A 56,915-nucleotide genomic window follows, 5' to 3' on the forward strand; every position below is an offset into this window, starting at 1 on the left:
AACCCGGCCCGGTCGCTGTCGCACCACCCGCTGTTCCAGATCATGCTGGCCCTGCAGAACGCTCCGGTGAGCGACTTCGCCCTGCCGGGTCTCTCGACCGGCCACCTGGAGGCACCGACCGGCACCTCGCGGGTCGATCTGACGTTCAGTCTGGCCGAGCAGTACGGTCCGGACGGCAGCCCGGACGGCATGGCCGGTGCGGTGGAGTACGCCACCGATCTGTTCGACCCGGCCACCGTGCAGCTGCTGTTCGACCGCTGGACGCGCCTGCTGCGCGCGGTGGCGGCCGATCCCGGCCGGCCGATCAGCCAGGTCGACATCATGCCCGGCGAGGAACGCCACCGGCTGCTCTCCGAGTTCAACGACACCGCCGTGGAACTGCCCGGGGCCGCGCTGCCGGAGCTGTTCGCCCGGCAGGCGCGGGCCACACCGGACGCGGTGGCGGTCGTGGCGGGTGGCACCGTGCTGACCTACCGGGAACTCGACCAGCGGGCCAACCGCCTCTCGCGGGCACTGATCCGCCAGGGCGTGGCGGCGGAGACACCGGTCGCGGTCCTGATGGAGCGCTCGGCGGACCTGGTCGTGGCGATCCTGGCGATCATCAAGGCGGGCGGTGCCTATGTGCCCCTCGACTCCCGGTTCCCGCAGTCCCGCATCGGCCTGATCCTCCAGGAGTCCGGGGCCGCGCTGGTCCTCACCGAGGACGTGCTGAGCGCGCTGATCCAGACCGAGTCCGACGCCTCCGACCCCGAAGTGCCGTGCGATCCACGGCAGTTGGCGTACGTGATGTACACCTCCGGCTCGACCGGGCGCCCGAAGGGCGTGGCCGTCACCCACCGCGACGTGATCGCCCACGCCCTGACCCCGTGCTGGCGCGGGGGCGGACACGAGCGGGTGCTGCTGCACTCCCCCACCGCGTTCGACCTGTCGACGTACGAGCACTGGGTACCGCTGCTCGGCGGCGGCCGGGTCGTGGTCGCACCGCCCGGGCGGCTCGACCTCGATCTGCTGCACCACACGGTCGAGGAGCACGGGGTGACCGGGCTGTGGCTGACGGCCGGGCTGTTCCGGCTGGTCGCCGAGGAGCGGCCGGGCCTGCTCGCGGGGGTCCGCGAGGTGTGGACCGGTGGCGACGTGGTGTCCCCGGCCGCCGTCGCCCGGGTGCGGGAGGCCTGCCCCGGCATCACGGTGGTCAACGGCTACGGGCCCACCGAGGCCACGACCCTGGCCACCTGCCATCCGGTGGACACACTCCCCGAGCACGCGGCGACCGTGCCGATCGGCCGCCCGATGGCGAACATGCGCGCCTATGTGCTCGACGACCGGCTGCGGCCCGTGCCGCCGGGCGTGGTCGGCGAGTTGTACCTCGCGGGGGTGGGCGTGGCCCGGGGCTATGTCGGCCGTCCCGGCCTGACAGTGCAGCGGTTCACCGCCGATCCCTACGGTCCGGCCGGGAGCCGGATGTACCGCACTGGCGACCTGGCGTGGTGGCTGGCCGACGGCACGCTGGAGTTCGCCGGGCGCGCCGACCACCAGGTCAAGCTGCGCGGCTTCCGGATCGAACCCGGCGAGATCGAGGCGGTGCTGGCCGGTTGTCCGGGCGTCGGCCAGGTGGCCGTCGTCGTCCGCGAGGACCAGCCGGACGACAAGCGGCTCGTCGCCTATCTCGTCCCCGCTGACGGGGGTGCCCCCGAGACGGGCGAGCTGTCCGACCGGCTGCGCCGCGAACTGCCCGAGTACATGGTGCCGTCGGCGTTCGTCACGGTGGACACGCTGCCGCTGACCGCCAACGGCAAGCTGGACCGGGCCGCCCTGCCGGTGCCCGACTACGGTGCGCCGGGCGGCGGGCGCGGTCCCCGGACGCCCCGCGAGGAGTTGCTGTGCGACCTGTTCGCCCAGGCCCTCGGCCGGGACCAGGTGCACATCGACGACAGCTTCTTCGACTTGGGCGGCCATTCGCTGCTCGCCGCCCGGCTGGTCTCCCGCATCCGCGAGACCCTCGGCGTCGAGGTGGGCCTGCGCACGCTGTTCGAGGCGCCGACCGTGGCCGGGCTCACGGAACGTCTGATCATGGACGATCCCGACGACGCGCTGGACGTCCTGCTGCCGCTGCGCACGACGGGCACCAGGACACCGCTGTTCTGCGTCCACCCCGGCGGCGGCATCAGCTGGTCGTACAGCGGGCTCCTGAACCACATCGGCTCGGACCACCCGGTGTACGCGATCCAGGCGCGCGGCCTCGGCCGCCCCGAACCCCTGCCGTCGTCCTATGAGGAGATGGCGGCCGACTACGCGGGCCAGATCCGCAAGATCCAGCCCGAGGGCCCCTATCTGCTGCTCGGCTGGTCGGCGGGCGGGCTCATCGCCCACGCCGTCGCCTGCGAGTTGCAGGCGCAGGGCGAGCGGACCGCGCTGCTGGCGATTCTCGACGCCTATCCGGTGAAGGACGTGACGTTCGAGGAGGTGCCCGTGCCGACCGAGCGGGACGTGCTCGTCGGGATGCTCGACTGCAATCTGGACGAGCTGGGCGACCGGCCGCTGACCCATGAGGAGGTGGCCGGGATCCTGCGTCAACGGGGCAGCGCGCTGGCCGGTCTGACGGGGCCGCAGATCGAGGTAGTCGTCCAGATCATGATCAACAACGCGAAGCTGGCGGTCGACTTCGTCCCGGGCCGGTTCGACGGGGACCTGCTGCTGTTCAACTCCACGATCGACCGGGACCACGACGACGCCGGACCGGCCCTCTGGCGCCCGTACCTCACCGGCCGTCTCGACTCGCACGAGATCACCACCCGGCACGACCGGATGACCCAGGCGGGCTCACTGGCCCAGATCGGACCGATCCTGGCCGCCAGGCTCGCCGAGGTCACCGGTGACACCCCCACCCCCAACCAGGAGGACTGATGTCCACGACCAACCCCTTCGAGGACCAGGACGGCACCTTCCTCGTGCTCGTCAACCAGGAGAACCAGCACTCGCTGTGGCCGCAGTTCGCGGACGTCCCGGACGGGTGGACCGTCGCCCACGGCCCGGACACCCACGCCGCGTGCCTGGAGTACGTCGAGGAGAACTGGACCGACATGCGGCCCCAGAGCCTCGTCGACGCCATGGAAGCCCAGCGGTAGCGCGACCGACGTGAACTCCACCGACACCCTGGACGGGGCCCGCGGCAGCGCGGGCCCCGTCCCGCCCGGCGACCTCGCCGCAGCGCTGCACACGCCCGAGGCACGCCGGGACCCGTACCCCTTCTACGCCCGGATGCGGCAGGAGAGCCCGGTCCACCGCAGCCCCCAGGGCATCTGGTACCTCACCCGGTACGCCGACGTCGAGGCGGCGCTGGGAGACTTACGGCTGTCCAACGACCGGGACAGGATGACCCGCGCCTACGGCGCGCTCGGCGGCGACCTCAAGGCCTTCAGCCGACTCACCGACCGGCTCGGGCGGGTGATGACCAACACCGACCCGCCGGACCATGCCCGGCTGCGCAAGCTCGCCAACCGCGCCTTCACCGCCCGGCGGGTCGAGGCCCTGCGCGAGGGCATCCAGCGGATCGTGGACCGGCTCGTCGACGAGGCGGTCGCGGCCGGGCCGTCCATGGACCTGATCGAGGCGGTCGCCTCACCGCTGCCACTGTCCGTGGTCTGCGAGTTGTTCGGCATTCCGCCCGAGGACCGAACTCAGGTCAAGGGCTGGTTCCGTCGCTTCGGGCGGCTCTCCGAGGACCTCGAGAAGTCGGAGGCCGCGATCGGGCAGTACGAGGAGTACCTCGCCCGGCTGGTCCGTCGGCGCCGGGCCGCCCCGGGGGACGACCTAATCAGCGCCCTGGTGGCGACGCAGGCGCAGGACGACCGGCTCACCGACTCCGAGCTGCTGTCCACCTGCTTCGTCCTGATCACCGCGGGCGACGAGACCACCACCCATCTGATCGGCAACAGCGTCCTGGCCCTGCTGCGCCACCCGGACCAGCTGGCCCGGCTGCGCGAGGACCCGGCGCTGATCCGCACGGCCGTCGACGAACTCGCCCGCTACGACACCCCGACCCAGGCGATCGTCCGGGTCGTGGCCGAGGACCTCGGGATCGACGGGCGGACGCTGCGCGAGGGCGAGCTGGTGTATCTGCTGCTCGCCGCGACCAACCGTGATCCCGAGCGCTTCGAGGACCCGGACCGGCTCGACCTGTCCCGCTCCGGCAACCGGCACCTGAGCTTCGGCAACGGGCCGCACTTCTGCCTGGGCGGTCCCCTGGCCAAGCTCCAGGCGGAGGTGGCCGTCGGCACGCTGGTCCGCCGGCTCCCGCGCCTGCGGCTGGCCGACGGCGCGGCCCTCGACTGGCGGCCCAACCCGCTGCAACGGCGGCTGACCGCCCTGCCGCTCACCTACTGACGCATGAACGACGACGAAGGAGAACCGACCATGGCGCGAGAGTTCGAGGTCCGCCGGGAGCAGCACCTGACCGCCACGCCCGAGCAGGTCTGGCACGCGGTCGCCACCGGCGAGGGCAACCTCGGCTGGCTGTATCCCATGGAGGTGGAGCCGCACGTCGGCGGGAAGGTCACCCGGGCCGACGGCACCGTCGTGGCCTGGGAGCCGCCGCACCACTTCGCCGTGCGCGTGTCCATGGACGACGGGTTCTCCAACACCCTGACCTACCGGATCGAACCGCTCGACGACGGAACCAGCCATCTGCGGATGGGAATCCACTGGGTGCACACGGGAGTCGTCGACGACTACTGGGACACCAAGTCGGACGCGGCCGAGAAGCACGTCGACTTCTACCAGCACGGCCTGGCCGAGTATCTGCGGCACTTCGCGGGGCGCCCCGCCGTCTACGTCAAGGCGGGCCGCAGCGAGCGCACCGAGGACCCCGCCGACTTCGCCGCGCTGCGCCGCCGTCTCGGCCTCGCCGACGACGCGGCCGTCGGCGACCGGCTGACGCTCGACGTCCCGGGTGCCGACGGGGGCCCGGAGGAGGTGGTCGTGGACTGGATCAACCCCGACTTCGTCGGCCTGCGCGGCCCGGACGCGCTGTACCGGTTCTTCAACGGCAGCTCCTGGAACTGGCCGATCTGGGTGGGCCACCACCTGTTCGCCGAGGACGCGGACGACGAGCGGGCCACCAAGGTGTGGAACGCCTGGCTCAACGGCGCCTGATCCGTCACCCGAGACAACCGGAGGACCTCTGGTGGAAACACTGCTCTACACCGCCGAACTCGTCCAGGAGGACGGTGCCTACAAGCTCGTCGTGCAGGACGTGGTGCGGGACACGGTCCAGGTCACCCCGGTCCCCAAGTCCGCGGTGGACCGGCTGCCGACCTTCCTGTCGGTGCTGAGTGCCAAGCTCGGCACGGCCCGCGGCCGCTGAAGGGCCCGTCCCGGTCACGGGGCCGGTGCCGGTCGCACCGGCCCCCACGGGAAGTGGCAGGCGACGCCGTACGGCTGCCCGGCCGCTGCGACGCCGTCCGGCTGCCAGGACGCCTCCGGCCGGGGGTCGCGTACGGCGCAGACGTCCCGCCCGGGCAGCCGGTCCGGTCCCTCGGGGCAGCGCGGATGGAAGCGGCACCCGGCCGGCGGTGACACGGGGTCGGGCACCTCTCCGATGAGGAGCGGTAGCTCGGCCGCTCGCCGTCCGGCGCGCAGGCTCGGTACGGCGGACAGCAGGGTCCGGGTGTAGGGATGCCTCGGGCCGCGCAGCAGGCTCTCGGTGGGCGCGTTCTCGACGATCCTGCCGAGGTACATCACGGCGACGGCGTCCGACACGTGGCGGACGGCGGCGAGGTCGTGGCTGATGAACAACATGGCGAAGCCCAGGCGTCGTTGCAGGTCCCGGAGCATGGTGAGGAGCGCCGCCCGGACCGACACGTCGAGCGCCGAGGTGATCTCGTCGGCGATGAGAACCGCCGGATCGACGGCCAGCGCGCGGGCGACGGCCACGCGCTGGCGCTGGCCGCCGGAGAGCTGCCGAGGCACCCGGTCGGCGCATCCGGCGTCGAGGCCGACCAGTGCCAGCAGCTCGCCGACGCGCCGTTCGCGACCGGGTCGGTCCAGCCGGACGAAGGCCCCGGCCGCTTCGGCGAGCGACTGACGCACCGTCATACGCGGGTCCAGCGCGGTGTCCGGGTCCTGGAACACCAGCTGGACCTGTCGGCCGAGCCGCCGCCGGTCGGCCGCCCGGCGCCCCCGGTACTCCAGCCCGCCGACCGTGATCCGCCCGGCGCAGGGGTTGTCCAGTCCGACGACCGCCCGTGCCAGGGTGGACTTTCCCGAACCGGACTCGCCCACCAGGCCGACCGTCGTGCCCCGGGGTACCTCCAGTGACACCCCGTCCACCGCCGTGACCGGCCCGGACGGCCCGTGGTGGCGGACGGTGACGTCGTACAGCGCGAGCCCTGTGCCTTCCCTCACCGGTCCGCCTCCTCCGTCTCCCGCTGTGCGCCGAGCGGTGCCCGCGACACCGGCTGCCAGCAGGCGATGTCGTGCTCCGGGCCGAGCGGCGACAGTACGGGGCTCTCCACGGCGCATCGGTCCAGCCGGTGCGGACAGCGGTCGTGGAACGGGCAGCCCGGAGGCGCGTCGTACGGATCGGGCGGCCCTCCCTCGATGGTGTGGAGGGGGCGGTCGTGGTCGGCGTCCAGGTCCGGGACCGAGGCGACGAGGGCGCGCGTGTACGGATGCCGTGCGCCGGTCGCCAGTTCACGGGCGGGCAGGTTCTCCACGACCGTTCCCCCGTACATGACCAGCACCCGGTCGCAGGCGTCGGCGACCAGGGCGATGTCATGGCTGATGAAGAGGATCGCGGTGGCGTCGTCGCGCCGGATGTCGCGGAGCAGGTCCATGATCTGCCGCTGCACGGTGACGTCCAGGGCCGTCGTCGGCTCGTCCGCGATGATGAGGTCGGGCCGCATCATGGCGGCGGTCGCGATCGCCACCCGTTGCCGCTGGCCGCCGGACAGCTGGTAGGGCCGGGAGCGCAGCAACCGGCGCCCGCCGGGGAGCGCCACCCGGCGCAGTCGGGCCAGGGCCTGTTCGACGGCCTCGGCACGAGGGGTGTCTCGGTGGGTGCGTACGGCCTCCGTCATCTGCGTGCCGATGCGGAGCGACGGGTTGAGGGCCGACGCCGGGTTCTGGAAGATCATCGCCATTCCCGTCGCCAGCTGCCCCCGCCGCTCCGCACGCGACAACGACTCGACGTCCGCGCCGAGGAACCGGTGGGTGCCCCAGGTCGCGCGGGCGCCGTCCGGCAGCAGATCGGCGAGGGCGAGCGCCGTCAGCGACTTGCCGGAGCCGGACTCGCCGACCAGCCCGGCCATCTCGCCGCGCCGCAGGGCGAGCGTGACACCGCGGACGGGCCGGAGCACCCCGTCCGCCGTGGGCAGGTCGACCCGCAGGTCCTCCACTTCCAGCACGTGGTCGGCGGCGGCCGGAGGGCCGGTACGTGCGTGGAGCGCGCGTTCCTCGGCGAGCCGCCGTGGGCGGGGTCGTCGTACGGCGGCTCCGGCCAGCATCTCGCCCAGCAACTGGAAGGCCACGGCGGCGTAGACGATGGCGATGCCGGGTGCCACGGCGGGCAGCGGCTCGGTGTAGACGCGGTCCAGCCCCTGGCTCAGCAGGAGCCCCCAGTCGTACGAAGGGGGCTGGACCCCGAGGCCGAGGAAGCTCAGTCCCGACAGGGCGACGAGTGCCGAGCCCGCCGTGACCGTGGTGTTGAGGATCAGGGGTTCGGCGATGTGCGGAAGGACATGGCGCAGGAGGAGCCGGTGGCGGCGCAGGCCCAGCACGCGTGCCGCCGCCATGAAGTCGGTTCCGGCGACTTCGGCGGCGAGGGTCTGTGTGATGCGCGCGAAGCCCGGTGCGCAGGCGATGGCCAGTGCGCAGACGGCCCCGCCCGCGCCCGCGCCGAAGAGGGCCGCGAAGAACATCGTGACGAGGAGCGCGGGGAAGGCGAGCAGGAGGTTGATCAGGGCTCCCAGCAGACGGCGTGCGCGTCTGCCCACGACGGCGGTGAGCGCGCCGAGCCCGATCCCCGCCGAGGCTCCCATGAGCGTGGCCCCGACGGCGAGCAGCGGGGAGAGCCAGGTCGCCGAGAGCAGCCGGGCGAGCAGATCCCGCCCGAGGCGGTCCGTGCCGAGCGGGTGTCCCGCGGTGGGTGCCAGCAGTACGGACGACGGGTCGGGGTGGTCGGCGGCCTGCCCCCAGAACACCGCTCCCGCGACGGCGAGTACGGCGAGCGAGGCGAGCATCGCCAGGGTGACCACGCCCATGGGCGAGGCCCAGTCCGACCGCCACGCACGTGACCGGCCGGCGTCGGTGCCCGGGGAGGCGGGGACGGAGGAAGAGGGCGAGGGCGGGGGCAGCACCATCGGATCACGTCTCCCGGATGACCGAGCGGGGGTCGAGCAGCGCGAGCGCGAAGTCGACGAGGAAGTTCACGACGAGGACGGCCGAGCCCATCACCAGCACGGTCGCCTCGACGACCGCGTAGTCCTGCGCGGCCACGGACTGCGCCATCGCCGACCCGATGCCGGGCCAGGCGAAGACCTTCTCGACCAGTACCGTTCCCGCGATCAGGCCCGGCAGCAGGTTCCCGGCGAGCGTCAGCGACGCGGTCAGGGCGTTCGGTGCCACATGGCGCAGCCAGAGCGGGGCGGCGGGCAGCCGCTTCGCACGGGCGGCGCGCACATGGTCGGCCGCGAGCACCTTGAGCGTCTCCACCCGGACGATCCGCAGGAGAACCGCGGCCGGAGCGAGGGCCAGCGCGAGCACGGGCAGCACATAGGACTGGGGACCGAGGTCACCGGCCGCCGGAAAGAGACGCAGACCGACGGCCAGTCCCGCGGTGAGACCCGCGGCGAGCACGAAGTCCGGCACACCGGCCAGGGCGGAGGTGGTGGCGGTGAACGCCAGTTCCGCCCGGGGCCGCCGCCCTCCGCGGGTCCACACCGCGGCGAGCAGCCCGCCGGGAAGGGCGACGACGAGTACGCAGGCGAAGGCCAGGACGGCCAGCAGCAGGGTCGTCGGCAGACGCGCGCCGACCAGGTCGGCGACCGGCTCGCCCGTCACCAGGGAGACCCCGAGATCTCCATGGGCCAGGTCCCGCAGGTAACGCCAGTACTGTGCCGACAGGCCCGTGTCCAGGCCGAGTTGGTGCCGTTTCGCCGCCACCAGGTCCGGCGGCGCGTCCACGCCCAGCGCGGCCCGGACGGGGTCGCCGGGTACCAGCCGGATCATCGCGAACGAGGCGGTGACGACGACGAGGAGGGAGAGCGTCAGCCGCACCGCGCGACGGCAGCAGAACACCCCCCACGGGTGGCGCCGGGTCAGGGCGCCGAGCCGCGCGGACACGGTCGTCATACGGGTTCCCCTCGGCTGGTCGTGGGCGGGCGTCCGCCGCTGCCTGTGCGGGCGGATGCCGGTCGGGGCGTCCGCCACTATCTGTGCAGGCGGATGCTGGTCGGTACGACCCGGCCGCCGGGCGCGACGGCGAAGGTCGTCCGGTAGCCGTACACCGTGCCCGTGCCGTCGGCGACGGGCAGCGCGTCGGCCGAGCGGAACAGCGCCGCGGCGGCCCGGTTCCAGTCCGCGCACCCGGCGGTGCCCGGCGCGCGCAGCGCGAGGGCGGCGAAGCGGTCGTAGGCGTGGTTGGTGACGTGGGCGAAGTTCAGTCCCCGCGAGGGCGGCGGGCCGGAGAAGTACGGGGTGAGCTGCGCGGGCAGCGGTGGGCCGGGCGAGCTGCCGACCACGACGTCGAAGTCCCCGCTCTGGTACATGGCCTGTACGACCGCGTTGCGGCTCTCGCTGACGAGGTCGACGTCCGCGCCCAGCGCCTGCCAGGTGGCGGCCATCAGTTCGGCGACCGACGGAAGGGTGGAGCCGAAGTCGGGGCTGCTGAGCAGCCGCAGCTTCAGCGGTCGGCCCCGCTTGGCCAGCCTGCCCCGCGCGTTCTTCGTCCAGCCCGCGGCGCCCAGGGCCCGCACGGCACTGCGCGAGGGCAGGTTGGCAGTGGCCACGTCCGCGTGGCAGACGGAATCCGCGGCCGTCAGGTGGCTCGCGGGCGTGCCCTCGCCGCCGATCGCCACATTGGCGAGGCCCTTGCGGTCCAGGGCCCCCACGAGTGCCCGGCGCAGCACGGGGTCGCTCAGGGGGCGGCCGGGCCGTTCGTTGAAGAAGGTGAGCCCCACGACGGTCGGTACCCGCGCGGTGGCCAGGCCGTGTCCGGTCAGCCGCGCGCGGTCGGGGCCGGTCACCGCCGCGATGTTCACCCCGCCCGTGAGCAGGAGGTTCGCCACCGTGGACTCCTGCGGCACCACCGACACCACGATCCGCTCGGGCTGTCCCGGGGCCGCGTTGGTCGCTCCCCCCGGCCCCCAGGCGTACCCCTTGCGCCGGGTGAAGACGTACGGGCCGCCCGAGGTGTAGCCGCTCAGCACGTACGGGCCGGTGCCCCGCGTGCTCCGCTCCAGCGTGCCGGGGTCCGTGAGCCCGGCCGGGCAGACGACGGGCAGCAGACCGACCGTCCGCAGGATGAAGCCGTACGGTGAGGCCGTCCGCACCGACACCGTCCGTGCCGCGTCGTCGGCCGACACCGTGAACGGCACATCGGGCAGCGCCGCCCTGGCGCCGACGAGCCGGTTGCGGGGATCGCCCGCGTACCGCAGCGAGCGGGCCACCCCGGAGGCGGTGAGCGGCGTGCCGTCGGAGCAGGTCACGCCCTTGCGCAGGGTGAAGCTCGCCGAGACGGCTCCGTCGTGCCAGGTCTGGGCCAGCCCGGACACCACCCGCCCGCCCGGCGCCGTGCTGACCAGCGAGTCGTAGGCGTAGGGGGCCAGGGCGGAGCCGAACTGCGCGTACGGATGGAAGTCCGGCGTCTCGGCGGCGGTGGCGACGGTGACAGTGCCCCCCATCACGACGGGGGTGTGGGTCGACGACGTCTCACCGCCACACCCCGCCGACACGGCCGAGGCGACAGCGGCCAACGCCACCGCGGCCGCGGCCGACCGGGCCCTGGAGAACGACACGGTGCGGCGGTGCATGGCGGCATCGTGCCACCGGGTCCGACGGCGCCGGACGGGCTTTCCGGGCCTGGACACGAACGAGGCGGACCGATTCCCCCGTCCGAGTGAGCCTGCCCGACTCGCGGTGCACGTGCCCGACTCGCGGTGCACGCGTACGTCCTGACCTGCCGTCACCCGGGCGCACACTGGCGCCATGGCGAACCAACCATCGGACCACCCGGACGGCTCGGCGGCGCGGGAGGTAGACCGGCTCGCGGCCGCGTACTGGGACTTCCTGCTGGCCCGTGAGCCGTCGTTGCGGACGCGCCGCGGGCTGCCGGTCGAGTCGCTGCCGGGGGTGTCCGCCGCGGAGGACGACGAGCGCGGCCGGTTCGCGGCAGGGGTGCTGGAGCGGCTGGACACGCTACGGCCCGCGGAGCTGTCCGGCCGCGCCGCCGACACCGCGGGTTTCCTCCGGGCGCTGGCCGAACAGGAGGCGGAGGCGGGGCGCTTCCACTGGCTCACCCCGACCGCCACGCCGTACCGGCTCTTCCGGCTCCAGCAGTACGGGGACATGGTGTTCCGGCCGTACCGTTTCGAGCACCGGGCCGACGTGGACCGGTACGTGTCCCTCGTGCGGGATCTGGCGCGCTGCGTGGCGACGGTCGCCGACAAGGCCGCCGGGCAGGCGGCCCGGGGATTCCGCGTCCCGGTCCCGGCGCTGGCCGGGGTCTGCTCCACCCTCGGGCGGCTGCGGGCGTCGGCGGCCCGGTACGTCCGCGTGGACGCCGAGCGGGTCACGCGACTCGACGCCGCGAGCCGGGGGCGCCTGCGCGACGCGGTGGCGGGGATCGTGGCCACCGAGCTGGAGCCCGCGTTCGACCGGCTCCTCGCCCTCGTGGGCGACCCGGACTACCTCGGGCGGGCACCGCGGACCGTCGGCTGGGCGCACTACCAGGAGGGCGAGGCGGCGTACCGGGCCTTCGTCCGGACGTACACGTCCGGCGACACACCGCCCGAACGCCTCCACGCGCTCGGCCGTGAGCACTGCCGTGAACTCGGCGAGCGGATGCGGGAGTTGCGGCACACACTCGGCTTCACGGGAACGGAGGCGGAGTTCCACGCCCGCCTCGCGACCGAGCCCCGCCTGTACGCCGTCACCCCGGAGGAGGTCGAGGACCGCTACCTGGGACATCTCGACCGGCTCGCCCCGCTGCTGCCGCGCTGGTTCGCGGTCCTGCCCCGGGCCCCCTACGGCGTGGCCCGCCTCGACCCGGCGCTCGAGAAGTCGATGACGTACGGCTACTACGACCCGCCGACCGCGGCCCGGCCGGTGGGCCACTACCGCTACAACGCCTCGGACCTGGCGCACCGTTCCCTGCTCGGCTCGGCCGCGCTGATCCACCACGAGCTCGCGCCCGGCCACCACTTCCACCTCGCCCGCCAGGCCGAGGACACCACGCTGCCCGACCTGCGGCGCGAACTGGTGCCGTTCGGCGGGTTCGAGGAGGGCTGGGCGGAGTACGCCGCCGGTCTCGGCTGGGAGATGGGACTGTACGACGACCCGTGGGACGCGTACGGACGCCTGGCCCACGAGCGGTTCACCGCGCAGCGCCTGGTCATCGACACCGGCCTCAACCTCGGGACGATGACACTGGAGCAGGCGCGCGCCTTCATGAGCGCCCACGGGGCGGCCGAGTCCGACGGGCAGATCACGACCGAGCTGCTGCGCTACTCGACCGATCTGCCGGGACAGGCGCTGACGTACCGGGCGGGGTATGCGGAGTTCACGGCGTTGCGGGAAGCGGTCGAACGTGACGCCGGGGACGCCTTCGACGTGCGGGCCTTCCACGAGGCCGTGCTGGGCGGCGGGACGCTGCCGTTTCCCGTGCTCCGCCGACGGGTGGCGCGGGAGACGCGCGGCGCCCTGGGCTCCCGAGGGCATGAACAGGCCGTCACGGGCGGCCTCTTCTCCTCGAACGAGTGAAGGCCACGGCCGAACCGGTGACTTCTCGCTTCGTCACGGATACTCTCCGTGACGAAGAGCTCGTCGCCTTTCCGTCATCGCCCTCCCGGCAGAAGAGAAGGACGTCCTGCCATGCCTCCCGTAGTACCTCCCTTCCTGATCGGCCTGATCACCGCTTCCGTGGCCAAGAAGTTCGGCAAACCCGTCCTGCGAGGGCTTGTCAGAACGTCGGTGGGCCTGGGGATGAGCGTCAAACGTGTCGTCCACGAAGCCGGTGAGGGACTCCACGACATCGCCGCCGAGGCGACCGCCGAGGTCCTCGCCGTCCAGCTGACGCAGGAGGCCGAGCACCGCACTGCCACCGGCGCCTCGGCGGCCGACGGCACGCACCAGGCCGCCCGCAAGGGGCGTCGCGCCGGTTCCGCCGCTGCCCGAGCCGCCGCAAGCGCGTCGTGACCGGGAAGTGGTTTCGGGTCCACCGGCGCCCGGTGGACCCGAGGCTTCGGCTGGTGTGCTTCCCGCACGCGGGCGGCACGGCGCAGTTGTTCCACGGCTGGCCCGCGCTGTTGCCGGAGGACGTCGAGGTGCTCGCCGTGCGCTACCCCGGCCGCCAGGACCGGCTCGCGGAAGCCTGCGTCGAGGACATGGCCACCCTGGCCGACGCGATCGAGGACGCCCTGGAGCCATGGCTCGACCGGCCGCTGGCGCTGTTCGGGCACAGCATGGGCTCGTGCGTCGCCTACGAGCTGGCTGTGCGCCTGGAGGCCCGCGGCACCGTCCCGGAGCAGCTGCTGGTCTCCGCGCACGAGGCCCCGCATCGCACCGAACGCGCCGCACTGCACGGCGCCGACGACGACACCCTGATCAGCCGCGTCCAGAGCCTCGGCGACCTGCACTCCGAGGCATACGACATCCCGGAACTGCGCGATCTGCTGCTGCCCGCCCTCCGGGCGGACTACCGGCTCATCGAGGGCTACCGCCCCACGCGTCCGACTCCGGTCAAGGCACCGATCACCGCGTACGTCGGCCGGGACGATCCGAGTTGCGCACTCGACCGGGTCCACGCCTGGTCCGACCTCACCGCACCGGGCTCCTTCGAGCTGCGCTCGTTTCCCGGGGACCACTTCTATCTCGCGGCCCGGGAGGCCGAAGTGGTCGCGGACGTGGCGGCACGCCTCGCGCGCCCGTGCGGGACCGGCCCGACCTGACGGCACCCTGCTTCCTCGTACCGGTGCGCATCCGTCAGCGCCCCTGTGACCACAACGCCCCGGCACCACGCATGGCGCCTCCGGGGATCTCGGGGGACGATGCTTGTGCCGGGTGCTCACACGCGCGGTGTCCCTGACGGCGGCCACCATGGCCGGGACGGGAGAGGGAACCATGCGACCGGGCGCACGCGCCGCCGACGCGGCACTGCAGTTGCTCAGCCGGGACTGGGCGGGGCTGGTCATCGCCCTGCCACCGGCGGCCGTGGGCGGATGGTGCGTCACCCGGGGGCGCGGTCGGCGCGTTCTCGGTGGCGCGCTCTGCGCCGTGGCACTCACGCTCGGACTCGGGTCACTGCGTCACATGGTGCATGTGCGGCGGGTCGGCCTCAGCTGTCCCCCGCCCGGCCGCCTGGTGGACGTGGGTGGCCATCGGATGCACGTCCTCGCCGAGGGGGACGCCGGGTCGGGGCCCACGGTGGTGTGGATGCCGGGCGGCCATGCAGGCGGCTACGCCATGCACCACCTGCACGCGCTGACGCGGAAACGCACGCGTTCGGTCCTGGTGGACCGTCCGGGCTCCGGCTGGAGCGACCCGGGCCCGTTCCCGCGCACGACGGCGGCCGAAGCCGTCGAACTGCTCACCGCGCTGGAGCGGGCGGGCGAAGAAGGGCCCTTCGTCCTCGTGGGGCACTCCTTCGGGGGGCTCCTCATGGCCAACGCCGCCAGGCGCCGCCCCGATCTGGTGGCCGGTCTGGTGCTGCTCGATCCCACCCCGCCCGATGTCGTCGCCTTCGGCCCGTCGCTCGCGACCCTGCGGCACGCCGGCCGGGACCAGGCTCTCCGCGCGCTGCGCCACCTCTTCGGCCTCCACCCTCTCCTGCCCAGGAACGAGGCACAGCCTGCCGACGATCCGGCCCAGGTCCTCGCCACGGTCGAGTCCAGGACCAGGGCGAGCTGCGCCGCCGCGTCGATCCTGCGCGAGTTGTCACCGGACGGCATCACCCGCAACGGCTGGCAGACGGTCGTGCACGACGGCGAACTCGGCTCCCTGCCCCTCCTCGTCGTGGCGCCCCGCGATCTGACGGGCGGCGGCGCGGTCTTCGACACGGTCGACGATCCGGAGGAGAACGCCCGGGTACGGCACTTCTTCCTCACCGTGCGAGACCGCTTCCTGGCGGCCTCCAGCGCGGCCCGCAGGATCTACACCCCGGAGGGAACCGGCCACGACTTCCCGGACCGGGTACCCGAGTTCGTCGTAGAGGTCGTCAACTCCCTGTTGACCGACGCCGAACCGGATTCAGTCGCCCAGCAGTAGTGCGGCAACCGCCTCCGGGGCCTCGTGCATGGCGTCGTGCCCGGTGGGGAGGTCGTGGACGCGCCACTCGGGATCCGCTTGGAGTCGGGTGCGCAGTGCGGCGAACGGCGTCCGGTCCTCCCATCCCGAGCAGTAGACGAACTCCCGACGGGGGATCCGGTCGAGCGCGCCCGACAGCCGGACCGTCTGCAGGAACGAGGCGAGGGGATGGGGACGGCGGCGGGGATCGCCGCCGTGCGGCGGTCGAACGGCATAGCCGGTGGACTCGGCTCCGGCAGCGAACACCTCCCGGAAGTGCTCGTTCGTCGACGTCCAACATGACTCGCCGTCGCGCGGCACGTAGGCGTCCAGGTGCACCAGCCGTGAGATCCGGGCGGCGGCGCGGTCGGCGGCGGCCGCGATCACCATCCCGGCGTAGCTGTGGCCGACCAGCGTCGCGCCGGTGATGTGGTGGCGGTCGAGGTGCCGCACCACGTCGTCGGCGTGCGTGTCGAGGTTGGCGGTCGCGACCGTCGCGTTGTCGTCGTCCGGCCGCAGACCGGTCAGGGTCAGGGCGTGCACGGTGTGACCGGCACGCTCCAGCAGCGGAACCACCGCCTCGTACGACCAGGAGCCCTTCCAGGCGCCGGGTACCAGAACGAACGTCGCCACGTTTCTCTCCTTCTCTCTCGGCATGGAGGAAATCTCACCGGATCGGGGAGTGGCTTGCTACCGCTAGGCTGCCAACCGATGCCTGTTCACCGCCAACCTCGCCGGTCCGCCGACGTGACGTCATATGTGTGGCCCTCCGGTGGGCGTCACCTCTGGCCGTCGGGCGGGACGAGCGCGACGCGGTCGCACGCGCGGGGACACCTGGTGTACGCGGCAGGCGGTGTCCTGGCGGTGCACACCGAGCGGGGCACGTCGGTCGTTCCCGCCAACCGGGTCGCCTGGACCCCCGCCGGGTTCACTCACCAGCATCGCGCGCACGGCGACACCGACATGCGGATCGTCTTCCTCACGCCGTCCCTCGCACGGTTCATGCCGGACGGTCCCGCCGTGTTCCTGGCCTCCGACCTCGCCCGCGAGGTCGTGCTCGCCCTGACCGGTCCCGGCAACTACGACGACACCACGCCCGGTTACAGCCGCTCCGCGCGCACCCGCCTGGTCCGGGTCCTGGTCGAGGAACTCCGCGAGGCGGACGAGCAGCCGCTGCACCTGCCGGAGCCGCGGGACGACCGGCTGCGGGCCGTCGCCCGGATGCTGTCCGAGGACCCGGCGGACAACGCCACGCTGGCCGAGTTCGGGAAGAGGATCGGGGCGGGCGCCCGCACCCTCAGCCGGCTGTTCCGCGGCGAACTCGGCATGACCTTCTACGAGTGGCGCACGCAGCTACGCCTCTACCACGCGCTCGTGCTCCTCGCCGACGGCCACGACACCACCCACACCGCCAACGCCTGCGGGTGGGCCAACCCCAGCAGTTTCATCGCGGCGTTCAGCGCCGTCGTCGGAACGACGCCCGGCCGCTACCGGACCCGGACCAGGTAGCCGCCGGTGGTCGCCCGATCGGTCGCGATCCCGTGGCACCGGTCGCGGTCCCGTGGCACCGGTCCCGATACGCGGACGGCGTCGTCGCGGCCTACTCCGCGCTCGACGCGGACGCTCGCACGTCGTGCGCTCGTGCTTCGCGCCCGACGCCGGAGAGAGCGTCCCTCGGCATCGATCCCGTCCGGGTGAGCGAGACGATCAGCCCAGCGGCTGTTACGGCAAGTGTCGCGGCAGCGTAGACGATGGCCGCGGGCACCAGACCGATGGCGTCGCTGAGGAAGCCCGCCGCGATGGTGGGGATGCCGTACGCGAGATAGGCGACGACGTAGACGGCGGAGAACAGCGTCGCGCGCTCCTGCGCTGGCGTCAGCGGGACAAGCAGCCCGAGCGTGCTGGAGAAGACGGCGCCGAAGCCGAGGCCGGTGACGATCGCGCCGCAGATGATGAGCGAGGCGCGGCCCGCCGCGAACGAGCACGCCTCCAGCGACACACCGGCGAGGACCGCCGCGTATCCGGCGAGCATGAACCGCCGGGGTGGCATCAGCGGGCCGAGTACGAGCGCGGAGACGGCCGCGGCCAGGGGCTGGGCCGCGACGACCAGGCCGAGGGCGGCTCCGCCGGTGATGTGCAGGGCTTGATGAACGATCGACGCCCCGAGGCCGAGAACCAGCCCGGCCGACATCCAGATGCCGATCATCCCCGGGGCGGTGCGAGCGAACGCGGTCCGGGCGGCGGCTGGAACGCCGACGCGTGACACGAGGGCATCGCCGTTCCCTTGACGCCCACCGACCGTCTCGGGCGAGGCCGCTGTGACGGCGAGGGCGACGACGACGATCGCGAGTGCGGCTCCGAACACGACCGTGGCGGGTGCTGCCGCGAACTGGATGGCGACGCCGGTGAGGGCGACACCGATGCCGAGTCCGGCGACGGATGCGATGCTCACGACCAGTGCCGCTACCTTCTTCAGCGCCACTGGTGCGACCTCGGCGATGTAGGCGCTGAACGCGCTCGTGGCCGCTCCCGTCGCGAAGCCCTGCAGTGCCCTCGCGACGATGACGACGCCGATGCCCGGGGCGATCAGGAACACCACCATGGCGACCGCCTGGAGCGCGAGGGCCGCGACGAGCACCGGACGGCGGCCGATGCGATCCGACAGGGAACCGATGACGAGAAGCGCGAGGAGGAGCGCGAAGGCGTAGATCGCGAACGCGACCGTCAACTCGCTGTCGGGAAAGTGCCAGTGCTGCTGGTAGACGACCAGGAGGGCGCTCGGTGCTCCCGCAGCCGCCATCACCGCCGTGAACGCGATGGCGGACGTGACGAAGGCGACGACCGGCGGAACCGTTGGACGCGGCATGGGCATGGAATCCCTCTCCACTCGACGTAGGACCGCACCCGACTGGACGGCCCACTCAGTTTCGAGCGGTGGGACGACACCCTCCAGCGGCAAGAATGCCAATACATGCGAGGATTCCGCCACGGGGTTGGATCACCGCGAGCCGAGGAGAGGGACGACGATGAGTTCACACCGGGTGATGGTGCTTGTGCTGGAGGGGGCGCTCCCGCTCGACGTCGGCATCCCGGCCCAGGTGTTCCAGCCGCGTGACGGGTTCCCGTACGAGTTGACGGTGTGCGGGGTCGTCGCGGGAACGGTGCCGTCCAGTCAGGGTTTCGGGTACGCGGTGCCGCAGGGTCTCGACGCGCTGACCGGGGCGGACACCATCATCGTCCCCGGCTACGCGCCGGTCGGCCGACCGGTCCCGGCCGAGGTGCACGAAGCGCTTCGGAGGGCGCATGCGAGAGGGGCCCGCATCGCGTCGATCTGTTACGGCGCGTTCGCCCTGGCCGACGCGGGTCTGCTGAAAGGGCGGCGCGCGACGACGCACTGGGACGCGGCGGAACTGCTGGCACAGCGCCATCCCGACACCGTGGTGGAGCCCAATGTGCTGTTCGTCGACGAGGGTTCGGTCCTCACCTCGGCCGGTGTCGCGGCGGGCATCGACCTGTGCCTGCACATCGTCCGGCGCGACCTCGGTGTGAGCGTGGCCAACGACATCGCCCGCCGTCTGGTGACGGCGCCCCACCGGACCGGCGGCCAGGCCCAGTACCTTCCCCGAAGCAGCCCGGAACCGCACGGCGACACCCTCGCGGCGACCCGGGAATGGGCGCTGACACGCCTGCACGAGCAGCTCACCGTCGCCGATCTCGCGACGCACGCACGAATGTCACTGCGCACCTTCATGCGCCGCTTCACCGAGGAGACCGGCGACACGCCGTTGCAGTGGGTCCTGCGTGCCCGGGTCGACGCCGCCCGCGCGCTCCTGGAGACCACGAAGCTCCCGGTCGACCGGATCGCCGAGCGCGTCGGACTGGGAACCGGCTCCAACCTCCGCCTGCACTTCCGGAGAATCCTCGACGTGTCGCCGACCGAGTACCGGGCCGCGTTCTCCGACCGGACGATCCCGACTCCTTGAGCGGGAACTCCGGCCTGCCGTACCCGACGCGAAGCGAACCACCGCATGTTACGGTACCGAGTACCACATGGAACTTGATACCAAGGAGTCCGCCATGGACAGCCGGACCGTCGTCTTAACCGGAGTGACCCGCGGATTCGGCCGCGAGACCGTCGAGTTGCTGATCCGGGAACGGCCGCAGGACCACTACGTCGCGCTGGCCCGCCGGGACGGCGAACGCCTCGCCGCGGAACTCGTCGCGGCCACCGGCGCTTCCGGGGTCACAGGAGTGGACTGCGACCTCGCTTCGCTCGCCGAGATCAGGCGGGCGGTGAAGGAGGTCCTGCGGGGGCTCGACACCGGTCAACTCCCGCCGCTCGGCGGCTATCTCGGCAACGCCGGCCTGACGGTCACGACGACCGACCTGCGCACCACGGACGGGTACGAGATGACCTTCGGGGTCAACGTGCTGTCCCACTACCTGCTCGTCAGCGAGTTGCTGCCCCGGTTCACCGGTCCGGGCTGGATCGTGCTCACCTCCAGCGACTGCCACTTCGGGCAGTTCCGCTACACGCTCGGCGCCACGCCGCCGCCGCGCTGGGAGACGCCGGAACGACTGGCCACACCCCGCCCCGGTGGAGCGCGGGAGGCCGGGCGGGCGTACGCGACCAGCAAACTCGGCATCATCCATCTGACCCACGCGCTGGCCCGCCGTCTGCCCGACGACGTCGGCGTCTACTCCTACAACCCGGCGCTCGTCGCGGGCACCGACTTCTTCCGCCACGCCCCGGGGCCCGTGCGGGGCGTGCTCAACGGGTTCTTCCAGCTTCAGCGCTTCCTCGGCCGGGGCATGACGCCGCAGCAGGCGGGTGCCCGGCTCGCCGAGACGATCCTGACCGGACCGACCGCCCGGACCGGTTCCTACCTCGATCGCGGCCGCGCCGTCCCCTCGTCGCCGGAGTCGTACGACGAGGCCCGCGAGGAGGAGCTGTGGCGCGAGGCCGCCCTCCTCGTCGACGCCGACCGCCGGGCAGGACAGGCGGATATCCTGGTCGAATGAACGCGAACAAGTCTCCGGTGGAGTCCTTGCGGGACCGCAAACGCCGCCAGACCCGGGAACGGATCATCGAGACGGCCTTCGCGCTCTTCATGGAGCGGGGGTTCGATGTCGTCACCGTGGACGAGATCGCCCAGCGGGCCGAGATCGGCCGCACCACCTTCTTCCGCTACTTCGGCGACAAGCAGGAAGTCGTCTTCTCCACCGAGGACGACTTCCTGCGCGCACTCACCGCGGCCATGCGCGACGCACCCGCCGAGCCGCTCCGGGATCTCGCGCAGGCACTGACCACATCACGGCTGCTGCTGCTCGCGCTCTGCACCGAGGCCGCCCGCGACCCCGGCCACTACGCGGTGTACCACCGTCTGGTCAAGCAGCACCCCGAGCTGGAGGACCGCCACACCCGCAAGACCCGGCACTACGCCGGCCTCCTCGAGAAACACCTCATCGACCACGGCACCCCGCCGCCCACCGCCGTCCTCGCCGCCCAGTTGACCCTCGCCTGCTACCAGACGGCGTGGCGCCTCGGCGGCCACGACGCGACGGCGGTGCTCCGCGAGGCGAACGACGCCTTCGACCTCCTGCTGGGCACCGCTGCGGCATGACCGGCCGGCCCTTACGCCGGGCTCGTTGAAGGGCTGAACCAGACAGTCGGCTCGCGTCACCCCGGCGCGACCTGCAACCCCATGACCGTACGCGCCGCGTCGCGCACGTCACCGTCCTCGTCCGCCGCGAGCCGTTCGAGCGCGGCCCGGACCGTCGGGCCGGGTCGGCGCGCCAGGGACCACGCTGTACAGAACCGCACCCACCGGTCGGCGTCCTCGGCACAGGAGACCAAGAGGTCGGTCACCTCCTCCTCCCGCGAGGAGCCGAGGGCCGAAACCGCGCTGCGCCGCACCTCGGGCGCGAGATCGCGGGCGCCGGTGAGCAGGACGGCCAGGGCTCGTGGCGGGTCGCCGACGCCGAAGATGGTGCTGAGGGTACTCATCGCGTCGGCGCGCACCTGCGGGTCCGGGTCGGATGCCGCGTCGGCCACCAGCCCGAAGTACCGCGCACCGCCGAAGTCGATGACCGTCACGCCCCACATGCCGACCCGACGGGTCCTGGGATCGGCCGAGCCGAGGCACTCCAGGACCAGCCTGATCGATTCCTCCGGCCACGCGGAGAACAGATCGAGGAGAGTGAGCTCCAGAGTGTCCCCGTCGTCGTTGCGATCGCTTTCCCGAGCGCACAACAGCGCGGGCAGCGCGGCCGCACCACAGGCGCCCGCCAGAACATGGGCGATCCGGTCCCGCGCGAAGGAGTCGTCGGCGTCGACGTGCCGAGCGAGCCGCCGTTCGAGGTCCGGCCGCAGGAACGCGGCCGCCGGTGTCCGCAGTCGCTCCACCCAGGGCTCGAACCGGAGGTGTGCCCCGGGCCCGCGCAAGGTGGCGTCGGCAAGCCGCGCGTCCAGCTCACTCAAGGCGTGCCGCAGTGCCGAGCGCTCCGCCGCCTGTTCATCCATCGCCGCCGTCATGCCGTTCACCTTACGGTCGGGTGGTGTCACCGGTCACCGAGTGGGCTGCTCCCTCGCACCGTTGACAGCTCGAACGCGGCCCGTCAGAGTCCCGGCGTGATCGACATCAGCGAGCTGACACCGGCCGAGTCGCGCGTGTGGCAGGCCTTTCCGCGCGGCGAGTCCGTGGACTTCCGCGCCGAGGACGAGGACCCGGCGCTCGACACCACGTACGGCGCCGAACGCACCGTACGGGCACGTGTGTTGCGGGCGCTGTTGCTCAAGGCCCCGCAGGAAGAGGGCGAGATAGCCGCCCTCAAGCTCACCGGGGCGCGGATCACCGGCGTGCTGGACCTGAAGTACTCCACGATCGACGCCGCTGTCCGGTTGAGCCACTGCCAGTTCGACAGCGTTCCCGAGCTCTACGGTGCCCAGCTGCGCCAGCTCAGTCTGAGGAGTTCCGTTCTGCCGGGCCTGGATGCCTCGACCTTGCGGGTCGAGGGGCCGCTGCGGATGACGGACTGCCGCATACAGGGGCCGGTACGGCTCAGCGGAGCACGGATCTCCGGGGCGCTGGTCATGGAGCGGACGGAGTTCGCGGCGGGGGACGATTCCCGCTCGGCGCTGTGGCTCAACCAGGCGTCGGTAGGTGCCGACTTGTGGGCCCCGGAAATGCGCGCCCACGGACAGATACGGCTCACCGGAGCCACCGTCACGGGGCGAATCAACATCCAGGACGCCGAGTTCGACAACCCGGGCGGCATCGCACTGGACGCGCAGAACCTCACCGTGGAGGCGCACGTACGGGCACGCTGCCTACGCGCACGCGGGCGGATCGAGCTGCGCGGCGCACGCATACCGGGCCGCCTCGACCTGCTCCACGCCCGCCTGTCGAATCCGGGCGACACGGCGCTGCGGGCGAGCAGTTGCGTCATCGGTGAGCTGTGGATACGCGGTGGTGACCGTATCGAGGGCGCCCTGAACCTGCGGCGCTCCCACGTCGAACTCCTGACCCTCGAACCGGAGATGCTCCCCGAGCGGGTGCTTCTCAGCAATCTCCGGTACACGGTGCTCACCCCGCACGAGCCCGCCGAGCGCCGCCTCCCGATGCTGGAACGAGACGGCGGCGCGTACGAACCCCATGCGTACGAGCAGTTGATGGCCGCCTACCGTCATGTCGGCGACGACGACGCGGCCCGGCTCGTGCAGCTCGCCAAACTGCGCCGCCGGCGCGCCACGCTCGTCTGGTACGCACGGCTGTGGGGGTACGTCCAGGACGCCACCGTCGGCTACGGCTTCCGCCCGCTGCGCGCGGCCGTGTGGTTGCTGTCCGTCCTGGCCGTGGGATCGCTCGCGTACGGCCTGCACCACCCGCGCCCCGTCAAGGCGGGCGAGGCTCACGACTTCAACCCGGTCTTCTACACGCTCGACCTGCTCCTGCCGGTCATCGGCTTCGGCCAGGAGTCGGCGTTCGCTCCTCAGGGCTGGTACCAATGGCTGTCCTACGGTCTGATCCTCACCGGCTGGATCCTGGCGACGACGATCGTGACAGGCGTGACCCGTACGGTCAGCCGTCAATGACCCTGGCCCGCCGCACGAGGGACGTGGCGGCCTTCTCCCACTCGGGCCGCTCGAAAGCGAACCCCGCCGCGCTCAACCGCCCCGGCACCACGCGCCGGCTCTTGAGCAGCAGCTCCGTGTCCGAGCGGAGCGCGAACGCGCCCAGCTCGGCCATCCAGCGCGTCGCGGGCAGCCCCAGGGGGACGCCCCAGGCCGTGCGCAGGGCTCGCATGAAGTCGCGGTGCGGAAGGGGGGCCGGGGAGGCGAGGTTCACCGGGCCGGCGATGTCGTCGCGGGCGATCAGGAACTCCACCGCTCGCACGAAGTCCTCGTCGTGGACCCAGGAGACGTACTGCGCGCCGCCGGCCACCGGGCCGCCCAGTCCCAGCCGGACCAGTCGTGACAGGACGGCGAACACCCCGCCCCGGTCCGGGCTCATGACCATCGCCGAGCGCAGCGCGACCTTGCGGGTGGCGGGAGCCGGCGCCTCGGCCTGGGCGCTCTCCCAGTTCTTCGCGATCTCGACGCTGTAGGCCCAGTAGTCCGGAACTCCGTGCTCCGAGCCTCCGATCACTCCGGTCGCCTCGTCGTTCGCCGCGTCGAAGCGGTGGGCGTAGACCGTCGCCGTACTCATCTGCAGCCAGACGCGGGGCGGCCGCGCGGCGGCGGCGATCGCCTCGCCGACCACCCGGGCCGAGTCCACTCGGGAGTCCATCATGGCTCGCAGGTTCTCGGCGGTGTAGCGGCAGGAGACGCTGCGTCCGGCCAGGCTGATCACGACGTCGCAGCCGTCGATCGCCGCTGCCCAGGGGCCGAGCGTGGCGCCGTCCCATGCGATGTCGTGTGTCCGGGTGGGACGCCGGGTCAGTACCGTGACCTCGTGACCGGCCGCCGTCAGCGCGCGGTCGAGAATCGCGCCCACCTGTCCGGTTCCCCCGGGCAGCACTACCTTTATCGAATCCCCCTCGGTTTCGTTCGAGATCAGCGTAGCCCGCATTTTTGAACGCGTTCAACCGGGGAGATCGACGGGCGACAGGGCAACGCGAGGAGAGCCCGCCGAAGGCGCGGCAAGCCACGGGGCCAGGAGAAGGTCCGCCCGGCCATGCGGCGGATGGCGTCGTCGCCGTTCCGGCCGGTCGGCGACACGGCAGGCGGAACGCGGCCCGGCATCGGCAGCGCGCGTCGACGCCTCGCCGGGGGACGGCAGGTGCACCGATGATGCGTCACCGGCCCGGAGGCGTCAACGGTTCGGCGGGGACTGGTTGTTGAGGCGCGGGGGGCGGATTCGCCGGGGGTGACGGCGAATCCGCGCGTTGCCGATTTGTGACAAGTACAAGCCATTGACGTTGCCGGGAGAGGGCGTCCATCATCCTCGCCATGCCGTGTCAACGATGACATAAGTCAACGATGACACCTCGGGACGGCATGCACCGATGCCGGCCGCGCCGCTCGCAATCCCGCAGGAGTCGTTCATGTCTCGCATCACCCGCCAGCGTCCGACCGTCCTCAGAGCCGCCGCGTGTCTGGGTGTCGCGGCGCTCACCCTCACCGCCTGCGGCTCCGGTTCGGGTTCGGGGTCCGCGGGCTCCGGCTCGGGCGGAGTCAAGGTGGGTCTGATCACCAAGACCGACACCAACCCGTTCTTCGTCAAGATGAAGGAGGGCGCGGAGCGGTCCGCCAAGGAGAACCACGCCCAACTGCTGACCGCCGCAGGCAAGTTCGACGGTGACAACGCCGGGCAGGTCACCGCCATCGAGAACATGGTGGCCTCCGGGGTGAAGGGCATCCTGATCACGCCGAGCGACTCCAAGGCGATCGTGCCCGCGATCCAGAAGGCCCAGGCCAAGGGCGTCCTGGTCATCGCCCTGGACACGCCGACCGAGCCGCAGACCGCGGTCGACGCGCTGTTCGCGACCGACAACCTCAAGGCCGGCGAACTGATCGGCGAGTACGCCAAGGCCGCGATGAAGGGCAAGAAGGCGAAGATCGCCACGCTCGACCTCGCGCCCGGTGTCTCCGTCGGCGTCCAGCGGCACGACGGCTTCCTGAAGGGCTTCGGCGTCGGTGCCAAGGACCCGTCGGTGGTCTGCTCGCAGGACACCGCGGGCGACCAGGCCAAGGGGCAGACCGCGATGGAGAACTGCCTCCAGAAGGAACCCGGCATCAACCTCGTCTACACCATCAACGAGCCCGCCGCGCTGGGTGCTTACACCGCCCTGAAGGCCAAGGGCCGCGAGAAGGACGTGCTGATCGTCTCCGTCGACGGCGGCTGCACCGGCACCAAGGCCGTCAAGAGCGGGCAGATCGCGGCCACCGCGCAGCAGTACCCGCTGAAGATGGCGGCGGAGGGCGTCAAGGCCGTCGTCACGTACGCCAAGGACGGCAAGAAGGCGTCCGGTTACACCGACACCGGCGTCAACCTGATCTCCGACAAGCCGCAGGCCGGGGTCACTTCGAAGGACACCGCGTACGGCCTGGAGAACTGCTGGGGCTGAGCCGCCCCGAGGCCGTACATCACCGACCGGGGCGGCCGTCCCTACTCCCCTGAGGGACGGCCGCCCCTTCTCCCCTCAACACCCTCTCGCGCACGGGCACTTCGCGGCCGGACCACTCCGGCACCGACGAACGACCCCGCCCGAAGTCCTCCCGCACGGCTCCTTCGACAAGGACTCCGCAATGACAGCCACGACCACGCCGTACGCCGATCTCTCGGCGCCCGGTACGGCGCGCCGACTGCTCACGGCGCCGACCACCGGCCCGCTGGCCGCGCTCCTGATCGCCTGTGTCTTCTTCTCCTTCTCCACCGACCAGTTCCTGACCGGCGGGAACTTCTCGCTGATCGTGCAACAGGTCATGGTCGTGGGGACGCTCGCCATCGGGCAGACCCTGATCATCCTCACCGCCGGAATCGACCTGTCGTGCGGCGCGGTGATGGCGTTCGGCAGCATCATGATGGCCCGGATGGCCGCCGAGGGCACGCTGCCGCCGCTGCTCGCGATCGTCCTCGGCATGCTGGTCTGCGGCGGATTCGGGCTGCTGAACGGGCTGTTGACGGAGAAGATCCCGCTGCCGCCGTTCATTGTGACGCTCGGGATGCTCAACGTGGCGTTCGCGCTGACCCACATCTACTCGGAGGAGCAGACGGTCACCCAACTGCCCAGCTCGCTGACGGCACTTGGGCAGACCTTCCCGCTCGGGCACACCGACATCACCTACGGCTCGCTGGTCACCATCGCCCTGTTCCTGGTGTTCGCCTACGCGTTGAGCAGCACCGGCTGGGGCCGGCACGTGTACGCCCTCGGCAACAGCGTCGAGGCGGCACGGCTGAACGGCGTGCGCACCTCGCGGCTGACCATCGGCGTGTACACCGTCGCCGGGCTCCTCTACGGCGTCGCCGCGCTGCTGCTCATCTCCCGTACCGGGGTGGGCGATCCGCAGGCGGGCCAGACCGACAACCTGGACTCCATCACCGCGGTGGTCATCGGCGGGACGAGTCTGTTCGGCGGGCGCGGTTCGGTGCTCGGCACCTTCATCGGTGTCCTGATCGTCGGCGTCTTCCGCAACGGGCTCCAGCTGATGGGCGTCGCGTCCATCTACCAGACGCTGATCACCGGAATCCTGGTGATCCTCGCGGTGACCGTCGACCAGTTCTCCCGGAAGAGGGCCCGATGACCGCCACCGACTCCCCCACCTCCCCGGCCCCCATTCTCCAGGCGCGCGGTCTGGTCAAGCGGTACGGGCAGGTCACCGCGATCGACGGCGCCGATTTCGATCTGCTGCCCGGTGAGGTCCTCGCCGTCATCGGCGACAACGGGGCGGGCAAGACCAGTCTGATCAAGGCGCTGACCGGCGCGCTCGTGCCGGACGCGGGCGAGATCCGGCTGAACGGCGAGCCGATCCGGTTCTCCGGGCCGCAGAGCGCGCGGGCGCACGGGATCGAGACGGTGCATCAGGACCTGGCCGTCGCCGCGTCCATGGACATCGCGTCGAACATGTTCCTCGGCCGTGAGCTGCGGCGCCCCGGAGTGCTCGGCACCGTCTTCCGGATGCTGGACAAGAAGCGGATGCGGCAGGAGGCGGCCGGGCACATGGCCGATCTGAAGATCGGGCTGCGCTCGCTCACCCAGGCCGTCGAGACGCTGTCCGGCGGGCAGCGGCAGGCCGTGGCGGTGGCGCGGTCGGTCGCCTGGGCGCGCAGTGTCGTGGTCATGGACGAGCCGACCGCCGCGCTCGGGGTCAAGGAGTCCGGGCAGGTGCTCGACCTGATCCGGCGGGTGAAGGACCGGGGGCTGCCCGTCGTCCTCATCAGCCACAACATGCCGCACGTCTTCGAGATCGCGGACCGTATCCACGTACACCGGCTGGGCAGGCGCGCGGCGGTGATCAAGCCGTCGGACTACTCGATGGCGGAGGTGGTCGCGATCATGACCGGCGCGCTCACCGTGAACGAGAGCGGGGATACTGTCGTCGCCGACTCCGAGGCCGTGAAGGCCGCCGGGGTCGAGACCCCCTGACACCCGGTCGCGACCCCTCTGGTACCCGGGGTCGCGACCCCGCCTGACATCGCGGGACCGGCACCGACGCCGGACCCGCGCGTCAGCACTCACGCGTCTCCGGCCGAGGCCGCGGCCGGAGCCGACGAGCACAGGAGACGTTTGCTCCATGGCAGCGAACCGCCGCCCCACCCTGGCCGACGTCGCACGCGAGGTCGGTGTCAGCGCCAAGACGGTCTCCCGCGTCCTCAACGAGGACGGGCCCGCCTCGGCGGGGACCAGGGAGCGGGTGCTCGCCGCGGTCGCCCGCCTCGGCTTCCAGCCGAACCTGATGGCCCGCAACATCCGCGTCGGCGGTCCCGACACCACCATCGGGCTCGTCGTGCCCGACCTGGGCAACCCCTTCTTCGGCGCGGTGGCCGGGAGCATCGAGGACAGCGTCCGTGAGCGGGGGCTGACCCTGCTGATGGGCTCGTCGGCCGACGACGCGGGCCGCGAACGGGCGCTGACGGACAAGTTCCTGGCGCGCCGGGTGAGCATCCTCATGGTGGTCCCGTCCGTGGGCGCGGACCACGCCCACCTCAGGCCCCATCGCTCGGCGGGACTCCCGGTGGTCTTCGTCGACCGGCCGGGCGCGGGTCTGGTCACGGACAGCGTGGTCAGCTCCAACCGGGCGGGGGCGCGGTCCGGGGTGGCCCATCTGATCGCGCACGGGCATCGCCGGATCGGCTTCGTCGGCGACCTGCCGACCAAGCTCTACACGCGTCGCGAACGGCTCGCCGGGTACCGCGAGGCGCTGCGGGACGCCGGGCTGCCGGACGACCGGCTGCTGGTGGCGAGCGCCCACGACCAGGGCGGGGCGGGCGAGGCGACCGCGCGGCTGCTGGCCCTGCCCGACCCTCCGACGGCGCTGTTCGCGGGGAACAACATCGTCGCCGTCGGCGTCGTCGCCCGCCTCGCCCGCGACCGGCGCAAGGACGTGGCCGTGGTGGCCTTCGACGACATCGCCCTCGCGGACGCCCTCGAACCGGCCCTCACGGTGGTCGCCCAGAACCCCGAGGAGATAGGCCGCACGGCCGCCGTCACGGCCCTGTCCCGCCTGGACGGCGACCGCAGCCGGGTCCGTACGGTCACGGTGCCGACGCGGCTGATCGCGCGAGGGTCGGGCGAACGGGGTGGGGTCGCGGAGTACGTCAACTAAGCGTTCTCGTATGAGCGTTGGCCGTCGCACCCCGTGCCGACGGCCCGCTCAGCGGCCCCCCGGCAACAGATGCGGGGCGTACTCCGCGACCGCCCGCTCGATCTCCCCCAGGGACGGGTTGACCAGGCCGTGGCCCGCCACGGACACGGTCGGGACGGTCTCGTTGCCGTCCGCGACCGAGCGCACGTAGGCGGCCGCGTCCGGGTCGCGCCAGATGTTGACCTCGGTGTACGGCAGCTTGGAGAGGCGCAGCCGCAGCCGGAGTTTCATGCAGTACGGGCACATGGGCCGCCAGTGGACGACGATGCCGTCCCGGTCCTCGGTCACCGAGTTCCCTTCGGGTGGTGTGACGTCGGACGGAGTCTAGCGGCGGCCCATGTGCGCGGCTGAACTACTGGTACTCGACGGTCACCGGCGTGCGGATCGTGGTGGTCGGCAGGGTGACCCGGAGGGACTTGGTGTCGGCGTCCCAGTGCCAGGCCGAGGGGGCGAGGCGGTTGCCGGCCGCTGTGACGCCGGTGGGCGCGTGGTCCGCGCCCTGGAAGGTGACCGTCCAGGAGCGGCGGGACACCTGCCCGTGGAAGGAGCCCTTGGCCGGGCCGATGCGGAGAGTGTGCCGCCCGGCGTGCTCGGTGTAGTTGATGCGGGTCGTGGCCGCGCGGTGGCGCGAAGGGGCGCTCACGCCGTCGTCCTCGTAGAGGGTGAAGGAGCCCGGCGCGCCGGTCGCGACGGTGACGGCGACCTTGTCGAGCGGGGTCGCCGCGTCGTGGTCCACGTGTGCGGCCCGGGTGGTGACGATGCCGCCCGCGCGGACGAAGACGGGCATGGTGTCGAGGGTGGTCGTCACGTCGTACGTGGCGCCGCCGGTGCCCGCGCTGTAGGTGCGGCCGGTGAAGTAGTCGGTCCACTGGCCGGGCGGGAACCACACCGAGGTGGTCGTGCTCGTACCGGGGGTGGTGACCGGCGCGACGAGCATGTCGGGGCCGTAGAGGTACTCGCCGCCCGCCTTGCCGTAGGCGTTCTCCTCCTCGGGGTAGTCGAGGTAGAGCGGCCGGGTGATCGGGACGCCGGTGGTGTTCGCCTGCTGGGCCAGCGTGTAGGTGTACGGGACGAGGGACTCGCGCAGGTTCAGGAACTTGCTCGCGGAGTCGCGGGCCGCGTCGCCGTACTGCCACGGAAGGCGGTCGCTGTGATTGCTGTGCAGGCGGTCGACGGGCTGGAAGGTGCCGAACTGCACCCAGCGGGCGTACAGGTCGTCGGGCAGCTTGGTGGTGCGGTGGCTCTTGCCGTCGTCGGTGGTGTAGGTCTCGGCGCCGGGGATGCCGTGGCCGTCGTTGTGGCCCCCGATGTCGTGGCTGACGGCTGCCATGCCGGTGGCGACGGACTCGCCGGGGGTGTAGCCGACCTCGGCGCGCAGGGTGCCCCAGGTGGAGGAGGTGTCGCCGGTGAAGTGGAGCGTGCTGCGCTTGTCGGCCCAGGGGCCGGTGGGCAGACCGACACCGCCGCTGTAGCCGCCCGCCTGGAGGGAACCGTAGGCCCGCGAGAGGACGAAGCCCCGCTCGCTGGTCTCGGCGGTCAGGTCGGCGTACTTCTGGTTGATCCAGGCGTCCGGGGTGACGCCCGGCTGCGAGGAGCGGGAGGCGTCGCAGCACCAGTCGAGCCACCAGAAGTCGTTCCCGGCCTGGTCGAAGGGCCGGTGCAGATCGAGGTACGCCTTCAGCTGGTCGGGGTCGCCGAAGTCGAACGTACGGCACGCCGATCCCGCGCTGGACGCGCAACCGCCCCTGGCCAGCTTGTTCTTGGCGGTCGCCATCGCCTTCGCGTACTGCGGGTCGGACTCCAGGATGCTCGGGTGCACGTTGAGCGTGTTGTGCAGTCCCTCGGCGGTGGACCAGTCGAAGAAGCCCTTGGGATCGGGGTACTTGGCCGCATCGAAGTTCCAGCCGCTCCAGGTGTTGGGCGACTTGAAGTCGGTGTCCGTGACCAGCACGTCCAGCGGGACGCCCGCCTTGCGGAACGCGGGCAGGATGGTCTTCTCGTAGTCGTCGGCCGTGCGGTCGATGTACTCCGAGTACCAGACGCCGTACGCCCAGCGGGGCAGCAGCTGCGGCGGCCCGGTCAGGGTGGCGAGGTCGGTGAGGCCCTGCTTGTAGTCGTGGCCGTAGCCGAAGAGGTAGCCGTCCTGGTAGGGACCGGCGCCGTGCGAGGGGCGCGGGACGGCCTTCTCGGTGCGGGTGTCGTACGTCGCGGAGGCGGTGTCGTCGAGCAGGTACCAGCCGTCGCGGTACAACAGCCCCGGTGTGGTGCGGGTGTTGGGCTCGCGGTCGCCGTCGAGTCCGTCGAGGCTGCGCCGGTAGCCGCCGAGGGCGACATGGGACTGGGGGGCCGGGTCCGTGCGGGCGGTCACCGCGAGGGTGTCCGCGTTGACGTGACAGCTCGTGGTGTCGGGGCAGTTGAGCGTGACGTCGTTGGTCCCCGCCTTCAACCGCACCGGTACGGAGGCCGACTTCCAGGTGTCCCAGTTTTCGGTCGCGGGGAGGGTGAGGGTGGCGTCCGTGCCGGTTCCGGTGCCGACGCGCACCTCGCGGGCCTGGTGCAGGCCGTCGCCGCCGGTGCCGTTGGCGTAGCGCAGGTGGAGGAGGTAGGTGCCGTCGGCGGGCACGTCCGTGACGTGGGCGGTGAGCCGGGCGTCCTTGTTCAGCTCGGCCGCGAAACCGTCGCCGGTGTAGCCCTGGTGGTCGGTGGCGAGCACGGCGGAGCCCGCGAGGAGGGTGTCCTCGGCCTCACAGCTGGTGCCGAAGTGGCAGCCGGACAGAGCCGCTTGGGTCTTGCCCGGGTAGTCGGCGCCGGGGTTGGTCAGGGCCGCGCTGTCGATGTTGACGGCGCCGGAGTCGGCGGCGGTGCGGTGCAGCCGTACGGTGTGGTGGCCCGCGCCGAGCGTGAGCGGGACACGGGCCACGCCCCAGGCGTTCCAGTCGGCGGTCGCGGGGAGGCTGAACGTCCGGTCCGCTCCCCCGTCGACGCTGAGGCTGAGGGTACGGGTCTCGTGGCGTCCGTCGGAGCCGGTGCCGTTGGCATAGCGGACGGCGTAGTCGTAGGTGCCGGACTTCTCCGAACGCACGTCCGTGGTCAGCGAGTTGCTGTTCACCTCGAAACCCGCGAGGAAGCCCTTGCCGGTGAACCCGGCGTGGTCGGTGGCGACTCCGGGACCGTCGTGCAGCTGCTCCTCAGCCTCGCACAGCGTGCCGACCGCGCAGTCCGGGTGCTGCCAGGGCGCGGCGAGCACCTGGCCCTGGCCCGCCTTCAGCCGCACGGTCAGGTTGTCGGCGGAGAAGGGCCCCGAACCGACCTCGTAGCGCAGGGTCAGGGCGCTGGTGGTGAGGGTCAGGACGCCGTCCTTGACGGACGAGCTGTACGCGGGCGGCGTGAAGCCGTCCCGGCCGATCGCGTTGAACGTCGCGCTGTCCTCGAAGCGGTTGTCCCCGGCGTACTCGGTGCGGATCAGCGTCGGGGACAGCACCTGGAATCTGGCGTTCTGGACGGACACGGTGGCCTTGCGGGCGGGTGTGGCCGCATGGCTCGCGGTGGCCGGATCGGCGCAGGTCAGCCCGAGGGCCGCCGTCGCGCAGACGAGGGCGACGCGGGTGAGGCGTCCGCGGGGTGAACGGGACAGGGGTGGTCGCACGGCACGCTCCATGGGGGGGGCAACGGCGCTCTCGCGAGCGCGGTGGACGTACGGAGACGACAAGTGCACTGGACTACCGGTCGGACCGGTGTGGCTACAACGTTGTAAATCCGGTCCCCCCGCATCAGAACATGACGCCCCTGCGGTGTCCACAGGTGTAACGGGCCTCTTTGACAACGGAGTTCACGGACCGTGCGGGCCGTCGGTCACGAGGCATCCGCGTCGTGCCCGACGAGGGACAGGTCGGACACCAACGCGCGGGCGGTGTCGGCGAAGTACTGCTCGTCCGCGCCGGGCGCGAGGCCGAGGGTCACCCCCTGAGCGAGGCCGACGAACAGGGCCCTCAGCGCGGTGGTCAGCCGTTGCGCCTGCTGCGGCGTCACGACACCCCCGTGGTGCGATCGTCCGGCGAACAGCGCGACCAGGTGACTCTCCTGCGCCCTTACGGACGTGGCGAGTTGGGCCCCAAGCTCCGGATCGTGCAGAGCCATGTCGAGCAAGGTGATCTGGAGCGACAGGCCGGATCGCGCGTCGGGGGCGTCACAGCCGCGCCGGTAGTGCCGGGCGAAGGCGTCGACCGCTTCGAGCAGCTCCAGTTCGGCCGGCACCGCCTGCTCGATCTCCTCGTAGTACGGCCGCAGATGGTCGGCGACGAGGGCGACGACCAGGCCGTTCTTGCTCCCGAACAGCGAGTAGATCGCGCCGGTGGTCAGATCGGCGCGCTCGGCCATCTCCTCGAGCCTGGCCCGGTACCCGTCCCGGGAGACGACCTGGAACGCGGCGTCCAGCAGGGCACGGCGGTTGCGTTCCTTGGCTTCCGCTCTCGTCATTCTCATAGTTTCATTATTACCGTAATCTCCTTACGGAACAGTTCAATTGACGCGAGCTTCAAGGGGGAACGCTCATGACCGAGGTTCTGGCATCGCGAGTGAACCGACGCACGGTGGGTGCTCTCGCCGACGGCGCCTTCAAGGTGCTGCTCGGCGCCGCCTGCCTCACCGCCGCCGCACCGCTCGGGCGGCTGCTCGGCGTACCCGTCTGGCTGATGGCCGCCTCGGGCGTGGCCCTGCTGATCGGTGGCGGCATCGAGCTCGGCTACACCCGCAGCCGGTCGATGCGCACGTACACGCGGCTCATGGTCGGGTACGACAGCGGGTGGGTGCTGACGGGGCTTGTCGGGCTGCTGATGGCGTGCCGGGGGTGAGGTGTGGGTGGGGTACCAGGCGGTCGCGCCCATCGCGTTCGCCGTACTGCTGGTCGCGAGCAAGGACGAGATGTGCGCGAAGTAGCAGCCGTCGAGGTCCTCTGCGTCTTCGACTGGAACCCCGCCGTACCGGACCAGTTGACGACTCTGGCGGTGAGCGGCGAGACGGTCGACGCGGCGGAGCGGGCGGCCGCCTCCGCGCTGCCCGAAGCGGGAGCGACCGGGCCGGCATCGTGGCTGGGTCTGCCGGTGCCCCTGCGTCGACAGCTCGTCCGGGTCTGCCGGTCCGTCCCGACGCTCGGCCTGTACTGCGTGATCGACGACGAGCGCCCCGGCGTCACGCCGCGCGAGTTTCTGCGGGCCGCGGTCGCCGACACGGCAGAGCAGTTCGCGCCTCTTCGTCGTGCCCGTACGGCACACGGCTTCCTCCTCAACGAGCCCTTCGAGGAGCTGCGCGATGCGCTGCGTGCCGCCCCCTACCGGGACATGGATGCTCGGCCGCGCTTCCTGCCGCGTTCGTCCTTTGCGGGCCTGCGCGAACTGATCCGGCTGACGGCCGTGTGCTGCCGGGAGACCCTGTACCGGACGGACATACCCGAGGACGAGGACCTCCTGGACATCTGCGACACGTACGTCGTGGGCGGCCGCTGACGAGTCCGGTCAGCGGCCCTGACGCAAGGTCCGGCGCCCGGCGCTGCCCAGCCACGGTCCGTACGCCACGCAGGCGACGGCCAGCACCAGCAGCATCACCAGCGCCGGGTTCACCCAGCCCGGCACGCGGTCGTACCCCGCGTTGCACCTGTCGTGCAGCGGGAACCAGCTCGTGTGTTCGTCGAGGTGCTCCCGACGGAAGGCCCGACTCTGCACTTCTGCGCAGTAGTCCGTGCACGCGGGACCGGACGACGGCAGCGGAAGCCGGGGCACAGCGACGCGTTCCGGCCGAGTCCGCTCCCGGGCTGGACAGACCTTCTCCGCGGTGCTGTCGTGCTCATGACCGGAGTGGTTCAACGTTGGAAAGTTGTCGATCACTCGGATCGCTCGGCCCCTTGGACGAACGGACGACCGACAGGACGGACGCGCCATGCCGACTCGCAGACATCGCCTTCTCGGCGGACTCCTCGCACTGGCCCTCGCGTTGGGCGGGCTGCTCGCGCTGCCCACGCCGTCCGTCGCGGCGACGGCGGTATGCGCGCTCGCCTGTGACACGCTCGATCCGTCGAAGGCGCGGCAGGAGAGCTTCCCGGTGGGTGACCGGAACTTCAACGGTCGGGTGCTGCGCCTGCACGTGTCCGAGGCGGACGACATGGCGTGGGCCAGTATCGACCAGGGAACGCAGGGGAATTCCGTCTGGCTGGACCGGAGTTGGGACCGGGGGGCGACCTGGGACGGGCTCCTCGGCAAGGCGAGCATCCCGGGCTCGTGGACCGGCACGCGAACACTGATGTACAACGTCACCGACCCGGTGGCGCACCGGCGCGGCTGGGTCCGGGCGTGCGGGGACGCGGGTGCGGTGACCTGCACGGACTGGTTCCGGCCGCAGGTGTGCGACGGTTCGGCCTGTGACGGCGCCGACCCGGCGACCGCGGCGGGCGACACACGCCCGGTGCCCGCGACCACGCTGTACGGCCGCACCATCAGCCTCCACCTGGACCAGGCGAACGGCACGGCCTGGGGCGTCGTCGAGAACGGCGGAGCGGGGGACGAGATCTGGCTCGACCGGTCCTGGGACGAGGGCGCGAGCTGGCCGGAGGGATCGTCGCTGGGTCGTATCTCCGTTGCCTCCGGGGCGAGTTCGGCGCGGACCAAGATGTTCGCGACGCGCGATCCGCGCGGGCTGCTCCACGGCGGCGCCGTGCGGGCCTGCGGCCGGGAGGCGTCGCACCAGGACGGCAGCTGCACGGCGTGGGCGCGGCCGGTGCCGACCCGGGCGCGTGCGGCGGCAGACGCGCTCGTGGCGTCGTACCAGGTCAACGAGGGCTGGTGGCGTAGCAGTTGGTGGAACTCGGCCGTCGCGCTCACCTCGCTGATCGACTTCGCGCGGACGAGCGGTCGGCACGACTACGACTGGGTGATCGCCCGGACCTTCGAGCAGAACAACGGTGTCTTCCCGGCGGGCGGCCGCAGTTCGGACGCGATCGAGGGGCACTTCATCAGCCGCGCCATCGACGACGCGGCCTGGTGGGCGGTGGCCTGGGTGGACGCGTACGACTACACGCACGACAAGCGGTATCTGGACGAGGCGGTCACCATCACGAACTACGTGCAGCAGTACTGGGACACGAACACCTGCGGCGGCGGGGTGTGGTGGAACCGGGAGCGCACGTACAAGAACGCCGTGACCAACGGGCTCTACCTATGGCTGGTGACCTCGCTGCACCAGCGGGTGTCCGGCGACACGACGTGGGGCGCGCGGGCGACGACGGCGGCGGACTGGTTCCTCAACAGTGGGATGATCAACTCCTCGGGTCTGGTGAACGACGGGCTGAACTCGTCGTGCGCCAACAACGGCCAGACAGTGTGGAGTTACAACCAGGGGCTGGCCATCGGCGCGTTCACCCAGCTGTGGCGTTCGACCGGGCAGAGCCGCTATCTCGACACCGCCCGGCGGCTCGCGGACGCGGGGACGACCTCCTCGCAGCTGACGCGCAATGGCGTGCTGACCGAGTCCTGCGACCTCGGGTCCGCGTCGTGCGACGACAACCAGAAGCAGTTCAAGGGCGTGTTCGTACGGCATCTCGCCGACCTCGCGGCCGCCACCGGATCGTCGGCCTACCGCGCGTATCTCACCCGGCAGGCCGACTCGATCTGGGGCACCGACCGGGACGCGCTGAACCGGCTGGGCGCGCGCTGGGCGGGTACGGCGCCGAACCCGGTGGACTGGCGTACCCAGGCGAGCGCGCTGGAGGCGTTGACGGCGGCGGGCTGAACCCGTCGCCGTCAACGCCGTACGGCGGCGGGCTCACCCCACCCGCCGCCGCCTCGCCAGCCACGTCTGGGCGATGACGACCAGGACGAGGAACGCCCCGCTGGCGACCTGCTGGTAGGCCGAGTCCAGGGAGCCGATCTGGTTGATGACGTTCTGGATGACCTTGAGCAGGAGGACGCCGACGAGGGAGCCGCTGACGTAGCCGAGGCCGCCGGTGAGGAGCGTGCCGCCGATGACGACGGCGGCGATGGCGTCGAGCTCCATGCCGTAGCCGAGGATGGTGACGCCGGAGGCGAGGTAGGCGGCGCTGAGCGCGCCGGCCAGGCCGGCGAGGAGGCCGGAGAGGGTGTAGACGGCGATCTTGGTGCGGGCGACGGGGGCGCCCATGAGGGCGGCGGCCTGTTCGTTGCCGCCGATGGCGTAGACCCGCTGGCCGAAGGCGGTGCGGCGCAGCAGGACGGCGCCCGCCAGATACAGAACGGCCGTGATCCATACGGGTGTTGCGACGCCGAGCAGCTTGCTCTGGCCGAGGGTGGCGAAGAAGGAGCCCTTGGCGACGAGGTAGGTGTCGGCGCCCTCGTCGGTGATGGCGAGCATGATGCCGCGGGCGGCGAGCATCGAGGCGAGGGTGACGATGAAGGGGGCGAGTCCGGTGCGGGCCACGAGGAGGCCGTTGACCAGGCCGATCACCGCGCACACAGTGAGCGGCAGCAGCAGGGCGACGACCGTGCCGTACTGCGAGCCCCAGGCGGCGAGGACCCCGCCGAGGACGAAGACGGAGCCGACCGAGAGGTCGATGCCGCCGCTGACGATGACGAAGGTCATGCCGAGCGCGACGGTGGCGAGGAACGCGGAGTTGACCGCGATGTTGCCGAGGTTGTCGCCGGTGGCGAAGGAGTCGAAGGAGAGGGAGGCGACGGCGGCGAGGACGACGAGGGCGACCAGTGCGCCGTGCCGCTGGGCGAGTTCCGCGACGCGGTCGCCGCGCCGGGTGGTGTCCTCGGCGGGTGCCGCCTGAGGGGCGGTCGTGGGGTGTTCCTTGGTGCTGGTCACCGCTTGCCCCTCTCCCGTGCCGCGTACACCGCGAGCACGATGACCAGTGCCTGGGCGATCTGCGTCCAGGACGTGGGCAGATCGTGTTTGATGAGCGTGGCCGTCAGCAGCTGGATGAGGACGGCTCCGGCCACCGTGCCGCCGATCCTGACGCGGCCGCCGGTCAGCGGGGTGCCGCCGACCACGACGGCGGTGATGGCGGACAGTTCCATGAGGTTGCCGAGGGAGCTGGGGTCGCTGGCCTGGAGCCGGGCCGTGGCGAGGAACCCGGCGATGGCCGCGAGGACGCCCGAGCAGACGTAGACGGCGATCAGCACGCCCCGCACCGGGAGTCCGGCGAGCTGGGCGGCGGGCCGGCTGTCGCCCACGGCGAGGAGACGGCGGCCGAAGACGGTACGGCGCACGACGAAGCCGACGATCACCGCCAGGGCCGCCGCGATGAGCGCCAGATACGGGATGCCGAGGACGCTCCCCGCGCCGAGCGAGGCCATGGTGGGGTCGCGCACGTCCTTGAGCTGGGGCAGCAGCACCAGCGCGATGCCGCGCCCGCCGACCATGAGCGCGAGGGTGGCGACGATGGGCTGCACCCCGACGTACGCGATGAGCGAGCCGTTGGCGAGTCCGACCACGGCGCCCGCGACCATGGCGACGAGCAGCGCGAGCCAGGGGCCGTAGCCGAGGTAGAGCGAGGTGACCGAGGTGGCGAGCGCCATCACCGCGCCCACCGACAGGTCGATGCCCTCGGTGCCGATGGCCAGCGCCATGCCGAGCGCGACGATCAGGACGGGGGCGACCTGGACGGCCTGGGTGCGGAAGTTCTCGCCGGAGACGAAGTGGTCGGTGAAGAGCACGTTGAACAGCAGCAGGACGGCGAGGCCGAGATAGACGCCGTAGTTCTGGAGCCAGGCGACCATCGTGGCGCGTTCGGGGAAAGCCCTTCTGTCGAGGGCGAGTTCAGTCATGACGGGGCTCCTCCTCGGCCGCCTCGGCGATGGCCCGCATCAGCTGGTCCTCGCTCACGTCGTCGCCGGTCAGCTCGCCGACGACGGCGCCGTCCCGGAGCACGACCACGCGGTCGGAGCCCTCGACCAGTTCCTCCACGTCGGAGGAGATCAGCAGGACGCCGAGGCCGTCCTCGGCCAGTTCGTCGATGAGTTTCTGCACCTCGGCCTTGGCGCCCACGTCGATGCCCCGGGTGGGTTCGTCCAGGAGCAGCACCTTGGGCTGCATGGCGAGCCAGCGGGCGAGGAGGACCTTCTGCTGGTTGCCGCCGGAGAGTTCGCCGACCTTCTGGTGCGGGCTCGCGGCCTTGATCCGCAGCCGTTTCATGAAGGTGTCGACGACACGGTCCACGCTCGCCTCGGAGACCAGACCGAAGCGGGACATGCGGGGCAGCGCGGCCAGGGCGATGTTCTCCCGGACGGAGAGGCCGGGCACGATCCCCTCGCTCTTGCGGTCCTCGGGCAGCAGGCTGATCCCGGCGCGGATCGCGGCGGCGGTGGAGCCTGTGCGCACGGGTCGTCCGGCCACGGTGACCCGGCCGCCCGCGAGCGCGAGGGCTCCCGCGATGGCCTTGGCGGTCTCGGTACGCCCGGAGCCGAGCAGCCCGCCGAGCCCCACGACCTCGCCGGGGCGGATGTCCACCGAGACGTCGTGCAGCAGATGACGCTTCGTCAACTTATCTGCTCTGAGCACTGGTTCGGCGCCCGCGTCGTGGCTTCCGGCGAACTTGGTGACACCCTCCGCGCTGACCTCGCTCGTCTCCCGGCCGAGCATGAGGGAGACGAGCTGGAGGCGGCCGGTCTCGGCCAGCGGTCCTGTGTGCACCAGCTTGCCGTCGCGCAGGACGGTGACCGTGTCGCAGACGGCGTACAGCTCGTCCATGCGGTGGCTGACGTAGAGCACGGCGATGCCCTGGGCGCGCAGCCGCCGGATGACGCCGAACAGCGTTTCCACTTCGCGGGGTTCGAGCGAGGAGGTGGGTTCGTCCATGACGACCACGCGGGCGTCGACGGAGACGGCGCGGGCGAGCGCGACCATCTGCTGGGCGCCGACGCCGAGTTCGCGCAGGGGGCGGCGGACGTCGACGTGGACGCCGTACTCGGCCATGGTCTCCGCCGCCTCGCGGTGCATCCGGGCGAAGTCGATCAGGCCGAGCCGGGTACGCGGTTCGCGGCCGAGGCAGAGGTTGCGGGCCACGCTCATCAGGGGGATGAGGTTGACCTCCTGGTAGATCGTGGAGATCCCGGCGTGCTGCGCGGCGAGCGGGGTGGCGAAGGCGGCCGGTTCGCCGCGGTAGCGCAGTTCGCCCTCGTCGGGGCGGTAGACCCCGGTGAGGACCTTGATCAGGGTGGACTTGCCCGCGCCGTTCTCGCCGACCAGGGCGTGTGTCTCACCGGCCCGGAGTGTGAACGTCACCCCGTCCAGGGCCAGTACACCGGGGAAGCGCTTGGTCAGGTCGCGTACGGCGAGTACTTCGTCGGGAGGTGCGGTCACGGCTGCTCTCCATGGGGTCATGGGCGACGTGCCTGCTCGGGGCGCCGGGAGCGGTCGTTCCCCCGGCGCCTCACGATGACGAGCCGTCAGTAAGCCTTGTCGAACTCAACTGGCCTTGCGTGGCACATAGTTGCCTTTGCGGCCTCAGAACGCCTTGTCGAGGTCGGCCTTGGCGTTGGCGCTCGTGTACTGGCTGTCCTGGATGACGATGTCCTCGCCGACCGGCTTGCCCTGGGTGAAGGAGTCGAGCGTCGAGAAGGCGAGCGGCCCGAAGCGCGGGTTGGACTCGATGACGGCGCTGATCCAGCCGTCCGCGATGCCCTGGACGGCGTTGCGGGTGCCGTCGATCGTCACGATCTTCACGGCGCCGGGCTTCTTGCCCGCGCCCTTGAGGGCGTTGACGGCGCCGAGGCCCATCTCGTCGTTCTCGGCGTAGATCGCCTTGATGCCGGGCTTGGACTGGATGAGCTGCTCGGTGACCGACTGGCCCTTCTCGCGGGTGAACTCGCCGGTCTGCTTGAAGACGACCTTGAGTCCGGGGGCCTTGGCCTTGATCTGCTCCTCGAAGCCCTGGGTGCGCTCGGTGGTGACGTTGTTGCCCGCCGCGCCGAGCAGGATGGCGATCTCGCCCTTGCCGCCGGTGGCCTCGATGAGCTGATCGGCGGCGCGCCGGCCCTGCTGGACGAAGTCGGAGCCGATGAAGCTCACGTAGTCCTTGCAGGGGGTGGCGTTGATCTGGCGGTCGATGGTGATGATCGGGATCTTCTTGGCGCGGGCGGACTGGAGCACCGGGTCCCAGCCGTCGGAGTTGAGCGGGGCGATGACGAGGAGCTTGGCGCCCTTGGCGATGAGGTCCTGCACGTCGCTGATCTGCTTGGAGAACTGCGACTGGGCGTTGGCGGTGAGCAGTTTGATGCCGCGCTTCTTCGCCTCGGCCTTGATGGAGGCGGTCTCCGCGATGCGGAAGGGGTTGGCCTCCTTCTCCGACTGCGAGAAGCCGACGACCGTCTTCGACAGGTCCAGCTTGTCGGCGCCGTAGTCGCCGATCGCGCAGGTCTTGCCGCCGCTGCTCTCGGCGACCTGCTTCCCGGCGTCGTTGTTGACGGCGGTGCTGCCCGGAGAGGCTTTGTCGTCCTCGGACTTGGTGCAGGCGGCGACGAGCGCCAGGCTGGCGGTGAGACCCACGGCGAGGATGGTTCTGGTGGTGCTGCGGGAGTGCGGCTTCATGCGGATTACCCCACTTCGGGACTGCGGAAGGCCGGTCCGGCGGTGACCAGATCAGGAGCTTTTTACATCGTTGCAAGGGCCGTGTAAACACCTCGGACAGCACGTCACCCAACCGCAATCCGGGCCAACTCACCCTTGCCGCACGGCATTTGCGCTGGTCAGCTTGTGCGGACGCGCCGTCCGAGGGTGCTCTCACGCTCCACGAGCGTGAAGCCGGGCTGGAGTTGGCGGGCCGGTCGGGGCGCCTCGTGGTTCTGCTCGCCCTTGAGCCGGCCGACCACGGACTCGACGGCGAGGCGGGCGATGGCCACCTTGTCCGGGGAGACGGTGGTGAGGGTGACGGCGCCGTAGCGCGACTCGGTGATGTCGTCGAAGCCGACCACGGCCACGTCCTCGGGGATGCGCAGGCCGCGCTCGAAGAGCACGCGCATCGCGCCGAGGGCGATCAGGTCGTTGTAGGCGAACACCCCGTCCGGCTGTTCCCCGGCGTCGAGCAGCGCGGCCATGGCCCGCGCGCCGTCCTCGTGGCCCCAGCCCCGGGTGGTGGCCACGAGGCGTTCGTCGGCGACTAGTCCGGAGGCGGCCAGCTCCGCCTGCCAGCCGATGAACCGCAGGTGGGCGGGCTGGTGGAGGCGGTCCTGGCGGGCGCCGAGGAAGGCGATGCGACGCCGTCCGAGGGAGAGGAGGTGGCGCACCGCGGCGCGGGCGGCGGCGATGTTGTCGATGACGATGTGGTCGTAGGGCAGGTCGTAGCGGCGCTCCCCCAGCAGGACGAGGGGCGCGTCGTCGCTGCGGGCGGCGAGGTCCTCGGTCTCCAGCTCCAACGGGCTGAGGATCAGCCCGTCCATGACGCGGGCCCGGAAGCCCTGGCAGACCAGGATCTCCTGTTCGCGCAGGCCCTGGGTGTGGTCGAGGAGCACGGTGTACTCATGCTGGGCGGCGGCGTCGATGACGGCGCCGGCCAGCTCCGCGAAGTAGGAGTTGCCGAGTTCGGGCACGGCCAGGCCGATGATTCCGGTGCGTCCTTTACGCAGGTGACGAGCGGTCAGATTCGGCCGGTAGCCGAGTTCGTCGATGGCCTGCTGGACGCGTGCCCGCATGGCCGGTGTGACGTGCGGATAGTCGTTGACCACATTGGAGACGGTCTTCACGGAGACCCCCGCACGTTCGGCCACGTCCTTCAGGCTCACGCGCATCTGCTGTCCTCCCACGCCTCGTGTCAGACACCTGGACAGGGCGCAGGAGGCGTGTTCTCATGCCAACTGCCCTTGTTTCCAACGTTATACAAGATGTTCCGAAGCACGGGCAGAGCACGCACCCGCAACTCCGTTTCCCACCGGAGGTACTCGTGCAACCACCATTCCCCCGCCGCAGAGTCCGCCCCGGCCGCTGGCTGGCCTCCGCGTTCACCGCCATGGCGCTGGTGCTGGCCGGAGCGGTCGGCTCCAAGGCCGCGCCCTCGGAGCCCCGGGCGTCCGAGGCACCCGTCGCCCATGGACTCAAGGGCGAGTACTACACCCAAACCGCCCCCGGCGCCTTCGACTTCGGCGCCCTCAAGGCGACGAGCTTCGATCCGAGTCTCGACTTCCCCGACCTCGAACCGCGTCTGAAGGCCCGCACCGGCCAGCAGGACGACGTGAGTGTGCGCTGGACCGGCAAGCTCACACCCACCGCGAGCGGTGCCCATGTCTTCTCGATCATGGGCGACAACGGTTTCCGGCTCTGGATCGACGGCAAGTCGGTCATAGACCACTGGGTCGACGACTGGGACCGGGAGCAGACCTCGGCCCCCGTCACCCTGGAGGCGGGCCACGCCTACGACTTCAAGGTCGAGTACTTCGAGCACTACGGCGGCTCGAACCTCCATGTGCGCTGGACGCCGCCCGGCGGCAGTAAGCAGGCGATCCCGCAGTCGGCGTTCACGCTGCCCGACGGGTTCACCTACAACGGCCCCCACAGCGCGGCCATCCAGCCCGACGGCAAGACCCTCGTGCTGAACTTCGACCGGCCGCTCGCCGCTCCCCCGGCCGGCTTCGACAGCCACCTCGACATCGATGTCGGCGGCTCGGCGTGGCCGCGCGGCGCCGCCCATCTGGACGCCTCCGACCCGGCCAAGCTGGTCGTCCCGCTCACCGAGCCGGTGGTCGGCGGTCACGGCGGTTACGCCGACCTCCGCTACGACGGCAAGGGCGGCCTGACCGAGACCGACGGCACCGCCGTCAGCGACTTCTGGAGCACGGGCACCAACGGCTCGACGTACCAGCTGCGCACCAAGTGGGCCGACCAGGTGAGCGCGAAGAACGCCCACCCGGAGTACCCGCGCCCGCAGTTGACCCGCGACGCGTGGAAGAACCTCAACGGCACCTGGGAGTTCGCCGGGGCCAAGGCGGGCGAACTGCCGCCCACGGGCCGGAAGCTGGCCGAGAAGATCCTCGTCCCGTACCCGGTGGAGTCCCAGCTCTCCGGGATCGAACGGCACGAGGACCGCATGTGGTACAGGCGGACCTTCACCGTGCCGTCCGACTGGCGCGCGCACGGGCAGCGGCTCCAGCTGAACTTCGACGCCGTGGACTGGCAGGCCGAGGTGTACGTCAACGGCCGCAAGGTCGGTGAGCACAAGGGCGGTTACGACCGGTTCAGCATCGATGTGACGGACGCGCTGAAGCGGTCCGGCTCGCAGGAGCTGATTGTCGGCGTCTACGACCCGACCGACTCGGCCAACGGCGAGAACCCGCCGATCGGCAAGCAGCGGCTCGACCCCAGCGGCATCTGGTACACGCCGAGTTCGGGCATCTGGCAGACGGTGTGGATGGAGCCGGTCGCCCGCGACCACGCCTCGGACGTGAAGACCACCCCGGATCTCGCCACGAGTTCGGTCGCGGTGGACGTGCGCGGGGTGCGCGACGGCGTGCCGGTCACGGCCATCGCCTACGACGGCCACCGCGAGGTGGGCCGCACGCACGGCACCACCGGTACGGCGCTGAAGGTACGGGTGCCGCACCCGCACACCTGGACGCCGGACGACCCGCATCTGTACCAGCTCAAGGTCACCGTGGGCCGGGGCGCCTCGGCCGACCGGGTGAACAGCTACTTCGGTATGCGCTCCATCGAGGTCAAGACGGTGAACGGCAAGCAGCGCACCCTGCTCAACGGCAAGCCGGTCTACCTGATGGCTACGCTCGACCAGGGCTTCTGGCCCGACGGTCTCCACACGGCCCCGACCGACGAGGCCCTCGCCTACGACCTCAAGGTGCACAAGGAGCTGGGCTACAACTCGGTGCGCAAGCACATCAAGGTCGAGCCCGACCGCTGGTACTACTGGGCGGACAAGCTGGGCCTGCTGATCTGGCAGGACATGCCGGCGATGAACACGGTCAACCCGTCGGCGGCCGCGCGCACCGAGTACGAGCACGAACTCAAGCAGATGATCCAGCAGCACGACAGCCACCCCTCGGTGGTCATGTGGGTCACCTTCAACGAGGGCTGGGGGCAGTACGACCAGGCCCGGATCGCGGACTACGCCAAGTCCCTCGACCCGACCCGGCTGGTCAACAACATGAGCGGCCTCAACTGCTGCGGCGCGGTGGACGGCGGCAACGGCGACATCGCCGACGCCCACGGCTACCCCAGCCCGCAGCTCCCGGCGGCCGACGGCAAACGGGCCCTGGTCAGCGGCGAGTACGGCGGCCTCGGCCTGGGTGTCCCCGGACACGCCTTCCCGGTCCAGATGACCTATGTGGGCGTCACTCCGGAGACCTACACCGATGTGTACCTCGACCGGCTGAAGGAGGTCGAGCAGCTCGCGGCCTGCAAGGGCGGCAACGGCGCCGTGTACACCCAGATCACGGACGTCGAGGGCGAGTTGAACGGGCTGATGACCTATGACCGCAAGGTCCTCAAGCCCGACGCGAAGCGGCTCCGCGCCGCGCACGAGGCGCTGATCAAGGGCGCCGAGAACGGCACGCTCACCTGCACCTCCTGACCGCACGGCCCGCCTCGCCTCCCCGGGGCGGGCCGCGCGTTTCTTCCCCCACTCCTCAGGAGCGCCGTATGCCTCTCGCTCGACGTCATTTCCTCACCGGCGGCGCCCTGGCGCTGAGTTCGGCCGCGCTGTCCGTCCGCCTCGCCCCCGCTGCCGCCGCCGCGGACCGTTGCCCCCGCGCGCTCGCGCCCGCCGCCTTCACCCGGCTGCGCCCCGGCAGCATCACCGCGCGCGGCTGGCTCGCGGGCCAACTCCGGCTTCTGCTGAGCGGGTTGTTCGGGCAGTACGAACAACGCTCGCACTTCCTCGACTTCACCACCACCGGCTGGACGCACCCGGAGAACCCCGGCTGGGAGGAACTGCCGTACTGGCTGAGGGGTTACGTGCCACTCGCCATCGCCACCCGCGACGAGCACGCGCTGGCAAACTCCCGGCGCTGGATCGACGCGGTCCTGGCCACCCAGCAGTCCGACGGCTTCTTCGGGCCCCGCGCACTGCGCACCTCGCTGGACGGCGGCCCCGACTTCTGGCCGTTCCTCCCGCTGTTGATGGCACTGCGCACCTGGGAGGAGTACAGCGGCGACGCGCGGATCGTGCCGTTCCTGACCCGCTTTTTGACCTTCATGAACGCGCAGGGCAAGGGCGCGTTCGACCACAGCTGGGTCTCCTACCGCTGGGGCGACGGCCTGGACCTCGCCCTGTGGCTGTACGACCGCACGGGCGACGCCTTCCTCCTCGACCTGGCCGACAAGATGCACGGCTACGGCGCCGTCTGGACCGGCGCCCTGCCCACCCCGCACAACGTCAACATCGCACAGGGCTTCCGCGAGGGCGCCCAGTACGCCCGCCGCTCCGGCTCGACGGCCGACACCCGGGCCGCCTACCAGGTCTACGACCAAGTCATGGGCTCCTACGGCCAGTTCCCCGGCGGCGGATTCGCGGGCGACGAGAACATCCGCCCCGGGTTCGGCGATCCCCGCCAGGGCTTCGAGACCTGCGGCATCGTGGAGTTCATGGCCAGCCACGAGCTGCTGACCCGGATCACGGGCGATCCGGTGTGGGCCGACCGCTGCGAGGAACTGGCCTTCAATCTGCTACCTGCGGCCCTCGACCCCGCGGGCCGCGCGGTGCACTACATCACCAGCGCGAACAGCGTCGACCTCGACAACAGGACGAAGACGCAAGGGCAGTTCCAGAACGGCTTCGCCATGCAGTCCTTCCAGCCGGGCGTCGACCAGTACCGCTGCTGCCCCCACAACTACGGCATGGGCTGGCCGTACTTCAACGAGGAACTCTGGCTCGCGGCACCCGGCCGCGGACTGGCCGCCGCCCTCTACTCCCCCTGCACGGTGCGCGCGACGGTGGCGGGCGGCACCGAGGTCACGATCACCGAGGACACCGACTACCCCTTCGGGGAGACCGTCCGCCTCTCCCTCGCGACCCCGCGCCGGGTGCGCTTCCCGCTCCACCTGCGGGTGCCGGGGTGGTGTTCCGATCCTCAACTCACCGTGAACGGCAAGGCTTTCGCGGCGACACCGGGTCCTTCCTTCACCGTGGTGGACCGGCAGTGGTCGGACGGCGACACGGTGACGCTGAAGCTCCCCCAGCGCACCGTGCTGCGTACCTGGAGCGCAGGGCAGGACGCGGTGAGCGTCGAGCGCGGTCCTCTCACCTACGCCCTGCGGATCGGCGAGAGCTATGTGCGCTACGCGGGCGACGACGCCTTCCCCGAGTACGAGGTGCACGCCACCACGCCCTGGAACTACGGCCTGGTTCCCGGCAGCACCCCCGAGTTCACCCGCAGCGGTGGCCCTGTCGCGGCCAACCCCTTCACCCAGGAGGGCACGCCCGTGCGGATGACGGCGCGGGCGCGCCGCGTCGCCGAGTGGGTCGCGGACGACGAGCACGTGGTCGCCCCGCTCCAGCGGAGCCCGGCCCGCTCCGACGCTCCCGTGGAGAGCGTCACGCTCGTCCCGATGGGCGCGGCCCGGCTCCGGATCAGCAGCTTCCCGACCGCCGCGCCGGACGGCCGCCCCTGGACACCGGAACCGCCCTTCCGGCGCGTCCAGAACAAGCACAGCGGCAAGGTGCTCGCCGTGGACAACATGTCCACCGCCAACAGCGCGCGGGTGGTGCAGTACGACAACACGCCCACCGGCGATCACGCCTGGCAGCTGGTCGACCGGGGCGACGGCTGGTTCCTCGTCCGCAACGGGCACAGCGGCAAGGTGCTGGGCGTGGACGGCATGTCCACGGCCGACAGCGCGATCGTCGTCCAGTACGAGGACAACGGCACCGACGACCATCTGTGGCGCCGGGTGGACAAGGGCGACGGCTGGTTCCTCCTGCTGAACAAGCACAGCGGGAAGGTGCTCGGCGTGTCGGGGATGTCCACGGCGAACAGCGCGCAGGTGGTGCAGTTCGCGGACAACGGCACGGACGACCATCTGTGGCGGTTGCTGTAGGCGGTGGACCGTACGTCAGGCAGGGAGTCCCGCCGTACGTCAGGTCGGGAGTCCCGGTCGGCTCACCGGGACTCCTCCAGCACGTCGCACTCCAGGAACGACGGCGGATTGGTGCACAGCGCCGCCATGCGCTCGGCGAACTCGCGGGACTCGGGGTTCTGGCGGCTGCGCGCGGCCTCGTCGAAGGAGTCGAACTGGAGGACCTCGTAGTAGCGGTTCGGCTGGTTGCGGTCCTTGAGGACGGCCTGGTAGCTGGGGCCGTGCTCCTTGCTGCCGAAACGTTCCTCGATCTTCATGGCCAGGGTGCGCATCTCGTCGATGCGGTCGGTCTCGAAGGCGATGATCTGGACGAATTTCTGCGCTGCCACTGTTCCTCCAGCCGGCCGTGCGCCCCCGGGCGGGGATCGCTCAGCACCCAACGAAACACGGGCGGCACGGGTCGGCAATTCGTCACGGGGCGTTCCCAGGGGCGTTCGCCGGGCGGGGCGCGGGAGTTACGGGGGTGGCGGGGCGGGGCGTTCGGCCGGACGGGTGGCGTACCTCCCCGCGGAGATGGGTGTCATACCCGCCGTATATGGGTGTCGGCACCGATGGTGGGCGCCGCGCGGCCCGTGCGACCGTGTCATGACACGTGACCTCGACCAGGGGAAGGCGGTGGCCCGTGGGACATGCCGATGCCCTGCTCGCCATGGGCGGCGCCTTCCTGGCCGCCGCGTTCCTCGCCCGCCTCGGCGCCAGAATCGGCGTGCCGACCATTCCGCTGTTCATGCTGGCCGGTCTGCTGCTCGGTCCCCACACCCCCGGTCTGGTCCTGGTGTCGGACCCGCACGACTTCGAGATGCTGTCCGCGCTGGGGCTCGTGCTGCTGCTGTTCTACCTGGGGCTGGAGTTCCAGCTGAAAGATCTCCGCCGGGGCGGCAGACGGCTGCTCACGGCGGGCGGGATCTATCTGCTGCTGAACGTGGGCGCGGGCCTCGGCTTCGGGTTCGCGCTCGACTGGGGTGCGCGGGAGGCGCTGGTGCTGGCCGGTGTGCTCGGCATCTCGTCCTCCGCCATCGTCACCAAGATCCTCATCGATCTGGGCCGGATCAGCCGCCCGGAGACGCGGCTCATCCTCGGCGTGATCGTGGTCGAGGATCTCTTCCTGGCGCTGTATCTCGCCGCGCTCCAGCCGGTCATCGGCGGCGCCGAGGGCGTCACGGAGACGATCCTCCAGGCGGCGAAGGCGTTCGCGTTCCTGCTGGTGCTGGCGGCCGCCGCCCGCTACGGCACCCGGCTCGTGGGGCGTCTGATCCGGGTCAGGGACAACGAACTGCTGGTGATCAGCTTCCTCGGCGCGGCCGTCCTGGTCGCCGGGGTCTCCGAGCTGCTGGGGGTCGCGGACGCCATCGGCGCGTTCATGGTGGGCCTGATCCTGGCCGGCACCTCGTCCGGGCCGCGCATCAGACAGCTGGTGCATCCGCTGCGCGACGCGTTCGGGGCGATCTTCTTCTTCGCCTTCGGGCTGACCCTGGACCCCGCCCGGCTCGCTTCCGTGGCCGGTCCGGTCGCCGCGGCGGCGGCCCTGACCATCGTCATGAACGTCATCGCCGGACTGCTCGTCGCCCGCTCCTACGGCTACGGCCCCGAACACGCCGCCGACATCGCGACGACCTTGGTCGCGCGCGGGGAGTTCGCACTGATCCTGGCCGCCATGGCGGTGGGCGCGGGCCTCGACGGACGGCTGCCGTCGTTCATCGCCGGATACGTCCTCGTACTGGCTGTGCTCGGACCGGTGATCGCGGCGCGGGCGCATCTGCTCGCGCGAGTGCTGGGCGCGCTCGGCTTCGTGGGGCGGCCCGCGGAGGCTGCCGAGCCGGTGGGGGTGGCGGAGGCGGAAGCGGCGGACACGCGCGCGTACAGCGAGACGCGGGCTTCGGCAGAGCAGTCGTCGGCAGAGGAGTCGTCGGCGGAGACCGTGGGAGCCGACGCCGAGCGTTAGGGCGTCAGGGAGTCGGGGCAGGGAGTCGGGTCAGGGTTCGATCAGGCCGACGCGGATGGCGTAGCGGGTGAGCTCCAGACGGTCCTTGAGGCCGAGTTTCTGGAGCAGGTTGGCGCGGTGGCGTTCGACGGTCTTGGGGCTGATGACGAGGATGTCGGCGATCTGCTGCGAGGTGTGGCCCTCGGCGACGAGCTTGAGGATCTCCTCCTCGCGGCCGGTGATCACGCGGGACGGCAGCGTGCGGCCGTCCCTCACCCGGTCGAGGTAGTCGCGGATCAGGGCGTTGACGGCACCGGGGTAGAGGAAGGGCTCGCCGCGCATGGTGGCGCGGCAGGCTTCGACGAGGTCCCGGTCGGCCACGGACTTGAGGACGTAGCCGGAGGCACCGGCGGCCAGGGCCTCGAAGAAGAACTGCTCGTTGTCGTACATCGTCAGGATGAGGATGCGGGTCTCCGGCTGGGTGCGGGACAGCTCGCGGGCGGCCTGGAGGCCGGTCAGCCGGGGCATGGCGATGTCGAGGACGGCCAGGTCGGGCCGGAGTGCGCGGGCCTGGGCCAGGGCTTCGGCGCCGTCGTCCGCCTCGGCGACGACAGTGAGGTCGGGTTCGCCCTCCAGGATGAGGCGGACGCCGCGCCGTACCAGTGCGTGGTCGTCGGCGAGCAGGATGCGGGTGGGGACCGGGTCGGTCATGGCAGCGGCTCCGGACGGGGGCGGTGGCTGCGGACGGGGACGGTGAGGTGGACTTCGGTGCCGTCGCCGTCGGGGCCCGGTCCTACGGCCAGGTCGGCGCCGATGAGCAGCGCGCGCTCCCGCATTCCCCTGAGACCCGCGCCCTCGGGTGCGCCGCCGGTGCCACGTCCGTCGTCGCGGACGCGCAGTTCGACCCCGGCGGGGGTGTGCCGGAGGGTGAGTTCGGCGTGGTGGGCGCGGGCGTGCCGGGCGACGTTGGTGAGTCCTTCCTGGGCGACGCGGTAGAGGACGAGTTCGCTCTCGTGGCCGAGCGGGGGCAGGTCGGCGCCGAGCTGGTGGCGGACGGTGAGGCCGGGTCCGGAGAACTCGGCGGCGAGGGCCTTGAGGGCGCTGGTCAGGCCGAGTTCGTCCAGGACGCCGGGGCGCAGTCGGCGGGCGATGCGGCGGACCTCGTCGAGTCCGGCCCGGGTGGTCTCCTGCACCTGCTGGAGCTCCTCGCGCAGTCCGGGCGCGGCCTGGCGGGCGGCGCGGTTGAGTTCGAGCAGGACGGCGGTGAGGGTCTGGCCGACCTCGTCGTGGAGTTCCTGGGCCACGCGGTGGCGTTCGGCCTCCTGGGCGGAGAGGGCGCGGGCGCTACTGGTGGCCCGCTCGTCCTCCAGGCGGTCGAGCATGGCGTTGAAGACGGTGATCAGCTCGGCGATCTCGCCGTGCCCGCCGACCGGCGGCCGCACGCCGGGCCGGAGCAGGTCGGCCGTGGTCATGGCGCGGGACAGGCGCTGCAGCGGGGCGAGGTTGATGCGCAGCAGTACGGCGTTGGCGACGAGCATGGCCGCGAGTCCGGCGGTGAGGATCGCGGCCTCGGTGAGCAGGACGGGGGTGGAGACGGTGACGGGGCCGAGCAGCAGGGCGGCGGCCGCGACGAGGACGGCGGCGTTGAGCAGGAAGATCCGCCAGAACAGGGGCATCGCGGGGCACCTCCTCCGGGGCTCGCGGTCGGGGGCGGTCCGGGTTTCTCGGGGTTCGGTCTCGGGGTTGCTGGGGGGGCGCGGTCGGCCGCTGGTGGGGGCCTCATCGTCCAGCGTGGGTGCGGTGCGGACGGGCCGCCATCCGTGACGGCCCCCATCCGGGGGCTCGGGCGCGTCCCCCGCGCCTGTCCCCCACACGAGTGGCCACCCGGCCCCGCGACCCCGAGGTGGTGAGGGGTGGACTCCGGGGCGAATGGGGGTCGTACCCGATGGTGGCGGAGGGCCGGTGGGGCGAATCCTGGTGGTGCGCGGAGATCCGCGTGCAGGACCGGTCGGCTAGCGCGAGGCGAGGAGGAGTCATGACCCCGTACGACGACGAGGTGCTGCTCGGCCGTGCCGCTCCCCGGTTCTCGGCCGGGGCGCGCGTCCCCCGTCCGCCCCACCGCGCCCGGTACTGGTGGGTGCTGGTCGCCGGAGGTGCGCTGCTGGCGGCGGGGATCGTGCTGGCGGAGGCGCTGCTGATCGCGGCAGGGCTGGTCCTCGGCGGCGTCGCGGGGCATCTGCTCGATCCGGCCCGCATACGCCCGCGCTCAGCCGGCCGGTCCCGGCTCGGTCTTGTTCAGTTCGGCGGTGAACTGCGCGCCGGTGAGCAGCGCCAGGTTGGACAGCCACAGCCAGATCAGGAAGACCACGGACCCGGCGAGAGAGCCGTAGAGACGGCTGTAGGTGCCGAGAGCGGAGGCATACAGGGCGAAGGCGCCCGAGGCGGTGAGCCAGAGGGCCGCCGCGAGGAAACCGCCGGGCAGCGAATGCCTGCGCCTGCGGGCGGGCGCAGGGCCGGTACGAAAGACGACCACGACGAGAACGACCGCCAGACACAGCAGCAGCGGCCAGCGCAGCAGGCGCCAGACCAGGGCGGCCGTCGCGCCGAGACCGAAGAAGGAGCCGACGGCCTCCGCGCCGGGACCGGTGAGCAACAGGACCAGCGGGCCCGCGACGAGCAGCCCGAGCAGGGCCAGCGCGGTCAGGACGATGCGGTGCGCGCGCCGCCAGGGCGAACGCCGGTCCTCCATGCGGTACATCCGGTGCAGGGCGCGCCGGAAGACGGCCAGATAGCTGGAGGCGGACCACAGGGCGCTGACGGTTCCCGTGACGAGCAGGGGCCAGACCGCCGAGTCGGCGCGCAGCATCCGGGCCAGCGTGTCGTGGAGTTCGCCGCCGGACTCGGCGGGGGCGTACGCCGCGACCTGGGCGATGAACCGCTCGGCCGTGCCGGGGCTGAACAACGCGGTGGCGATGACCGTCACGAGCATGGCGGGCAGCACGGTCAGGATCGCGTAGTAGGTCAGCGCGGCGGCGTGGTCGGACACGTCGTCCCGCCACATGGCCACCGGGGTGCGACGCAGCGCGGCTCCCCAGGTCGCGGCCCGGGAAGCGGAGGTGGTACCGGGGCGGGAGGCGTCGGGCGCCCGGTGTTCAACGGACATGCGGTACCCGGTGGGATCGGTGGCTGAGCCGGACTCGGCTGTGGACGGTACAGGGCGCGGTGGCGGATACGGCGCGCCCGATGAGCCTGGTCAGGCCGGGCAGCACGGCGGCGGGGGTGGTCCCCGGCCGGAGCCACAGATGCAGCCGGACCGTGAGCCCCCCGCGTGAGGAGATCACCCGGGTACGGCAGCGGGCGACACCCCGCAGGGCCGCCGCGTCATGGTTGAGGGCGTCCTCCAGGGCGCGGGTGCGGACGGTGCCGCCGGTGCCGGGCAGGGACAGCAGGGAACTGCCGCCGACGCTGAACTGACGAGCACACCAGAGCGCGCACAGCGCCGTCGCGGCGAACGACCCGGCCATGACACCGGGCGCCCACCAGCCCTGCGCCCGCAGTCCGTCGAGGCGGGCGCTGGTCAGGAACGCGTGAGGGGCGGCCGGTACGGGCAGCCGCCCGGCCACCGGAGCACCGTTACCGCTCAGCGCGAGCCAGGAACCACCGACCAGCAGAGCCATGCCGGTGACAGCGAGGGCGGTGCGGTTGAGGAGGGAGCGGAAGGTCTGCATCAGAGGTCGCCTCCCACGAGGGCGTGGGTGGGCGGGGTGGCGAGGGTGGCCGATGACGCGGGAGCCCGTGCGGGTGCTGGGGTGTCTGCGGGAGCCCGAGTCGGCGCGGGTGCCGGAGTCGGCGCGGGTGTCGGAGTCGGTGCAGGCACTGCGCCCCGTCCCCGCCGATGCCGTGCCGTGACCCGCAGCCGGAGTTGCCGACGCAGCCCGCAGTCGGTCAGGACCTGGTCGGCGGCCCGCGTGATCCGACGTTGGGCGGTGGTGCGGTCGCCCGAGGTCAGGTCGGCGCGTACGGTCGCGCGGCGGCGTCGGACGCGCGTCCTCGTCCCGGTGACGCCGTCGGTTCCGGTGGCGGCGTCACGGAGCAGGGCGGCGACGGCCGACCGGTCGATCGCGAGGTCGGTGCCCGGGGCGGGTGAGGCGGTGGTGAGGAGGTTGCGGCGGCCGGGAGTGACGGCGAGGAGGAGCAGGCAGGCGCCGAGGAGCGCGCAGGAGATGCCCGCGACGGTGACGAGCGGTTCGCCGGGGCCGTGGCCGTAGAGCCAGTGCAGGGTGCCGGTGCGCCAGGCGGCGGCCGGGCGGTGTCCGGTGTGGACGAGGATCAGGTCGGCGGCGAGGAGGCCGAAGGCCAGGGTGGCGAGGAGGGTGAGGATGCCCATGGGCAAGCGGCGCTGGGCCCACCAGCGGCGGGGCGGCCGGGAGCCGGGCGAGGATGCATCGGCAGGGGCCGGTGAGGGACCGGACGGCACCGGACCGGAGGCGGGGGCGGGGGCGGGGGTGAGCGTGGTGACGCCGATGCGCACCCGGGACACGTCGAGACCGGTCAGTTCGGTGGTGCGGGCGGTCACCTGGTCCTGGATACGGCGGACCAGCGGGGCGAGGGGCTCCGGGTAGGGCAGGGCGACGTCGAGCGCGATCTCGGTGCGGCGTCCGTGGACGGCGGCCGCGCTGTCGGTGACGCGTACGGTGCCGTCGGGGTGTGCCTCGGTGGCCGCCCGGCCGGCGATCCGGCGGACGGCCTGTTCCGAGACCGCGGCGGTGCCGCGGGGGTGGGGCTCGGTCATCGACGGCCCCGCTGGAAGGTGTCCCGCAGGTCCCGGGCGCGCCCGCCGCCGTCGACCCAGTGGCCCACCGCCCAGCCGAGGGCGCCGAGCGCGGCCACGAGCACGAACGCGCCGAAGCCGCCGAACCAGCCCGCGAACGCCAGCGCCAGGCCGGCGATCATTCCCATCAGCGCTCTGTCCATCTTCCGTCTCCTCTTCGTCCGGCCGGTCGTCGCCGTCCGGGCCGGTCGTTCCCACCCGCGACCGCTCGGTCCGCCGGGGCCGGTGCCGGGTCACGCCACACGCGGCGTGGTCTCCGGCTCGGGTTCGTCGTCGTCGGGGAGGTGCACGTCGTTGACGGCGATGTTCACCTCGACGACCTCCAGTCCGGTGATGCGTTCCACGGCGTGGATCACGTTCTCGCGGACGTCGCGCGCGACCTCGCCGATCGGTACGCCGTACTCCACGACCAGGTCGAGGTCGATGGCGGTCTGCTTCTCGCCGACCTCGACCTTGACGCCCCGGCCGACGTTCGAGCCGCCGCCGGGCACCCGGTCGCGGACGGCGCCGATGGTGCGGGACAGGCCGCCGCCCATGGCGTGCACGCCGGGTATCTCGCGTGCGGCCGTACCGGCGATCTTGACGACGACGACGTCCGCGATGGAGGTCTTGCCGCGCGTGGCGGCCGGTTCACCGATGCCGGTTTGGCCGGCGGTGAGGTCGGTGGCCGCCCGCTGCGACTCGCCGGGGCGGCCCGTCTCTGCGTTGGAGATGCTCATGACCAGGTCCTCTCGGTGGTCCGGTGTGTCCTCTGTTCCCTTGAACGTGTTCCCTCGGACCCGGCCGGACCACAGGTGTGAGGCAGATTCCCCGAATTCGTCCACTGATGCGTCCTCCTGCGGGGTGACGTGCGAAGAGCAGTCCGCCGGTGGTGCATCCGCGGCGCGTGCGGGGGCGAAGTAGGGGCATGAGGCGGAAATGGCCCGAGCCCGCCGGGAACGCACTCGTCACGGCGGCGGGTCCGGGCCCCGCCGTGCTCTGGGAGGACCGTTGTGAAGGAAGCCGTGTACATCGGCGGGAACCCGGCGGCCGAGCCCGATCTGGAGCGGCTGCTGCACGAGGTGGCGCTGGGCGACCAGGAGGCGTTCGCCGCGGTCTACGACACGGTCGCCGGGCCGGTGCTCGGGGTGGTCCGCGCGGTGCTGCGCGACCGGGCGCAGTCGGAGGAGGTCGCGCAGGACGTGCTGGTGGAGGTGTGGCGCACCGCCCCGCGCTACCGGCCCGAGCGGGGCACCGCCATCAACTGGATCCTCACCCTCGCCCACCGGCGCGCCGTCGACCGGGTGCGCTCGGTCGAGGCGGCGGCCGCCCGCGACACGAGGGCGGCGCTGCTGGACCGCACGCCCGAGTACGACGAGGTGACCGAGCAGGTGGAGACGCGGCTGGAACAGGAGCAGGTGCGGCGGTGTCTGCGTACGCTGACGGAGCTTCAGCGGCAGTCGCTGACGCTCGCCTACTACCGGGGGCTGACGTACCGCCAGGTGGCGGAGGCGCTCGCGCTGCCGCTCGGCACGGTGAAGACGCGCCTGCGCGACGGGCTGATCCGGATGCGCGACTGTCTCGGGGTGTCCGCGTGAGCACGGCCGATCCGCACACCCTGACCGGTGCCTACGCGCTGGACGCCCTGGACGACGACGAGCGCACCGGTGTCGAACGGCATCTGGCCCACTGCGCGTCCTGCGCGCTGGAGGTCGCGGAGTTCGAGGCGACGGCGGCGCGGCTGGGGCTCGCCGCGACGGTTCCGGTGCGGCCCGCGCTGCGCGCGGAGGTACTGCGCCGGATCGCCTCGGTGCGTCAGGTGACGCCCGGCACCGCTCCGGCCG

Annotated in this window: 50 protein-coding genes and 1 pseudogene; 26 read left to right on the top strand and 25 right to left on the bottom strand. The window is 71.7% G+C overall.

Going from position 1 to position 56,915, the window contains the following annotated elements; translation table 11 throughout:
- The 5 genes from GTW40_RS01855 to GTW40_RS01875 form a co-directional block, all read left to right on the top strand.
- Window positions 1–2,904, top strand: a 2,904-nt coding sequence (locus tag GTW40_RS01855; RefSeq protein ID WP_161178381.1) for a non-ribosomal peptide synthetase, incomplete at its 5' end; no start/stop codon positions are given.
- Window positions 2,904–3,125 carry an MbtH family protein gene (locus tag GTW40_RS01860; protein ID WP_161178382.1) on the top strand — a complete coding sequence of 74 codons (222 nt, stop codon included), beginning with the start codon at window positions 2,904–2,906 and terminating at the stop codon, window positions 3,123–3,125. The genes GTW40_RS01855 and GTW40_RS01860, both read left to right, overlap by 1 nt.
- A 10-nt stretch (window positions 3,126–3,135) precedes the next feature.
- Complete coding sequence (locus GTW40_RS01865; RefSeq protein WP_161178383.1) at window positions 3,136–4,383, top strand: cytochrome P450; 1,248 nt, start codon at window positions 3,136–3,138, stop codon at window positions 4,381–4,383.
- Between the two features lie 30 nt (window positions 4,384–4,413).
- Window positions 4,414–5,151, top strand: coding sequence for an SRPBCC family protein (locus tag GTW40_RS01870; RefSeq protein ID WP_161178384.1), 738 nt, complete (start codon window positions 4,414–4,416; stop codon window positions 5,149–5,151).
- A gap of 31 nt (window positions 5,152–5,182) precedes the next feature.
- Entirely contained in the window at window positions 5,183–5,362 is a 180-nt protein-coding gene (locus GTW40_RS01875) for a hypothetical protein (protein ID WP_237525289.1), read from the top strand.
- A 14-nt stretch (window positions 5,363–5,376) separates the two neighbouring features.
- Here GTW40_RS01875 and GTW40_RS01880 read toward each other — a convergent pair whose 3' ends face one another.
- From GTW40_RS01880 to GTW40_RS01895, 4 genes are all read right to left on the bottom strand, one after another.
- Entirely contained in the window at window positions 5,377–6,402 is a 1,026-nt protein-coding gene (locus GTW40_RS01880) for an ABC transporter ATP-binding protein (RefSeq protein WP_202485263.1), read from the bottom strand.
- Window positions 6,399–8,357 carry a dipeptide/oligopeptide/nickel ABC transporter permease/ATP-binding protein gene (locus GTW40_RS01885; protein WP_237525280.1) on the bottom strand — a complete coding sequence of 653 codons (1,959 nt, stop codon included), beginning with the start codon at window positions 8,355–8,357 and terminating at the stop codon, window positions 6,399–6,401. The genes GTW40_RS01880 and GTW40_RS01885 overlap by 4 nt, the downstream gene beginning before the upstream one ends.
- A 4-nt stretch (window positions 8,358–8,361) precedes the next feature.
- Window positions 8,362–9,348 (bottom strand): ABC transporter permease, encoded by a 987-nt coding sequence (locus GTW40_RS01890; RefSeq protein WP_161178386.1) that lies wholly within the window; start codon window positions 9,346–9,348, stop codon window positions 8,362–8,364.
- Window positions 9,349–9,425: 77 nt separating this feature from the next.
- Window positions 9,426–11,027 (bottom strand): ABC transporter substrate-binding protein, encoded by a 1,602-nt coding sequence (locus GTW40_RS01895; RefSeq protein WP_161178387.1) that lies wholly within the window; start codon window positions 11,025–11,027, stop codon window positions 9,426–9,428.
- A 175-nt stretch (window positions 11,028–11,202) separates the two neighbouring features.
- Between GTW40_RS01895 and GTW40_RS01900 the strand changes: the two genes are divergently transcribed.
- The 4 genes from GTW40_RS01900 to GTW40_RS01915 all read left to right on the top strand — a co-directional run bounded on the left by GTW40_RS01900 (window position 11,203) and on the right by GTW40_RS01915 (window position 15,477).
- Window positions 11,203–12,975 (top strand): DUF885 domain-containing protein, encoded by a 1,773-nt coding sequence (locus GTW40_RS01900; protein WP_161178388.1) that lies wholly within the window; start codon window positions 11,203–11,205, stop codon window positions 12,973–12,975.
- Window positions 12,976–13,086: 111 nt separating this feature from the next.
- A complete protein-coding gene (locus tag GTW40_RS01905; protein WP_161178389.1) occupies window positions 13,087–13,410 on the top strand; it encodes a DUF5132 domain-containing protein in 324 nt (107 codons plus the stop codon).
- A gap of 32 nt (window positions 13,411–13,442) precedes the next feature.
- A complete protein-coding gene (locus GTW40_RS01910; protein ID WP_343245595.1) occupies window positions 13,443–14,162 on the top strand; it encodes an alpha/beta fold hydrolase in 720 nt (239 codons plus the stop codon).
- 172 nt (window positions 14,163–14,334) lie between these two features.
- Window positions 14,335–15,477, top strand: coding sequence for an alpha/beta fold hydrolase (locus GTW40_RS01915; RefSeq protein WP_161178391.1), 1,143 nt, complete (start codon window positions 14,335–14,337; stop codon window positions 15,475–15,477).
- Here the strand turns inward: GTW40_RS01915 and GTW40_RS01920 are convergent.
- Window positions 15,460–16,128 carry an alpha/beta fold hydrolase gene (locus tag GTW40_RS01920; RefSeq protein WP_161178392.1) on the bottom strand — a complete coding sequence of 223 codons (669 nt, stop codon included), beginning with the start codon at window positions 16,126–16,128 and terminating at the stop codon, window positions 15,460–15,462. The two genes, GTW40_RS01915 and GTW40_RS01920, sit on opposite strands and share 18 nt — an antisense overlap.
- A gap of 204 nt (window positions 16,129–16,332) precedes the next feature.
- Between GTW40_RS01920 and GTW40_RS01925 the strand changes: the two genes are divergently transcribed.
- Entirely contained in the window at window positions 16,333–17,004 is a 672-nt protein-coding gene (locus tag GTW40_RS01925) for a helix-turn-helix transcriptional regulator (RefSeq protein ID WP_343245596.1), read from the top strand.
- 91 nt (window positions 17,005–17,095) lie between these two features.
- On the opposite strand, the gene GTW40_RS01930 is transcribed toward GTW40_RS01925, so the two are convergent.
- Entirely contained in the window at window positions 17,096–18,361 is a 1,266-nt protein-coding gene (locus GTW40_RS01930) for an MFS transporter (protein ID WP_161178394.1), read from the bottom strand.
- A 160-nt stretch (window positions 18,362–18,521) separates the two neighbouring features.
- On the opposite strand from GTW40_RS01930, the gene GTW40_RS01935 reads away from it, so the two are divergent.
- The 3 genes from GTW40_RS01935 (at window position 18,522) to GTW40_RS01945 (ending at window position 21,119) form a co-directional block, all read left to right on the top strand.
- Window positions 18,522–19,478, top strand: a complete 957-nt coding sequence (locus GTW40_RS01935; protein ID WP_161178395.1) for a helix-turn-helix domain-containing protein — start codon at window positions 18,522–18,524, stop codon at window positions 19,476–19,478.
- Between the two features lie 67 nt (window positions 19,479–19,545).
- Window positions 19,546–20,517, top strand: coding sequence for an SDR family NAD(P)-dependent oxidoreductase (locus GTW40_RS01940; RefSeq protein ID WP_202485249.1), 972 nt, complete (start codon window positions 19,546–19,548; stop codon window positions 20,515–20,517).
- Window positions 20,514–21,119: a TetR/AcrR family transcriptional regulator gene (locus GTW40_RS01945; protein WP_161178396.1), complete on the top strand. Its 606-nt coding sequence runs from the start codon at window positions 20,514–20,516 to the stop codon at window positions 21,117–21,119. Before GTW40_RS01940 ends, GTW40_RS01945 begins: the two co-directional genes overlap by 4 nt.
- 56 nt (window positions 21,120–21,175) lie before the next feature.
- Here the strand turns inward: GTW40_RS01945 and GTW40_RS01950 are convergent, their stop codons facing one another.
- Window positions 21,176–22,030 (bottom strand): HEAT repeat domain-containing protein, encoded by an 855-nt coding sequence (locus tag GTW40_RS01950; protein WP_161178397.1) that lies wholly within the window; start codon window positions 22,028–22,030, stop codon window positions 21,176–21,178.
- 99 nt (window positions 22,031–22,129) lie between these two features.
- On the opposite strand from GTW40_RS01950, the gene GTW40_RS01955 reads away from it, so the two are divergent.
- The gene (locus GTW40_RS01955; protein WP_161178426.1) at window positions 22,130–23,590 is read left to right on the top strand and encodes a membrane-associated oxidoreductase; all 1,461 of its coding nucleotides are present in this window, start codon (window positions 22,130–22,132) and stop codon (window positions 23,588–23,590) included.
- Here GTW40_RS01955 and GTW40_RS01960 read toward each other — a convergent pair.
- Window positions 23,577–24,524: a DUF1731 domain-containing protein gene (locus GTW40_RS01960; protein WP_161178425.1), complete on the bottom strand. Its 948-nt coding sequence runs from the start codon at window positions 24,522–24,524 to the stop codon at window positions 23,577–23,579. The genes GTW40_RS01955 and GTW40_RS01960 overlap by 14 nt on opposite strands.
- A gap of 517 nt (window positions 24,525–25,041) precedes the next feature.
- Here GTW40_RS01960 and GTW40_RS01965 point away from each other — a divergent pair.
- From GTW40_RS01965 to GTW40_RS01980, 4 genes are all read left to right on the top strand, one after another.
- On the top strand, window positions 25,042–26,064 hold the full coding sequence (locus tag GTW40_RS01965; protein ID WP_161178398.1) for a sugar ABC transporter substrate-binding protein: 1,023 nt from the start codon (window positions 25,042–25,044) through the stop codon (window positions 26,062–26,064).
- A gap of 181 nt (window positions 26,065–26,245) precedes the next feature.
- On the top strand, window positions 26,246–27,241 hold the full coding sequence (locus tag GTW40_RS01970) for an ABC transporter permease (protein WP_161178399.1): 996 nt from the start codon (window positions 26,246–26,248) through the stop codon (window positions 27,239–27,241).
- Window positions 27,238–28,083 carry an ATP-binding cassette domain-containing protein gene (locus GTW40_RS01975; protein WP_161178400.1) on the top strand — a complete coding sequence of 282 codons (846 nt, stop codon included), beginning with the start codon at window positions 27,238–27,240 and terminating at the stop codon, window positions 28,081–28,083. Before GTW40_RS01970 ends, GTW40_RS01975 begins: the two co-directional genes overlap by 4 nt.
- 148 nt (window positions 28,084–28,231) lie before the next feature.
- On the top strand, window positions 28,232–29,263 hold the full coding sequence (locus GTW40_RS01980) for a LacI family DNA-binding transcriptional regulator (RefSeq protein ID WP_161178401.1): 1,032 nt from the start codon (window positions 28,232–28,234) through the stop codon (window positions 29,261–29,263).
- A 48-nt stretch (window positions 29,264–29,311) separates the two neighbouring features.
- Here GTW40_RS01980 and GTW40_RS01985 read toward each other — a convergent pair whose 3' ends face one another.
- From GTW40_RS01985 to GTW40_RS01995, 3 genes are all read right to left on the bottom strand, one after another.
- The gene (locus tag GTW40_RS01985) at window positions 29,312–29,590 is read right to left on the bottom strand and encodes a glutaredoxin domain-containing protein (protein ID WP_161178402.1); all 279 of its coding nucleotides are present in this window, start codon (window positions 29,588–29,590) and stop codon (window positions 29,312–29,314) included.
- 64 nt (window positions 29,591–29,654) lie between these two features.
- Complete coding sequence (locus GTW40_RS01990) at window positions 29,655–32,948, bottom strand: TIM-barrel domain-containing protein (RefSeq protein ID WP_161178403.1); 3,294 nt, start codon at window positions 32,946–32,948, stop codon at window positions 29,655–29,657.
- A gap of 206 nt (window positions 32,949–33,154) precedes the next feature.
- Window positions 33,155–33,778, bottom strand: coding sequence for a TetR/AcrR family transcriptional regulator (locus GTW40_RS01995; RefSeq protein WP_161178404.1), 624 nt, complete (start codon window positions 33,776–33,778; stop codon window positions 33,155–33,157).
- A gap of 74 nt (window positions 33,779–33,852) precedes the next feature.
- On the opposite strand from GTW40_RS01995, the pseudogene GTW40_RS02000 reads away from it, so the two are divergent.
- Window positions 33,853–34,237 (top strand): annotated as a pseudogene (locus GTW40_RS02000) (hypothetical protein).
- A complete protein-coding gene (locus tag GTW40_RS02005; RefSeq protein ID WP_161178405.1) occupies window positions 34,225–34,803 on the top strand; it encodes a hypothetical protein in 579 nt (192 codons plus the stop codon). Before GTW40_RS02000 ends, GTW40_RS02005 begins: the two are co-directional and overlap by 13 nt.
- Window positions 34,804–34,812: 9 nt before the next feature.
- Here the strand turns inward: GTW40_RS02005 and GTW40_RS02010 are convergent, their stop codons facing one another.
- Window positions 34,813–35,019: a hypothetical protein gene (locus GTW40_RS02010; RefSeq protein ID WP_202485252.1), complete on the bottom strand. Its 207-nt coding sequence runs from the start codon at window positions 35,017–35,019 to the stop codon at window positions 34,813–34,815.
- A gap of 214 nt (window positions 35,020–35,233) precedes the next feature.
- On the opposite strand from GTW40_RS02010, the gene GTW40_RS02015 reads away from it, so the two are divergent.
- Window positions 35,234–37,078, top strand: coding sequence for a glycoside hydrolase family 76 protein (locus tag GTW40_RS02015; protein ID WP_202485253.1), 1,845 nt, complete (start codon window positions 35,234–35,236; stop codon window positions 37,076–37,078).
- A gap of 33 nt (window positions 37,079–37,111) precedes the next feature.
- Here GTW40_RS02015 and GTW40_RS02020 read toward each other — a convergent pair whose 3' ends face one another.
- The 5 genes from GTW40_RS02020 to GTW40_RS02040 all read right to left on the bottom strand — a co-directional run bounded on the left by GTW40_RS02020 (window position 37,112) and on the right by GTW40_RS02040 (window position 43,050).
- A complete protein-coding gene (locus GTW40_RS02020; protein ID WP_161178406.1) occupies window positions 37,112–38,131 on the bottom strand; it encodes an ABC transporter permease in 1,020 nt (339 codons plus the stop codon).
- Window positions 38,128–39,093 carry an ABC transporter permease gene (locus GTW40_RS02025; protein WP_161178407.1) on the bottom strand — a complete coding sequence of 322 codons (966 nt, stop codon included), beginning with the start codon at window positions 39,091–39,093 and terminating at the stop codon, window positions 38,128–38,130. Before GTW40_RS02025 ends, GTW40_RS02020 begins: the two co-directional genes overlap by 4 nt.
- Window positions 39,086–40,627 (bottom strand): sugar ABC transporter ATP-binding protein, encoded by a 1,542-nt coding sequence (locus tag GTW40_RS02030; RefSeq protein ID WP_343245597.1) that lies wholly within the window; start codon window positions 40,625–40,627, stop codon window positions 39,086–39,088. The genes GTW40_RS02025 and GTW40_RS02030 overlap by 8 nt, the downstream gene beginning before the upstream one ends.
- Window positions 40,628–40,771: 144 nt before the next feature.
- Complete coding sequence (locus GTW40_RS02035) at window positions 40,772–41,854, bottom strand: ABC transporter substrate-binding protein (protein ID WP_161178409.1); 1,083 nt, start codon at window positions 41,852–41,854, stop codon at window positions 40,772–40,774.
- A 158-nt stretch (window positions 41,855–42,012) separates the two neighbouring features.
- Window positions 42,013–43,050, bottom strand: coding sequence for a LacI family DNA-binding transcriptional regulator (locus GTW40_RS02040; protein WP_161178410.1), 1,038 nt, complete (start codon window positions 43,048–43,050; stop codon window positions 42,013–42,015).
- A 218-nt stretch (window positions 43,051–43,268) separates the two neighbouring features.
- Between GTW40_RS02040 and GTW40_RS02045 the strand changes: the two genes are divergently transcribed.
- Window positions 43,269–45,836 carry a PA14 domain-containing protein gene (locus tag GTW40_RS02045; protein ID WP_237525287.1) on the top strand — a complete coding sequence of 856 codons (2,568 nt, stop codon included), beginning with the start codon at window positions 43,269–43,271 and terminating at the stop codon, window positions 45,834–45,836.
- Between the two features lie 68 nt (window positions 45,837–45,904).
- Window positions 45,905–48,301, top strand: a complete 2,397-nt coding sequence (locus GTW40_RS02050) for an RICIN domain-containing protein (protein ID WP_161178412.1) — start codon at window positions 45,905–45,907, stop codon at window positions 48,299–48,301.
- Between the two features lie 62 nt (window positions 48,302–48,363).
- On the opposite strand, the gene GTW40_RS02055 is transcribed toward GTW40_RS02050, so the two are convergent.
- Window positions 48,364–48,669 carry a hypothetical protein gene (locus GTW40_RS02055; protein ID WP_161178413.1) on the bottom strand — a complete coding sequence of 102 codons (306 nt, stop codon included), beginning with the start codon at window positions 48,667–48,669 and terminating at the stop codon, window positions 48,364–48,366.
- Window positions 48,670–48,962: 293 nt separating this feature from the next.
- On the opposite strand from GTW40_RS02055, the gene GTW40_RS02060 reads away from it, so the two are divergent.
- Entirely contained in the window at window positions 48,963–50,282 is a 1,320-nt protein-coding gene (locus GTW40_RS02060) for a cation:proton antiporter (protein ID WP_161178414.1), read from the top strand.
- A gap of 30 nt (window positions 50,283–50,312) precedes the next feature.
- Here GTW40_RS02060 and GTW40_RS02065 read toward each other — a convergent pair whose 3' ends face one another.
- From GTW40_RS02065 to GTW40_RS02090, 7 genes are all read right to left on the bottom strand, one after another.
- Window positions 50,313–50,972, bottom strand: coding sequence for a response regulator transcription factor (locus tag GTW40_RS02065; protein WP_161178415.1), 660 nt, complete (start codon window positions 50,970–50,972; stop codon window positions 50,313–50,315).
- Window positions 50,969–51,937: a HAMP domain-containing sensor histidine kinase gene (locus GTW40_RS02070; protein WP_161178416.1), complete on the bottom strand. Its 969-nt coding sequence runs from the start codon at window positions 51,935–51,937 to the stop codon at window positions 50,969–50,971. Before GTW40_RS02070 ends, GTW40_RS02065 begins: the two co-directional genes overlap by 4 nt.
- A gap of 590 nt (window positions 51,938–52,527) precedes the next feature.
- Window positions 52,528–53,424 (bottom strand): YihY/virulence factor BrkB family protein, encoded by an 897-nt coding sequence (locus GTW40_RS02075; RefSeq protein WP_161178417.1) that lies wholly within the window; start codon window positions 53,422–53,424, stop codon window positions 52,528–52,530.
- Complete coding sequence (locus GTW40_RS02080) at window positions 53,414–53,989, bottom strand: hypothetical protein (protein ID WP_161178418.1); 576 nt, start codon at window positions 53,987–53,989, stop codon at window positions 53,414–53,416. Before GTW40_RS02080 ends, GTW40_RS02075 begins: the two co-directional genes overlap by 11 nt.
- Window positions 53,989–55,053, bottom strand: a complete 1,065-nt coding sequence (locus GTW40_RS02085; RefSeq protein WP_161178419.1) for a DUF6286 domain-containing Asp23/Gls24 family envelope stress response protein — start codon at window positions 55,051–55,053, stop codon at window positions 53,989–53,991. The genes GTW40_RS02080 and GTW40_RS02085 overlap by 1 nt, the downstream gene beginning before the upstream one ends.
- The gene (locus tag GTW40_RS32475; protein ID WP_202485264.1) at window positions 55,050–55,235 is read right to left on the bottom strand and encodes a hypothetical protein; all 186 of its coding nucleotides are present in this window, start codon (window positions 55,233–55,235) and stop codon (window positions 55,050–55,052) included. The genes GTW40_RS02085 and GTW40_RS32475 overlap by 4 nt, the downstream gene beginning before the upstream one ends.
- Before the next feature lie 90 nt (window positions 55,236–55,325).
- A complete protein-coding gene (locus GTW40_RS02090) occupies window positions 55,326–55,811 on the bottom strand; it encodes an Asp23/Gls24 family envelope stress response protein (protein ID WP_161178420.1) in 486 nt (161 codons plus the stop codon).
- A 273-nt stretch (window positions 55,812–56,084) separates the two neighbouring features.
- Here GTW40_RS02090 and GTW40_RS02095 point away from each other — a divergent pair, with 273 nt between their 5' ends.
- Window positions 56,085–56,669, top strand: a complete 585-nt coding sequence (locus GTW40_RS02095) for a sigma-70 family RNA polymerase sigma factor (RefSeq protein ID WP_161178421.1) — start codon at window positions 56,085–56,087, stop codon at window positions 56,667–56,669.
- On the top strand, window positions 56,666–56,915 hold a 250-nt coding region (locus GTW40_RS02100), incomplete at its 3' end, for a zf-HC2 domain-containing protein (RefSeq protein ID WP_343245598.1). The genes GTW40_RS02095 and GTW40_RS02100, both read left to right, overlap by 4 nt.

The organism is Streptomyces sp. SID4985 (assembly GCF_009863025.1).
GTDB lineage: Bacteria > Actinomycetota > Actinomycetes > Streptomycetales > Streptomycetaceae > Streptomyces.

What these genes read in the sequence shown, in the direction of transcription:
- GTW40_RS01860 (WP_161178382.1), top strand. Translation starts at nt 2,904, where the DNA reads ATGTCCACGACCAACCCCTTCGAGGACCAGGACGGCACCTTCCTCGTG.
- GTW40_RS01870 (WP_161178384.1), top strand. Translation starts at nt 4,414, where the DNA reads ATGGCGCGAGAGTTCGAGGTCCGCCGGGAGCAGCACCTGACCGCCACG.
- GTW40_RS01885 (WP_237525280.1), bottom strand. Translation starts at nt 8,357, where the DNA reads ATGGTGCTGCCCCCGCCCTCGCCCTCTTCCTCCGTCCCCGCCTCCCCG.
- GTW40_RS01890 (WP_161178386.1), bottom strand. Translation starts at nt 9,348, where the DNA reads ATGACGACCGTGTCCGCGCGGCTCGGCGCCCTGACCCGGCGCCACCCG.
- GTW40_RS01895 (WP_161178387.1), bottom strand. Translation starts at nt 11,027, where the DNA reads ATGCACCGCCGCACCGTGTCGTTCTCCAGGGCCCGGTCGGCCGCGGCC.
- GTW40_RS01900 (WP_161178388.1), top strand. Translation starts at nt 11,203, where the DNA reads ATGGCGAACCAACCATCGGACCACCCGGACGGCTCGGCGGCGCGGGAG.
- GTW40_RS01905 (WP_161178389.1), top strand. Translation starts at nt 13,087, where the DNA reads ATGCCTCCCGTAGTACCTCCCTTCCTGATCGGCCTGATCACCGCTTCC.
- GTW40_RS01915 (WP_161178391.1), top strand. Translation starts at nt 14,335, where the DNA reads ATGCGACCGGGCGCACGCGCCGCCGACGCGGCACTGCAGTTGCTCAGC.
- GTW40_RS01930 (WP_161178394.1), bottom strand. Translation starts at nt 18,361, where the DNA reads ATGCCGCGTCCAACGGTTCCGCCGGTCGTCGCCTTCGTCACGTCCGCC.
- GTW40_RS01935 (WP_161178395.1), top strand. Translation starts at nt 18,522, where the DNA reads ATGAGTTCACACCGGGTGATGGTGCTTGTGCTGGAGGGGGCGCTCCCG.
- GTW40_RS01940 (WP_202485249.1), top strand. Translation starts at nt 19,546, where the DNA reads ATGGAACTTGATACCAAGGAGTCCGCCATGGACAGCCGGACCGTCGTC.
- GTW40_RS01945 (WP_161178396.1), top strand. Translation starts at nt 20,514, where the DNA reads ATGAACGCGAACAAGTCTCCGGTGGAGTCCTTGCGGGACCGCAAACGC.
- GTW40_RS01950 (WP_161178397.1), bottom strand. Translation starts at nt 22,030, where the DNA reads ATGACGGCGGCGATGGATGAACAGGCGGCGGAGCGCTCGGCACTGCGG.
- GTW40_RS01965 (WP_161178398.1), top strand. Translation starts at nt 25,042, where the DNA reads ATGTCTCGCATCACCCGCCAGCGTCCGACCGTCCTCAGAGCCGCCGCG.
- GTW40_RS01970 (WP_161178399.1), top strand. Translation starts at nt 26,246, where the DNA reads ATGACAGCCACGACCACGCCGTACGCCGATCTCTCGGCGCCCGGTACG.
- GTW40_RS01975 (WP_161178400.1), top strand. Translation starts at nt 27,238, where the DNA reads ATGACCGCCACCGACTCCCCCACCTCCCCGGCCCCCATTCTCCAGGCG.
- GTW40_RS01980 (WP_161178401.1), top strand. Translation starts at nt 28,232, where the DNA reads ATGGCAGCGAACCGCCGCCCCACCCTGGCCGACGTCGCACGCGAGGTC.
- GTW40_RS01995 (WP_161178404.1), bottom strand. Translation starts at nt 33,778, where the DNA reads ATGACGAGAGCGGAAGCCAAGGAACGCAACCGCCGTGCCCTGCTGGAC.
- GTW40_RS02015 (WP_202485253.1), top strand. Translation starts at nt 35,234, where the DNA reads ATGCCGACTCGCAGACATCGCCTTCTCGGCGGACTCCTCGCACTGGCC.
- GTW40_RS02025 (WP_161178407.1), bottom strand. Translation starts at nt 39,093, where the DNA reads ATGACTGAACTCGCCCTCGACAGAAGGGCTTTCCCCGAACGCGCCACG.
- GTW40_RS02035 (WP_161178409.1), bottom strand. Translation starts at nt 41,854, where the DNA reads ATGAAGCCGCACTCCCGCAGCACCACCAGAACCATCCTCGCCGTGGGT.
- GTW40_RS02040 (WP_161178410.1), bottom strand. Translation starts at nt 43,050, where the DNA reads ATGCGCGTGAGCCTGAAGGACGTGGCCGAACGTGCGGGGGTCTCCGTG.
- GTW40_RS02045 (WP_237525287.1), top strand. Translation starts at nt 43,269, where the DNA reads ATGGCGCTGGTGCTGGCCGGAGCGGTCGGCTCCAAGGCCGCGCCCTCG.
- GTW40_RS02050 (WP_161178412.1), top strand. Translation starts at nt 45,905, where the DNA reads ATGCCTCTCGCTCGACGTCATTTCCTCACCGGCGGCGCCCTGGCGCTG.
- GTW40_RS02065 (WP_161178415.1), bottom strand. Translation starts at nt 50,972, where the DNA reads ATGACCGACCCGGTCCCCACCCGCATCCTGCTCGCCGACGACCACGCA.
- GTW40_RS02070 (WP_161178416.1), bottom strand. Translation starts at nt 51,937, where the DNA reads ATGCCCCTGTTCTGGCGGATCTTCCTGCTCAACGCCGCCGTCCTCGTC.
- GTW40_RS02075 (WP_161178417.1), bottom strand. Translation starts at nt 53,424, where the DNA reads ATGTCCGTTGAACACCGGGCGCCCGACGCCTCCCGCCCCGGTACCACC.
- GTW40_RS02080 (WP_161178418.1), bottom strand. Translation starts at nt 53,989, where the DNA reads ATGCAGACCTTCCGCTCCCTCCTCAACCGCACCGCCCTCGCTGTCACC.
- GTW40_RS02085 (WP_161178419.1), bottom strand. Translation starts at nt 55,053, where the DNA reads ATGACCGAGCCCCACCCCCGCGGCACCGCCGCGGTCTCGGAACAGGCC.
- GTW40_RS32475 (WP_202485264.1), bottom strand. Translation starts at nt 55,235, where the DNA reads ATGGACAGAGCGCTGATGGGAATGATCGCCGGCCTGGCGCTGGCGTTC.
- GTW40_RS02090 (WP_161178420.1), bottom strand. Translation starts at nt 55,811, where the DNA reads ATGAGCATCTCCAACGCAGAGACGGGCCGCCCCGGCGAGTCGCAGCGG.